The organism is Paenibacillus tyrphae (genome assembly GCF_024158745.1).
GTDB lineage: Bacteria > Bacillota > Bacilli > Paenibacillales > NBRC-103111 > Paenibacillus_G > Paenibacillus_G tyrfis_A.
Map to the genome: position 1 here is coordinate 460,301 of NZ_JAMZAW010000001.1, position 57,671 is coordinate 517,971.

Genomic DNA, 57,671 nt, shown 5'->3' on the forward strand with positions numbered 1-57,671 from the left:
GGAACAGGCCGACGCCGGAAGCGCCGTTCTTCATGACCAGCTCCAGCTCCTTCACCGAGCTGATATTGGCCGCCAAATGCATCTGCCTTCCGTCCTCCGTCCGGGTAGGCAGATGGGCCAGCTTTTGCAGCTGTTCCTGAACGGCTTTCCACGTTTCCTTGCGCGCCTTGTACTTCTCGATCACATCGTCGGCCGGATTCACATAGATGACACCCTCGTCGCCGTCGATGATCAGATAGTCGCCGTTTTGAATCGGCGTTTGCAGCTTGCCCTCGAGCCCAAGAACGTACGGCACGCTCATCGCGCGGGCCATGATGGCCACATGCGACGTTTTGCCGCCCAGCATCGTTACCAGCCCTAACGCCAGATTCACATCCAGATGCACCATTTGAGACGGAATCAGCTCTTTGGCTACGAGAATGTAGGGCTGATCCTTGGGCGGCAGCGTCTCTTCGAGCGCTCCCAGCAGATGCTTGAGCAGCCGGTTGCCGACGTCTTTAATATCGAGCGCGCGCTCCTTCATATAGCCGTCGTCAAGCAGATCGAACATTCCTACGAACTTATCGATCGCTTCTTTGACGGCAACCTCCGCCGCTTTGTACTGCCGCTGCATGATCCCCTGCACTTCGTTCATGAATATCGGGTCTTCCAAGATGGCCAGATGCGCGTCGAAAATTTGCGTCTGCTCCTCGCCCAGCACGCTGACGAATTCCTGTTTGATCAGTTCGATCTCGTCCTTGGAATGGCGGATTCCGTCATACAACCTTTCGAATTCGTACGCCAAGTCCGTAACGTCGATCAGCTTTTCGGGAAAGTCCCATTCCCAGGTTGGAATAACGAAAGCTTTGCCCATCGCAATCCCCGACGAAGCTCCGATCCCCTCAACCATAAGCGTTCCCTCCCCCTGTAACTCCTGTTGTAGCGGTATTTTTCAGCATGACGGACATGACCGACGCCTGTCCTTTCTTCACGGCTTTGTAAGGCGCGAAGCTCCATGATCTCACCATATCGACGTTCGTGATGAGCATAGGCGTCGCGAGCGACTTGCAATTTTTCTTCACCTTCTGCAGATTGAACCTGACGAGCAGTTGACCGGGTTCGACCAGGTCTCCTTCTTTCACGTAAGCGGTAAAATATTTGCCCTGCAGGCCGGCCGTATCGATTCCGATATGGAGGAGCACTTGAAGTCCTTGCTCCGTCTCGATCCCGAGGGCGTGAAGCGTCGGGTACACGTGAATGATTTTACCCGCTACAGGCGATACCAGCTCTCCTTTATCAGGGAAAAAGGCGACGCCGTTGCCCACCAGTTTGCCGGCGAAAATTTTGTCCGGCACTTCCTCCAACGGGATCATCCGCCCCTGCATCGGCGAGCTGAACAGCACCTGCTGAATATCTTTGCGCATCGACTTGATCATCTCTTCGCGGATCAATTCCGAATACGTGCCGAACACGACCTGAACGTTGCCGCCGCCCAAACGGATGACGCCGGCCGCACCGAGCAGCCGAAGCGCCGACACATCCATCTGCCGGTCATTGACCAGCGTGAGCCGCAGGCGGGTAATACATGCTTCGATGTTCTTGATGTTTTCCTTGCCGCCAAGCGCCTGCAAAATGAGCGGCGAACGGTACGGAATGTCCCCGGCCCATTCTTCGAGCTGCGAGCCCTCCTCGCGTCCCGGTGTCGGGATACGGAAACGGCGGATCGCCCAACGGAACAGCACATAGTAGACGAAACCGTAAGCAAGCCCGATCGGAATCAGCAGCAGGCCGCGTGTCGACAAGTGCAGATTGATCAAGTAATCGATCGCTCCCGCCGAATAAGAGAAGCCGTGGTGAATGTCGAGCACGTAAGCGATCCACATCGCCAATCCCGAAAGAATAGCATGCACGAAAAACAGATACGGTGCCACGAACAAAAACGCGAACTCGATCGGCTCGGTCACCCCGGTTAAGAAGCAGGCGAAAGCCGCCGTAAGGAAAGTCGTCCGAATTTTCGGCTTTAAATCCTCACGCGCTTCCTGAATAATCGCCAAGGCAATGGCGGGCAGCGCGAACATCATGATCGGATACAGGCCGGCCATATACATTCCCGCCGTCGGGTCTCCGGCAAAATAGCGGGGCAAGTCGCCGAATACCGGCTGTCCTTGCGCATCGTTATAAGCGCCGAGCTGAAACCAGAAAAAGTTGTTGAACACGTGATGCAGTCCGGATGGGACCAAAAGTCGGTGAATGATGCCGTATAAAAATGCGCCGAACCCGCCGAGTCCCAGAATAAAACTCGTGAGCTTCTCCATCCCGGTTTCGAGCGCAGGACCGAATTGGATCATCAGTAAAATTAATAAAAAGATGGCAAGCCCCATCAGCAGCGGCACCATGCGGGGACCGCCGAAAAATTGAATCGATTCGGGAAGCTGAATATGCTTAACCCTATGATAAATGACGGCCGCCAGCAAACCGATCAGGATGCCGCCGGGAACGCCGAGCTGAAACGAATCGCCGAGGTAACGCTGCGTCGCCTCGCTGAACATGTAATGGCCGATAAGCGCCGACATGCCCGCGATTCCTGCGCTTTCCGTCAACCCCAGGGCGACGCCGACCGCAAAAATAAGCGGCAAATACGTAAAGATCGTTGTGCCGCAGAGCAATAAAATCTCCCCGACGCGGGGCATATGAATCCGATCCCAAGGCAGGGTACCGAGGCGCAGCAAGATAGCGGCAACGGGAAGGGTAATGGTCGGCATCATGAGCGACCGGCCAAGCTGCTGCAAGTTTCCCATCCAATTCAAATCGGTCCGTTCCCCCTTTCATACTAACGATGGTACGCTCAGAACCGTTTTTTGTCAAACCGTAAGTTCAGGGAAAACACAAAGAAGACGGGCCTGCCGGGCCCGCCTGTTCGAAGCTGCTTGCCGATTAAAATTAGAATCTGTTAAAGCCCACGCCGCTTGCGCCGAAACCGCTTGTGCTGATACCGCCTGCGCCGATACCAAATTGACTTTGCGCCGGTTGGTTGGAATCGGAACGAAGATAAGAGTCATGTCCTTGTTGGTTGCCACGGTAGTTGGCCAGATGGTACGATTGCGGGCTTTGGAATTGGGAATACGACTGCCCGGAAACGCCAAATTGTTGGCCAAATTGATTTTGGCTTGCAAAGCTTGCCGCGCCGAATTGGGGTGCGCCGATTCCGAATTGGCTTTGTGCCGGCTGCGTGGAATCCGAACGCAGGTAAGCGTCATGGCCCTGCTGGTCTCCGCGGTAGTTGGCCGTGTGATACGATTGCGGCGATTGCGGGCTTTGATATTGCGAGAACTGTTGTCCGGCTCCGAAAGAAGAAGCGCCGAATTGGGGTGCGCCGATTCCGAATTGGCTTTGCGCCGGCTGCGTGGAATCGGAGCGAAGATAGGCGTCATGCCCTTGTTGGTTGCCGCGGTAGTTCGCCGTGTGATATGCTTGCGGGCTTTGGAATTGCGAGAATTGCTGCCCGGCTCCGTATTGCTGGCTGATTCCGGATTGATTCAGGGACTGGTTGTATTGGGATTGTACATATCCGACCGGCTGGTATTTGGAGTATTGGGAGCTTGCAGGACCGGCCGTACCCAATTGGTTTTGAAAGCTGCTTTGGAAACCTTGTTGGTACATGCGAAAAAATCCTCCTCGAAGTTATTATAGGAAGTCTTCCGGTGCTGGGTCGTTGTTCCGTTCCATTCCAGAAGCCTTTCTTATTGTCTTCAAGGAGGATTTATTTTATTACTTGGCGTTTATTTTTTTTTAGGGTTGTCCGGGACAAATTTCCCGCTTTAACTGCCGGGCGGCCAAGCAAGGATCGCTTTGCCGAACGATAGCCGATACGACGGCCACTCCGTCTGCGCCGGCCTGAATGACGGGCGCCGCATTGGAAACGTCAATGCCCCCGATCCCGACCATGCTAATATGCGGCCAACGCTGCTTGATCTCCGAAATCAGCCCGGTGCCTATCGGCGCCCCGGCATCCCCTTTGGTAAGGGTGGAATAGACGGCGCCCACGCCCAAATAATCTGCGCCTTGAGCTATGGCCCACTCCGCTTCAGCCATCGTGCTGGCGGAGATGCCGATGATCTTATCCTCGGCGAGCAGCTTGCGGGCTTCCGATCCCGGCAGATCGTCCTGGCCGACATGCACGCCGTCGGCGTCTAGCGCGAGCGCCACATCGACCCGGTCGTTAACCAGAAAAGGGACGCCGTATTCCCGGCAAAGCTCCCGCAGCGCTCTGCCTTCTTCGATGACGCGGAACAGAGGCGCTTTTTTCTCGCGAAGCTGGATCATCGTTACGCCGCCCTCCAGTGCCGCCCGGGCAATCTCTAACGCCGATCGCCCTTCGTGGCCCGAGAGATCCATAACCAAGTAAACCGATAAATATTGACGAATGTCTGACCGGAACAAATTATTTCCCTCCGGGCAACAAAATCGAGTCTTCTACTTTGATGCAGCGGTCCATAATCACTTCAAGACCGCCGGCGCGGGCAATATCCGCCGCTTCTTCGTTAAAGATCCCCTGCTGCAGCCAGAACACCTTGGCCCCGATCTTTACCGCTTCCTCGGCGACGGGAACGACCTGTTCGCTGCGGCGGAATACGTTCACGATATCCACTGGTTCGGGAATATCGCTGAGCGACGCGTAGCAGGTTTCCCCGAGAATCGTTCCGCTTACGGTCGGATTGACCGGGATAATGCGGTAGCCTTTCTTCTGCATGGCTTCCGCAACCATGTAAGATACGCGATCGGGCTTGTCGGACAGCCCGACGACCGCTACGTTGCCGGCTCCCGCCAATAGTTCTTTGATTCGTTCACGCGGTGGATTTTCAAAAGCCATGACAAATCGCTCCTCGCTTCATGAATTTATTTCGCCTTCGTATAGCTTATCGCTTGGCGTCCCATCGCATCCCATGTTGCCATAAACGCTTCTTTGTCGATTTTTTTGTTGCTTTGGCCGGCAAGCGGGTCGTTGACATATACGTACTGTTCGTCAAAACCGACCAGCAGCACCGCATGCTCCATAAAGGTCGTCTCGATCGGACCGATCGGCGTATCCCACACGACCCAATTGTCCGGAACCTTATAGTTGATCGTCGTCCAAACGACGGACGGGACTCCCTGAATCAATTGGTCTTCAAGCTTCGAGAACGGTTCCTTGGTCAGATCTTGCGCCGTAGGAACATAAGCCTTTAGCAGCTCGAACAATGCGGTATGGTAGATCCCGAACCCTTTGGCGGCGCCCGTCACCTCTCCGACGAATCCGGTGTTCGGATTCCCCCAAAAAGCGATTGAGCCGTTTTTGTTATAACGGATCGGGGTCGGATCTTTTTTCATCTCGGGAACCAAATCCATCTTGGATTTGTTCACGCCGTAATATTGCAACAGCATCGCAAGACTCGTCACTTCGCATCCGGAAGGAAGCTCGGGCAGCTGCCGAATATGCGGCGCTTCCAACAATACGCTTTTCGGCCGCTCGACCGGCTTCGCCGCAGGAGGTGCGGCGGCGCTAGCGGCTGTCTTGGCCGCGGCAGCTTCTTGCTCCGCGTAGGCGACGGTCGGGTCCCGGAACCATGTCTGTCCCGTTAGTTTAGCGTAAAGCAGTACGCCAAATACGCCGCTGGCAAAGAGAAGCCCTGTGATGAGAAATAAAGCAAGCGTGACCTGGATTCCTTTCCATAATACGGTCACGTCCTTCACCGCCTCGTTACGATCAGCATGCCGATCATGATGATAGGTTAAGCAACGCCGGCGCGCAGCGCCTTACTCTTGAACCAGTTCGATTTGCGCCCCGAGCGACAGCAAATGCTCGAAGTAATGAGGGTAAGATTTGGCCACATGATGCGCGTCGTTGATAATCAAGCCTTGCTCGGAACGGAGGCCGACGATAGTAAGCGCCATGATGACACGGTGGTCGTAGTGCGCGTTAATCTCGACGCCGCCCGTTACGCCCTGCGGACGCCCATGGACGATAATCTCGCTTTGTCTTTCCTCCACATCCGCTCCGGCCTTGCGCAACTCGTTCACAAAATCCGTAATTCGGTCGCATTCCTTGTATCGCAGGTTCTCTACATTGTAGAATCGGGACGTGCCTTCCGCAAACACCGCCGCCGCAACCATCGCCAGCACGCCGTCGGTGAAATGATCTCCGTCGAATTCGCCTGCGATCAGCTTCTGATTGCCGCGAATCCGAACGGCATCGTTCTCGTGGGTAAGATCGACACCCATCGCGCGGAGCACGTCGACAACGGCCCGCTCGCCCTGCCTGCTTTGCTCAGCCAAATGAAGCACCGTCACGTCCGAATGCGTCACGGCCGCAGCGGCCAGGATGGCGGCAGAACCCGGATAATCGCCCTGAACCGTGTAGTTTTGGGGCTTGTACTGCTGCTTGCCCGGAATTTTGTAATGCATCAAATCGTCGGACGCTTCGATTTTCACACCCGCTTGGGCAATGACTTCCAGCGTCTGGCCGACGATAATTTTCGATTTCAGATCGTGCAGCACCGTAATCTCGCTATCCTCGTCCAGCAAGGGAGCAACGAACAGCAAGGAGCTTAAAAATTGCGAGCTGACATTCCCGGAAACGGTAATTTTGCCGCCCCGCGGATGGCCGCCCCGAATCGTAATCGGCAGCTTTCCTTCACGGTGCTCTACCTCGACTCCCATCTGCTTCAAGGCGTCGATCAGATCGTCATGAGGGCGTTTGCCGAGAGAATCCGGATAAGCGTTTATGAACGTCACCTCCGGGCAAAAAGCGGCGACCGACATCAAGAAGCGGAGTACCGCTCCGGCATTGCCGACATTCAGCTCGCTCACATGCTTCGGATGACGGCCGAAGCCGCGGATTGTCATCTTCTCGTCGTCCTCTTCCAGGACGGCGCCCAAATCCCGGATGCAGCGGCGCATCGCGTCGCTATCCTCGCTGTGGGCCGGAAAGTACACCGTGCTCGTCCCGTCCGCAAGCGCAGCGATAAGCAAATAGCGGGTCGTGTAGTTTTTGGAAGACAGAGCGTTAATCGTCCCGCCCAGACGCGGGGTCGGTTTGACAATGGCTTTCATCGTAAAGTATCTCTCCTTGTCCGTCAGAGCTTTATATATGTAAGTGAAAAGATATAGCCTGCATAAGCAAGCAACAAACCGAGTGTATACGACAGCCCCATATACAGCCAGGCCGTCCGGCTTTCGCCTTGGCTAATCAGCGCTTCGCTTTCCAGCTTTAGCGTCGAAAAGGTCGTGAATGCCCCCATAAATCCGCTGCCAAGGAGCGCCATCAATCGGCCGTCTGCCCCTCCTCCCCACAAGACGCCCAACAAGAACGAACCGATAAGGTTGACCGTCAGCGTTCCGTATGGTAGAGAAGTTTTAAGCCGTTCCGCGATGCCGCTGCCGATCCAATACCTTGCAACGGCGCCGGCAAAGCCTCCTGCGCTTACGAGCAGCAGCGTTCCTAATGTATTCGACATCATTCCTCAGAACCCCTTTTTACCGCCGCCAAATTTAGACCGAACAGGCGTCCGAGACGAATGCAGCCGAGCCCGCCCCACAGGCTGATGATAAAATAGAGCGCGGCGATCGTCCAAAGCTGCTGCTGGAGCATCGATACGAGCTCCCAGCTTAATGTCGAGAACGTCGTAAACGCTCCGACGAATCCGGTCATCAACGCGGCGCGAAGGTTCGAATACCGCTTCAAACCGGGCAAATAGGCCAGAAAGCCAAGTGTCAGGCAGCCGGCCAGGTTGCACAGCAGCGTTCCCCACGGCAGCGAGGTAACCTGCTGCGGATTCATAGCAAAGGACAATCCGTACCGTGCCAGCGCTCCGGCAATTCCCGCCAGACCTATATAAAGTACGGTCATTCGATATCGTCCCCATTCAAAATTAACGTCATCAACGACAGGCATTCCGCTTTGTTTGACACGCTGCCGTTTTCTTTTTATGATGAAGGCAAGTCGGCCGCAAGCCGAAGGAGAAGGAGGCTGTATTGATGCATACGATTACCCCGCAAGAAGTCAAGCAACGGCTTGAAAACGGCGAAATGCTTACCCTCATCGACGTGCGCGAACCGGAAGAAGTCGCGCTCGGCATGATCCCGGGAGCCAAGCATATTCCTTTGATGGACATCCCTCAGCGCCTTGACGAAATTCCGCAGCACAGCGAAACGATTCTCGTCTGCCGCAGCGGCAATCGCAGCGGGCGGGCGCTTGAATATTTGGAAGCCCAAGGCTTCACCGGGCTTGTCAACATGACCGGCGGCATGCTGGAGTGGGAGCAGCTTTAAGCCCGCTCCCGCTCCAAGCGGCTGCAAATCTCGTCCACGATCTGCCCGACGGTCTTGCCGTCCGTATCCACATGGAGATCCGCAAAATCGTACGCGTGCTTGCGGCTTTCCATAATGTGGCGTACGCGGTCTTCGACTCCGCCTTGCAGCAAAGGACGGCTTTGATCGGACCGGACCCGCTCGATGATCGTTTCGGCGGACGCCTTCAGCGCGACAACCAGACCGCTGCGCTGCATAAGAATCCGGTTTTGCTCTGCCAGAACGGCCCCGCCTCCGGTCGCTATCACCTGATGCTGACCTTGGAGCGTCCGTTCGATCGTCTCGCTTTCCGCTTTGCGGAAGAAGGGCTCTCCGAGCTCTGCAAACATTCGGGTAATGCTCATTCCGTGTACCCGCTCAATGGCAGCGTCCGTATCCTCATACACCCAGTTCAGCCTCGAAGCGAGCGCTTGTCCGACGGAGGATTTGCCGGTTCCCATCATACCGACCAACACGATGTTACAGTATTCCACTTCCCTGCACCTCTGACTTTCGCATCATTCAACTGACCCTATCATATCATAGCCGACACCGTGTGAATAGAAAGTTTGGCAAAAACATAAGATGGTTGTGAATAAATTCCAGCCAGATCAGTCATGATGTTTAATGCATATTTCCCGAAGGGAGAACACGGTCATATGACGCAAGGCGCCCTATCGCAAACCAGCGCAGCCGGTCCCTACTGGACCGAGCACAAGCTGGAACAAATCATGGATCCCACAAGACCCTTATGCCGAGAAGAAATCGTCTGGATGCTGGAGTATATTAAAAAAAAGGTGGCCGAGGAAGACCCGAACTTGACGGATCTTTCCCAGCCACGGCTGCTTAAAAACTTCCGATATTTTGCCGAAATCGCTTTGATGCTCATTCAGCGGCGAGGCGGCCACGATATGGAGACCGACCGGCTTAAGAGCTGGTTGTACGAAGCGTCCTTCGGTCTGCATCCGGTCAAGCCGGATCGCATCAAAAGGCACCTGTAGCCGCTTAGTTTTCCATCCAGTGGAAGTGGAAGGTGCCTTCTTTGTCGACCCGCTTGAAGGTATGCGCGCCGAAATAATCGCGCTGCGCTTGCAGCAGGTTGGCCGGCAAACGCTCGGTCCGGTAGCTGTCGTAGTAAGCCAGCGCGGAAGCGAAGGCCGGAACCGGCACGCCGCGGGTGATTGCCGTTGCGACGACGTTTCTCCAAGCGTCTTGGTACTGCTCCACGATGCCCTTGAAGTATTCGTCAAGCAGCAGGTTTTTCAACTCCGGATTGCGGTCGTACGCATCCTTGATGTTCTGCAGGAAACGGGCGCGGATAATGCAGCCGCCGCGGAAAATCATCGCAATGCTGCCGTAGTCCAGGCTCCAGTTGTATTCCTCGCTTGCCGCTCTCATTTGGGCGAAGCCCTGCGCGTAAGAGCAAATTTTGCTCGCATATAGTGCCTTCCGTACCGCTTCGATAAACGCCGCGCGGTCGCCGTCGAAAGCCGCTTGCTTCGGTCCGTTCAGCACTTTGCTGGCCGCAACGCGCTCTTCTTTCATGGCCGAGATGAAGCGGGAGAAGACGGATTCGGTAATGATGGACAACGGAACGCCCAGATCAAGCGCGCTTTGGCTTGTCCATTTGCCTGTACCCTTCTGGCCGGCGGAATCGAGAATGACATCGACCATCGGCTTGCCCGTTTCCTGATCGTATTTGGTGAAAATGTCGGTTGTGATTTCGATCAGGTAGCTGTCCAGCTCGCCCTTGTTCCAATCGGCGAAAATCTCATGAAGCTCCTGCGTGCTGACGCCAAGCACGTCTTTGAGCAGATGGTACGCTTCGCAGATGAGCTGCATGTCGCCGTATTCGATGCCGTTATGCACCATCTTGACGTAATGGCCGGCGCCGTCCGGTCCGATGTAGGTGCAGCAAGGGTCGCCGTTCACTTTGGCCGAAATGGCCGTCAGAATCGGAGCGACCAGCTCGTAGGCGTCCTTTTGCCCGCCCGGCATGATCGAAGGACCTTTCAACGCGCCTTCCTCCCCGCCGGATACGCCGGTACCGATAAAGCGAAGGCCGTGCGCTTCCAGCTCTTTGTTGCGGCGCTGGGTGTCCGGGAAAAATGCGTTGCCGCCGTCGATGATAATATCGCCTTTTTCCAGATGAGGAACCAACTGGTTAATCGTGTCGTCCGTCGCATGGCCCGCTTGCACCATGATTAAAATTTTGCGAGGCGTTTCGAGCGAAGCTACGAATTCCTCGATGCTGTATGTACCGACCAGCTTCTTGCCTTGCGCTTCAGCGAGCAGCGCATCCGTTTTCTCCCGCGAACGGTTGAAGACGGACACCGTGAAGCCTCTGCTTTCGATGTTCAGAGCCAGGTTTTTCCCCATGACCGCAAGGCCGATAACGCCGACTTGTTGTTTGGACATTGTGGTTTCTCTTCCTTCCTTTTTCTATTTTAATTTTGACGATTTAGGGGGTTTGGAACTTCTCCCAAGAGACGGAGGTCAGAATATCCATCGAAGAGCCTGCGTGTTGCCTTTGAAAATGGATTCTTACCGCAAGGTAAATTCAAGGAATCCATTTTCAAGAGCGACCGGAGATGGATATTGCTGCACCGCAATCAGATTGGGAATTGGCTTCCACCCTTAAATCGTCATCGCTCCGAAGCCCCCGTCCACCCGCAGCACCGTGCCGGTGACGAAACTCGAAGCTTTCTCCGAAGCCAGATACACGGCTGCGCCCTGAAGCTCTTCCGCTTCGCCGAAACGATTCATCGGCGTATGACGCATGATGGATTCGACACGCTCGGGAGACAAAATTTTGCGGTTTTGCTCAGCCGGGAAGAAGCCCGGAATGATGGCATTGACACGCACGCGCGCCGGAGCGAATTCGCGCGCCAGAAATTGGGTGACGTTGTTCACCGCCGCTTTGGAAGCGGAGTACGTGAACACTTTGGACAGCGGCGGGTCCGAAGATACGGAGGAGATGTTAATGATGCTGCCTCCTTCGCCTTTGTCCACCATATGCTTCCCAAAAATTTGACACGCCAACACGACGCTTTTGAGATTCACTTCCATAATCGAATCCCATTCGTCCATCGTAATGTCAAAAAACGGCGTCGCGCTGTTTTTGCCCGGACAGTTCATCAAAATATCGCAGCGCCCTGTCCACGCAAGCACTTCGGACAGCACCCGCTTCAAGTCCTCGGCATTCGTCGCATCCGCCGAAAAGCACTTGGCCCGTCCGCCGGCCGCTTCGATCCGCTTCGCAACTTCTTCGGATTTCTCCATATTGCGCCCGACCACCGCGACATCCGCCCCGTGTCCGCCAAGCGCAATCCCCATCGTGCCGCCTAAGGTGCTGTTGCCTCCGATGATAACTGCCGTTTTTCCCGATAAATCGAATAAGTTCATGGCCCGACGCCTCCTAAGATTGCGTGTGAATCTGTTGAAAGGAGGTGATGGCATCAAACTCATCCTTCAACTGATGGTACACACGATTATAAATTTTTGTCAACTGTTGATATACTTCGTGGTTCGGCTCACTTGCGCGAAGCGACTGCTCCACCTGCATCCAATCGTGAACGCTGGAGAAATCCTTAATCTCGCCGAGCGCCAGCATGCCGAGCTGCGCCGCCCCGAGGCCGGAGCTTTCGATCGTATTTGGCACGGCGACGTTCGCGTTCAGCACGTCGGCCATCATCTGGAGCCAGAACGAAGAGCGGGCAAAGCCGCCGGAAGCGCGTACCTCCCGGGTCGGGCCGCTGAGCTCCTCCAGCGCGGATACGACCGAATGAATCCGGTACATGACACCTTCCAGCACCGCCCGGATCATATGCTTCTTCTGATGATAAAGCGATAATCCGAAAAATACGCCGCGCGCGTTCGCGTTCCAGTACGGCGCCCGCTCGCCGGTAAGCAGCGGCAGGAAGATAAGTCCGTCCGAGCCGGCAGCTACCTCGCGCGCCAAAGACGTCAAATAGTCGTACGGGTCCATGCCTCTGCGGCGTCCTTCTTCCGCTTCCGCCGTGGCGAGCTGATCGCGGACCCAGCGGAACATGATGCCGCCATTGTTGATCGCGCCTCCGACGACCCAGAAATCTTCCTTAAGCGCATAGCAGAACAATCGGCCCTTCAGATCGGTTATCGGCTCGCGCACGACGCCGCGAACAGCGCCGCTGGTCCCGATCGTTACCGCGTAAACACCCGGTTCGAAAGCGCCGACGCCGAGGTTGGCCAGCACGCCGTCGGACGCGCCTACGACAAAAGGCGTATCCGCCGAGAGCCCCATCGAGGCTGCATTCCCGACAGTCAGCCCTTGCAGCACGTGCGTAGTCGATACGGGCTCCGACAGCTGCTCGGGGCGGACGCCACAGGCTTCGAGCGCCTGCTTATCCCACGCCAGCTCCCGCAGGTTGAAGAGACCAGTGCAGCTTGCCAGCGAATAGTCGATCACCAGCTTGCCGAACAGCTTGCCGAACACGTATTCTTTGATGCCGATAAACTTATACGCCTGCTCGAACAGATCCGGCCGATTGTCCCTGAACCACATCAGCTTCAGCAGAGGCGACATCGGATGAATCGGAGTGCCCGTGTTCCGGTAAATGTCATGGCCGTTCAGCTCTTCCTTCAGCACTTTGACGTAGCCAACACTGCGGTTGTCGGCCCATGTGATGCAGCGCGTTAGCGGAGTCAAATCGCGGTCCACCGCGATCAGGCTGTGCATCGCCGAGCTGAACGAGACGCACAGCACTTGTCCGGGCAAAATGGCCGCTTTGCGGACGACTTTGCGAATGGCGGTAAGAACCGCTTGATAAATTTCTTCCGGGTCCTGCTCGGCCATATCCGGCTTGGGCGTGTAAAGCGGATACTCCACCGCATGGGACGCAAGCACGCGGCCGCTCCGGTCGATCACCAGCGTCTTGGTGCTCGTCGTGCCGATGTCCGCGGCGATGATGTAAGGCTTGGGTACAGACAAACCGCTCATTTATACCAGATTCCCTTCGCTGTTGAATGACAGATCGTACGGTTCGGTCAAAATCTCGATATCCGGATGAAGCTTCGCTTCCTCAAGCAGATTGACCGAAATCTCGATTTCGCCCAAATGCAGCGTATCCCGTATACGCACAAGCCGGCATTGGGTATAATCCAAAATATTGCAAGTTTTGACCGCGGCTTTGATGGCGTACAGGTCGTTTTCGAGCGTCGTTGCGATTTTGGTCGGCGCGCATACGGTGGAAGTCAGCCCGTTGGCGTAGGTCGCAGCCAGGTCCATTTTGTCGACCAGCCGCTGCGTCGTGAAATCGGCCGTGCCGACGCCATTGGCGTTGCCTTTCGTCTCCGGCGTCGTATCGAGCACGACCATCTTGGACACGTCGGGGCCGCCATGTGCGTACGGTGTCGGATAACGGCCGGTGATGTTCGGGTCCATGCCGTCGCCGCTGATGTTTTTGCCGATGTAATCGATGACGAGCACGTCGATTTGATCAAACAAAATTTTCGGCAGCCGGGCTTTGGCGATCTCGAGCAGCACCATCTCGCGTTCCTCCACTTGAGCTGCGGGCAGCACTTCGACGATGCACGTTTCGTCGTATGCATTTTCCACAAGCGCCACGCCGAACAGGATCGGTAGCTTCTCGATCATAATCCGCGCCATAGCCGGCACGTTCTCAGCCATATATTTGAAGCCGAGCTGGTGGCACGCTTCCGCCCCTTTTTGCTTGCCGAGCCCGATGGAAATCATTTTCATAATGCCGCTTTCGATTTTGCCGCGGAAGGCGGTGTGCGGCTTCACCCGGTTGATGACGACGATGGCGTCCGCCTCGTATGCGTATTTATCGACGTAAACCGGAAGGCCGTTCGGCAGTTGGTCGATCTGCACGACCTCCATCGTCGAGCGGATCCGCACCCCCATCGCTTCCTCCGTAACGCCGAGATGGTGAAGTACTTCCTTCTGTCCTTCGGCGGTCGCGCCTCCGTGGCTGCCCATGCAGGGGACGATGAACGGATGGGCGCCTGCCCGTTTGATCGCATCGATCGTCATCCGGGTGAAGGCGGCGATGTTCGCCACGCCGCGGCTGCCTACTGCCACGGCCACCTGCTGGCCCGGCTTGATCCGGTCGATGGCGCCGGGCTTCGCCAGCTCGCGCTCCAAATCCTCGGTCGGGCGCTCGAGCCGGGTTCCGTCGAATTTTTGACGGATGCGGACCATTTGCGGCATCGGGATGTCTTGCAGAAGCGTTCTGAGTACGCTCATGTTACTTGCCTCCCCAAACGAATTATAAGGATTTGACGGAGTCGCGGATAACCAGCTCCGTATGGAATAGAACGACCGATTTTTCCGAATGCTTCGTCTCGATGAACTTCAGGAGCGTCTCCGCCCCGGCCCGGCTCAGCTCTTCGATCGGCCTGCGAACCGTGGTCAGCGCTGGCGACATGAAAGCCGAGAACAGGTGGTCGTCGAAGCCTGCTACCGAGATGTCTTCCGGCACCGACAAGCCCCGCTCCGTCACGGCTTTCACCGCACCGAGCGCCATGTCGTCGTTGCAGCAAAAGACGGCGGTCGGCCGGTCGGGAAGCTCCAGCAGCTTGCTCATGGCCGCGTGGCCGCTTTCCAGATCGTAGTTGCCGCTGACGTAATACGCTTCCGGTACGGAAATCCCGTGCTTGCGGAGCGCCTCGCGATAGCCGTCGCGGCGGGCTTGCGTCGATTTGAAGCCCTGTTTCCCCTCGATGATGGCAATATCGCGGTGTCCCTGCTGCACCAAATATTCCGTAAGCCGGTAAGCGCCGCTCTGGTCGTCCGGGACGAAGTTCATCACTTGGACGCTTTCGACGGGCCGGTTCAGCACTACAAGCGGAATTTCTTTGTCCGAAGCATATTCGATGAACGACTGGTCGCTTTCGCTTTGGCTCATGACGATGATGCCGTCGAAATTTTTGCGGTTCACCTTATGAAAGCTCTTGTAATCGTCAATCCCGCGGACAATCAAGTTGTAATCGTCTTTAATGACGTCATTTACGCCTTTGATGGCTTCGTACAAAAATCCGGCGGAGGTACCGGTATGCAAGGTTGTAAAAAACAGCCCTAAATTGTATGATCGATCCAGCACCAAGCTTCGCGCGCTGTAATTCGGAGTATAGTTCATGCTTCCCGCAATCGCTTTGATGCGCTCTTTCGTTTCCGGGTTGATCAGCGGGCTGTCGTTCAATGCCCGGGAAACGGTCGTATGCGACACGCCGGCCAATTTGGCGATGTCTTTGATCGTAACACTCATGGGACCACCTCTCATTCATCATAACACAGAAATGCACACGTTAACAATGCTATTTTCTTGCGTATATTCAACACAAAACGGACTTTTTGTACGATGTATGAAATCGATGAATCTCTTTTGTAGTCAAATGAGGTTATAGAGGTGACGTAGGGAGGTGGGGTATCCACTTCCGTTTGCATCTCTATTTTTGTAAAAGCCCATTTTCTCAACAAGCTCAAGCCAGCCCAATGGCCATCTTATTTAATGAACCAGATTTAATCCTGATCGTTTCGATGATAGAAATAATCGGTTGCATTTCAATTCACTCGTCCCAATGCTTGTCCGAAGCCGTTTTTATGACTTCTTCTCTGTGGCAAAATAAAGCATGGCAGCGACCGGGAAAGCTATTCCGATCCATAACGCTGTACTCCATCCCCCTGAGGCATACGCCCATGCCCCAATTGAGGAACCGATAGCTCCGCCAAAAAAGAAAATAGCCATGAAAAGTCCGTTCAAACGACTGCGAATTTCTGGTCCCAAGGAAAAGATCGCGCGTTGTCCGAGCACAAGATTGGCGGATACTCCCGCGTCCAGCAATATGGCTGAAATGACCAGAACGGCTACTCCGATGGCTGAGCCGGTTTGGATCAGGAGCGGCAGCAAAACAGAAATGATGACCGTAGCGAGCGCTATCCATGTTCCGGGTCTCGTCCAGCCGCGATCAGCCAGCCGTCCGGCAATGGGGGCAGCTACCGCACCCGCGACTCCGGCAAGTGCGAACAACGCAATGTCTTTCTGGGAAAAATGAAAAACCGGGCTGGATAACAGTAAGGGAACAGTTGTCCAAAATAAGCTGAACGTCGCAAATACACACGCATGATATGCAGCGCGACGGCGTAAGATCGGGGTCGTTCGCAGCAGGTGCCACATCGAAGCAAGCAGTGCTGCATAGCGTGTGTTTGTATTCGGCCTTCTTGCAGGCAGCACTTTCGACAGAACGATCGCCAAAATAACAACGGCTGCGGCGGACAAAGCGAATATGGCATGCCAGCCAAAGAAATCAGCTACCAGACTGGACAAAGGTCGCGATAGCATAATTCCAAGCAACAAACCGCTCATGATATTGCCGACAACACGGCCGCGAGTCGATTCTGTTGCCAGGTATGAAGCAAATGGTACAAGTACTTGGGCTGCAACCGAACCCAACCCGATAAAAAGAGAAGCCCCTAAGAAAAGCAATGGCTGTTTCGCCATAGCAGCTGCTGCGAGGGCTATTGCCGTAAGAAGTAACGATACGACGATCAGCCTTCGGTTTTCAACAATATCTCCCAAAGGTACGACAAATAGCAAGCCGACAACGTAACCGATCTGCGTTAGCGTTACGATAAAGCCGGCGCTGCTTTCAGAGAGTCCGATGGAAGAACTGATTAACCCGATCAAGGGCTGTGCATAGTAAAGATTAGCGACAATGATACCGCATGCCGTCGCCAAAAGAATGGCCAACCATGTCGGAATATTTTTCTCGATGGCTTGTTTATTTTTTAACGTAGTCATCTTAGGCAGCTCCTTATTTTTAAAAATAAATGCTCAACAGTCCCAGCAAAAAAAACGGCTAACGATCCCCAGCAACTATAATTTGAAGCGGCTTTTTCCTCATGTTAGTGCTCAATCCCCTCCTAATCGTTTTTTTAAATACTGAACGTATAGTTTGTTAAATTGATAATGCAATAATATACTGAACGTACAGTTTTGTAAATGGGCAGTTTCAATTTTTCTTTTTTGTCCATAATTGTTATACTGAACGTATAGTTTATATTTGCGCGTAAGACGTGAATTTACGAAAGGGATGATTACGGTGCACGGCAAAAGAGGTCGGCCGCGTAATGTCGAAACTCAAAACTCTATCCTTTCCGCTTCCTATGAATTATTGTTGGAACATGGCTTTGCAGCGGTCACAGTTGATAAAATTGCAGATCGCGCCAAAGTCAGCAAAGCCACGATTTATAAATGGTGGCCTAACAAGGCTGCCGTTGTTATGGATGGTTTTCTTTTTGCCGCCACGGCAAGGTTACCCGTGCCTGATACGGGCTCGACCTTGAACGATATTCTCATTCACGCTACGAATGTAACCCGGTTTTTGACAAGTCGGGAGGGGACCATCATTACGGAGTTATTAGGCGAAGGGCAGTTTGATCCCGGATTGGCTGAAGCCTATCGAACCCGATATTTCCAGCCCCGCCGGCTTGAGGCCAGTCAGCTTCTGGAAAAAGGGATTCAGCGCGGGGAATTGAAAAAAAATCTCGATATCGGATTATGCATCGATCTCATTTACGGACCGATTTTCTATCGCTTGCTTGTGACAGGCGAAACATTGGACGATGCCTATGTGCAGCAATTGGTAATGAACGCATTTGAAGGAATTCGTGCGACCTAGCCCATTTGATAACACGTTAAAAAGGCCTGTGCTCCCAATCCCGCACAGGCCTTCAGCGGCTGTTCGCTGCGCTGCGGTACGTTCCGCCAACGCCCTTCTGCAGCCATATTATGAAGTTACATTTCAAGCAGCAGCATCTCATGCCGGAGTTCCATCAGCTTCTCCTTACATCGTTCGACCGCTTCCCGGTCTCCCTCCTGCATCGCATCATGCAGCGTAGCCAGCTCGTAATCCAACTCCAGCCGCAGTACCGGAATCCGTTCGTCCGGTCGTCTGGACCGGAACGCCTGCATCATTTCTTCCACCGTGACCACTGGTTCCTTTTGGAATAACACCTTATGTTCCACCCCCGAAATTTCAACCATACGGATGATTTCGCCGAACATGATGTTTTCAATCAGAATCTGCCGGTCTTTAAAGCGCTTTACTACCGCGTGTCCGCGGGTATCGCCGATCATCTTTTCCATCAGCTCCGCCAGCTTTTCGTCTTTGAAGGAGTAATTGCCCACGATTTTATACCGCTCGCCGATCCGCTGAAACCGCAGCTTTACCAGCTTGCGGCCGGTACGGATCGAGACGATAAACTGTTGGTCGCTCTCGTTCCAATAGAGCGAGTAGCCTTCTTGAATGAGTGTTTTGATGAAGTTACGGATTAGCCGACGGTCAAACCGTAACTCAAGGTTGCAATATTCCACCTCATGACTCTTGCTCACGGCAATCCCCTCCTTGATGATATCTTGCTTAATGAACAGCGACGTCTTCTGGTTCGGTCCGTGCTGCTGCCGGCGTGTGTATTGGCGTGAACGCTAGTCGAACAAGCTTATCTCTTTGATAGAATTTTCTGACTATTCTGTTTCTTAGTTCTATCTTATTATGAATCATATGATTTAGCAACTTGGATTATTGATTTTTTTAACGTTTTTTGAACCTATTTTTTTGTGGTCGCGCTGCCTCCGAAACAAAAAACGCCTCCGCTCCAAGGCGAAGACGTTATGACGTATATTTTAATTGCCTCCCGCCGCTAGCCGGCTTCCGTTTCGCCCGGCTTCATCACGACGGAGCCGATGCCGAGCAGCACCAAAGCGAACAGTCCCAGCACGCCCAGATGCATGGCGACATCCCCCAGCCCTTGCCCCGAGCCGAGCCTGCGAATGGCCTCGATCGCCCAGGTCTGCGGCACGAAATTGGCCAGCTTCTGCATGAACTCGGGCATGATCGATACCGGCCAGAAGCAGCCCCCCAACATGCAGGTCGGTGCCGTAACCATCGAGTTGACCGCGCCGATATTCTCACTGTTGCGAATCAATCCGGCCACCGCGCTGCCGATGCCGATGACCGCCAGCAGGAAGCACTCCATCACAAGCAGATGCTGCATGAAAGGCAGCCCGTACGAAAAGTTCATCGCATACCGGGTAAACGCCAACACGAGCACGATTTGCAGCGTGCCTACCACGAAGCTGCCGAGGAAATTGCCAAGCATGATTTCGTAGGCGCGAACGGGAGCCGTAAACATTCGGGTCATCGTTTTTTGCTTCCGGTCTTCGACCATGATAGCGACGGAGCTGTTGACCAGCCCCATCAGGAACATCAGCAGGATACCCGTAGCGAGGCCGAGCGCCGGACTGGCGTACCAACCGTAGTCGGTGCGCGTCGCACGAACCTGATGCTTCTCTACCTGCTCCAGCAATAGATTCAGCCGGTCGTCCGCCTGACCTGAAGCATCCAGCGCGCGCATTGCCGTGCTCACCCGGCGGATCGTTTGGTCCAAGCTCATCCGCAGCGTGAAGGATGCCTCGCTCATGGACAGCTCCAACTGCTCGACGCGCATGGCCCGGCCTTCCTTCAACCCTTGGGAGAAGCCCTCGGGGATGAGGAAAGCGGCATCTGCTTTGTGCTCGATTACCGCCGTCCGCATCGCGTCGGGAGTTGCCGCAGCGGAAAGCCGGTAACGGCCGGTATGCTCAAGCTCCCGCAAAATATGCCGGCCTACCGGCCCTTCGTCCGCATTGATATAAAGGACGGATGCCTTCTCGTCCTGCTTCGCGGCAAAGCCGATAATGAGCGACACGATCAAAGCCGGGGCGACGATAAACAAAAGAAAGCCTCTCCGGTTTCCGATCGTCCTTTTGATTAAATTGACGGCAATAAAGAGACTATTCACGGTATCCCACCTTCCGGTACGCCGCGAAGGCAACGGCCGCCAGCGCGGCGGCGATCGCAGCCAAAACCGTAACATGATGCAGCACGAGCTGCGGTTTTCCATCCAGCATCATCTGCAGGATGCTTTGCATGGCCCAATGATTGACCGTAAATTGCCCGATCCGCATAAGTGCCCCTAACTGCGGATCAAAGCCTCCGCTTAAAAAAGTCATCAGCATAATGACGATCTGGAACGCCATCGTCACCGACTTGATGTTGCGGCAGTACAGCGAGCTTAACATCGCCAGCGCCATCGAAGCCAGCGTGACGGCCAGACATACCGCAAGCAGGATGGTCGGACGATTCCCCCAGTCGACGCCATACGCATAGTGCGTCACACCGATGATGACACACGCCTGAATCAAGGTCAGCAGGCCGTTCCCGAGCATTTTCCCGAACATGATCTGATTCATCGTTACCGGCATGGAGCCGAGTCTGAACAGCGTGTGATCCTCACGCTCGTTCACCAGGCTGATGGATGCCGTCATCCCGGCGTAAAGCATGAACATGACGAGCATCGAGACGGCATAATATTGAAGCGCCGTATATTCCTTGCCCTCGTTTCCCAGCCTGCCCTCCGCAACGAACGTTTCCGAAACGCCGGCATAAACGGATGCATCTGCCAACTGAGTCATTACGGCCTGCGGCCCCAAAGTCAGGGCGGCAGCCTGCATGCTGTTCGCGTAAGCGAGATAGCTTTCCAGCGCCGTCTCGGCGATCAGGTTTTGTCCCCGGTCCTTCCCTGCAATCAGCTCCCACGAAGCCGGTTTTCCTTGCAGCAAAGCTTCCCCGAAGCCCTCAGGCACGATCAGACCGTATTCGGCTCCTCCCTCTTGAAGCGCACGCACCGCTTCGTCGCGGCTGGACGATTCCTGCGTCTGGAGGATTTCCTTGGTTCTCGGATTGTCCAAATACGCCTTGAGCGGCTCGCTCCACCGGCTCTGATCCAGATTCACCACGGCGACCTTCACGGGCGTGATCTTGACATCCTCCGCTTTAAACTCCTTGGAGAGCGCCGAGCCCAGAATTAAGATCAGAACCAGCGGCAGCAAAAACAAAACGAGCATCACCACTTTGATGCGGCTTAACCGCAGAAGCTCGTAACATGCTACGGTCCATAAAATCCGCATGCTCTCCGCCCCCTAATCCCGAAGCGTCCGCCCCGTCAATGACAGGAACAGCGCCTCCAGGTCCGGTTCCACGCGGCTCAGCGATTGAATGACGACCTGATGCTTCGATAAAATATACAAGATGTCCTGCAGCGAATTGGGCGAGGACGGCAAATAAATTTCAAGCGTCCGGTCGTTTCTCGCCACTTGCTGGATGCGCGGATGCGCCTGCAGCTCGGCCACAGCTTCTTCCTTGACCTCGGCGACTTTGACGATCAGCTTCTCGTCCGAGGAGACGAGCGCCCGCAAATCCTCCTGCGTGCCGCAGGCGATCAAGTGGCCGTGATCGATAATCCCGACCCGCGTGCTGATTGCGGCAACCTCTTCCATATAATGGCTCGTATAAATGATGGTCGAGCCCATCTGATTCAGCTTGCGGACCGAATCGAGGATATGGTTGCGGGATTGCGGGTCGATCCCGACCGTCGGCTCGTCCATAATGATCAGCTTCGGCCGGTGCATGATCGCGCACGCGATGTTCAGCCGCCGCTTCATCCCTCCCGAGTAAGCGCCGGGCTTCTCGCCCTGACGGTCCGACAGCCCTACGAACTCCAGCGCTTCCTGCACCCGCTCGCGCAGCAGCTCTCCCCGCAGACCGTACAGCTTACCGAAAAACGTGACGTTTTCACGGGCCGTCAAGTTTTCGTATATCGCGAGCTCCTGCGGCACGAGACCGATCCTCCGCTTGATCTCGAGCGGACTGGCGGCAACGGAAATGCCTTCGATCCGCATTTCGCCTTGATCGATTTTGAGCAGCCCGCAGAGCATTTTGATCGTGGTGCTTTTCCCGGCTCCGTTCGGCCCGAGCAGACCGAATACTTCCCCCTGCCGGATGCTTAATTTCAAATGATCTACGGAAATGTTGCCGCCGTACCGTTTGACGACATCTTTGATTTCGATAAATGACACGTGAGCCCGCTCCTTGTAAGGTGATGTGCTTTGATTGTATTGTACCGTCCTTCATGACGTAAAGCAGGTAGCTTTCGTCATTTGTTGGGAATGACGAAAGTCACGAAGGCCCGCCTTATGATATAATCGCATATGGAGGCGCATAAGGGATGCTTTTACTGCTGCGATACGCACTGATTCTTTTTCCCGCCGTCAGCACGGCTTATATGCTGCCGCTCGAACGAAGCGGACAGCTCGCTTTCTATACGCTGGTCCTGCTTGCCGTTGCGGAAATAAGCCGCTCTTGGCTGCCGGGACGGGCACAGAACTTGGCGGCTGCGGCCGAAATGCTGTTCGTCACCTGGCTCAGCCTGCAAATGGAAGGGATGATGTTCGCCTGTCATTATTCCACGTTGACGGCTTATATGCTGAAGGAGCGCTCGGGACTCCGCTGGTTTCTGCTTGCGCTGCAGGTTGTCCTTTTGAACGGTTCGCTCACCGCCCATCCCGACATGGAGCTGAAGCTTACGGCCAATCTGCTGCTTGCCACCGGCGCGCTGCTGCTGTACGGCTGGGCGGAAACCGGCGACCGGAAGCGGGAGCTGGAGCAAGTGTACGACGAATTGCGAAGCAAAGCCTACGAGCTGGATGCCGCCCGCAGAAGACTTGTCGAATACGCCGGCAAGGTGGAGCAGTTGGCGCAGACGGAGGAGCGGACCCGCATCTCGCACGAAATTCACGACGATCTCGGACATAAGCTGATCCGGCTGAAAATGATGCTGGAAGCGATCATCCGGATTTCGCCCGGGCAGCCGGAGAAAGGCATGGAGATGACCCGGATCGTTCGGGATCAGCTGACGGAAGCGATGGAGACGCTGCGGCGGACGGTCCGGCGGATGAAGCCGCCGGCGGAGGAGGGACAGAGCTTCTCGCTCAAGCGGCTGATCGAGGACTTCGCAGCCGATCCGCAGCTTCAAATTCGCTGCGAAATCGCCGGCATGCCCCGCCCGCTTTACCCGAGTCTTGAAATCGTTCTTTACCGGAATGCTCAAGAAGCCGTGACCAACGCCCTTCGTCACGGGCAGGCTACCGAGGTGCTTATCGAGCTGAGCTTCGAGGAGGATAACGTCTCCATGACCGTTTCCAATAACGGGACGCTGCCGGATTCGACCGCTGTGGGCAGGGGACTCGGTCTCAGCGGCATGGAGGAACGGACGCGGCTGGTAGGCGGAGAGCTCCGCATTCAAACCGATGGCCGGTTCGCCGTCACAACCCTCGTGCCGACACCCGGCGCGTAATAAGAGGCACCGACGAAAGATTCCAACCATGAGGAGGCGGGTATTGCTGCCATGATTCGAGTATTGATTGTTGATGACGACCCGTTTATCCGCGAAAGCATGAAAATGATTTTGGAGCTGGATCCGGAACTACGCGTAGTCGGAGCGTGCGGCGACGGAAACGAAGCCCACCGCTTTTTTACCGACGGACAAACCGCCGATGTCGTGCTGATGGATATTCGCATGCCTAACTGCTCCGGGGTCGAAGGTACGCTGAACATCAAGCGGACGTCGCCCGATACCCGCGTGCTCATTCTGACGACCTTCGACGATGACGATTATATCGTCGAGGCGCTGCGCAACGGCGCAAGCGGTTACCTGCTCAAGAATATCCCGCCGGACCGTATCGTGCAGGGCATTAAAACGGTTCACCAAGGCAACTGGCTCATCCACCCGGATATTGCCCGCAAGCTGACCGGCTGGATTCATCCCCAATCTCCCGTGCAAGCGCAACCGGAGGCGGCTTTGGAACAAGTGACGCAGAGCCGCAAGGACCCTTTTGCCAGGTTCGAATCGTACGGCCTCACCCCTACGGAGAAGCAGGTCGTCGAGAAAATCGCGGAAGGATTGTCCAATAAAGAAATCGCCCAGGAATTGTTCCTGAGCGAAGGGACGATCAAAAATTACATATCGGAGATTTTGAGCAAGCTCGGTCTGAGGGACCGGACGCAAATCGCCATTCTCTATTGGAAACACGAAGATTAACGAGTGCCCCGTTTGTTGGCTTCCTCCTGCAAATCTATGCGGTCGACCATGTTGACGATGTAGCTAAGCTCGGAGGAAGCATTGTTTTTAGTCAGCTTCAGACGACCCAGCATAAACCGCTTGACCACGCCTCCGTTCGGCGGCGGAGGGCTGTTTGGAGCGATTGGCAACTGTACGGTTTCGTAGAACAAGTAATCGTACTCGTCCTCTTCCTCGCGCTTGTCGATAATCACCGCTTTTTGGTAGAACACCATTTCCCCATACTTGAGCATCTGCGAATTTTTGATATACGTCCGCAGCGTATCAATCTTTTTCGGGCTTACTTCCCCGTTGATGATGTAATTGTCGCCATTGGTGGCGTACACCTGCTCCGGGTTCTGCCTCCAGCGCTTCTTCAGCTCCTGCTCATTGATGTACACCACACCGGTCAGGCGCTCCCGCGCTTTCTTCAAGCCGCTCGTATCGATGCCCATCCGTTTCACGTCGGCTTCCCGGTAGTACGGGACGTAGGCGGACAAGTTCTTCTTGTTATACGTGAGAAGCATCGGGTACTCCGCCCCAAGGTATTTGAGCCGGATCGAGTATGGGTCGGACAGCTCGATCGATTCGTATTCCTGGTTCGAATCCTCCGGCTTCTGCTCGGGATTGATCCGGCTGTTGATGTAGATCGTCTTCGTATCTTCTCTCCAAAGCAGGTTGGCGCCAAGCAGCCGGGTCAGATCAGCCAGCGGCAGGTAACTCTTGTCCTTATACACCAGCGGCGATTCCGACAGCTTGACGGACTCCCCGTCCAGGACGAGATTGAAATCGGGACGCAGGTAAGCGTCAACCCGCTGCAAAACGTCCTCGGCGTAAACGCCGGCGGCGAACGCTCCGCTAATGATCGCGGCAAGTACCGCGACTCGCTTCATTCGCTTCATTCACACCCATACCTTTCTATAAAATAGGAAAAATGTGGTCTGCTTCTATCATTCGACAAAAGACCGCGAAATCCTGCAAAATTTGTTGTTGACAATACACCTAATTCCTATAAAATAAGTTGGTATAGTTGATTATGCGTTTTCTCATGTCTCTTCGAGGAGAGTGAACCCATTGATTGAAATCAAAGACGTCAGCAAGACGTTCCATCAGCGCACCGGCGGCAGTTTTACCGCCATTGACAACGTTTCCCTGACGATCCGCAAGGGCGAATTCGTCTCGCTGCTCGGCCCGTCGGGATGCGGCAAATCCACGCTGCTCAATTTGGTCGCCGGCCTGGAGCAAGCCGAGCAGGGAACCATTACGGTGAACGGCAAGCCTTGCAGCGCACCCGGACCCGACCGCGTCGTCGTCTTTCAGGAGCACGCCTTGTTCCCTTGGCTGACGGTGTTAGATAACGTTGCGTTCGGACTGAAGCAAAAAGGCATCGGCAAAAAGGAACGCGAAGCAATGGCGATGGAGCAGATCAAAGCGGTGCACCTGAGCAAATTCGCGGACCGCTACCCGCACGAGCTGTCAGGCGGCATGAAACAGCGAGCGGCCATTGCCCGGGCGCTGGCGATGGACCCGGAAATTTTGCTGATGGATGAGCCTTTTGCGGCACTGGACGAACAGACCCGGCTCATTTTGCACAAGGAGCTTGAAGAAATTTGGATGCGGACGCGCAAAACGATCCTGTTCATTACGCATAACATCCGGGAAGCCGTCATCTTGTCGGACCGCGTGCTGGTCATGTCGACCCGTCCCGGGAAAATCAAGAAGGAATTCGCCGTTCAGGCGGCGCGTCCCCGCGATTACGCCGACTCCGTCCTGCATCACGTGGAAGCCAGCATTATGGATGCGCTGGCCGACGAGCTGGAAAAAGTGGTAAAGGAGGAGATGGGCGATGAGTACAGCATTAAGAAGGGGCCTCTTCCTGGTTCTGCTCTTGATAGCGTGGGAAGCGGGATTTAGAATATTCGACTGGGGCTGGAAGTTCCCTTCCGTCACCCAGACGTTTCAAGCGTTCTACGACGGATTCGTCCACGGCCAACTGCTTGAAGCGACGTTTCAAAGTCTGAAGCGGCTTCTGCTCGCATTCGCCGTCTCGATCCTGGTCGGCACGGTGCTCGGCTTCCTGTTCGCCCGGTACCGCTTAATCGACGACACGATCGGCTTTCTGGTCGTGGCGCTGCAGACGATTCCGAGTATCGCCTGGCTGCCTTTTGCTATCATCTGGTTCGGAATGAACGATTTCTCGGTCATATTCATCACCATGCTGGGCGCCACATGGACGATGGCGATGGCCAGCCGGACGGGGATCAAAAATATCCCTTCCATTTATATCAAGGCCGCGCAAACGATGGGAACCGGCGACGGCATGCGAATGTTTTACCAAATCATGGTTCCTGCCGCGTTCCCTCACATGATTACCGGCGTTCGCGTCGCCTGGGCTTTTGCCTGGCGGGCGCTTGTCGCGGGCGAGCTGATTGCCAAAGGCGTCGGCCTCGGACAGCTGCTGCAGGACGGCCGCAATCTGGCGGATACGGCGCTCATGCTCTGCATCGTGATCATCATCGCCGTGCTCGGCACGGTGTCCGACCACTTTTGCTTCAAGCGGCTTGAGGATAAACTATTACTGCGCTACGGCTTAATCAGCGGCAAAAAATAACCTATCGGGGGCAGCACGGCCAAACGGCCGGTGCTAAACAAAGGAGAGAAACGATACGATGAAAAAGTGGTCTGCACTGCTGGCGGTCGTTCTGACCGCATCGCTTGCGCTTTCCGCCTGCGGAAGCAAAACGGAAGCGCCAAAAGACGGAGCCGCCGGAGCGAACAAACCGGCCGCGGCGAAAACAGTACGGCTCGGCATCTTCAAGAACGTTACCCACGCGCCGGGCTATGTCGCTCTGGAGCAAGGCTTGTTCAAAAAATATTGGGGCGAGAACGTCAAGATCGAGGTGACGCCGTTCGACAACGGGTCCGACTTCTCCACCGCGCTGGCTACGGATCAGATTGACCTGGGCTTCGTCGGTCCCGGACCTTCGACGAACCAGTTCCTGAAAAGCAAAAACTTCCGCGTCATTTCCGGTTCGAATAACGGAGGCGCAGTGCTTGTGGCCGGCAAAGATTCCGGCATCAACAGCGTCAAGGATTTGGTCGGCAAAACCGTCGCCATCCCGACGAAAGGCAGCACGAACGAAATTTCGCTCCGCCTGCTGCTGAAGCAAAATAATCTGAACGTGACGACCGACAAGAGCGGCGTGCAGCTGATTGCCCGGGCTCCGGCGGACACGCTCGTGGCGATGCGCCAGAAAGAAATCGACGCGGCGCTCATTCCCGAGCCGTGGGGTACGCAGATGGAGCAGGAAGGTATCGGCAAAGTGATCGCCCCGTGGGATCAAATCCCGCCGAACAACGGCAATTATCCGCTCACGATTCTCGTTGCCGGTGACAAGTTCCTGAAAGACAACCGCGAACTGGCGAAGGGAGCTATTCAAGCCAACGCGGACGCGATCGACTTTATCAAGAAAAATCCGGACAAAGCGTATGAACTGATCAACAACCAGCTGAAAACGCTCAGCGGAAAAGGAATGGATGTCGCTTTGATTAAAGCGGCGATCTCCCACTTGAATCTGACGACGGACGTCAGCAAGGAAGCGATCGAAGAAATGGCCCGCGTCTCCATCGAGGCCGGCTACATCAAGGACGCGAAGAAAGAGGAGCTGGATCTGAGCAAATTCCTCGACCTCTCGCTCTTGAACGAAGTGAAGCAGGGCAAATAAATCAGCAAGCTGCACATCAGCGCATAACAAACAGGCAGGAGCCGTTATCGGCCTCTGCCTGTTTTGTGCATTTGCGGCTGTCGGAATTGACCCCGCCCGAGGGATTCCTTTCAGCTATCCGTACAGCTTCGCGTAATAGCCTCCGCGGTCAAGCAATTGTTGATGGGCGCCCTGCTCCACCACGCTGCCCTGGTTCATCACCACAATGAAATCGGCTTTCTCCACCGTGCTTAAACGATGGGCAATCATTATGGTCGTGCGCCCTTTCATCAAGCGGTTCATCGCCTCCTGCACCCAATATTCCGATTCGGTATCGAGCGCGGAGGTAGCCTCGTCCAGCAGCAAGATCGGTGCATTTTTCAGGATCGCCCTGGCAATGGCAATACGCTGTCTTTGCCCGCCCGATAGTGACGCTCCCCGCTCCCCTACTTGGGTGTTGTACTGCTCGGGCAGCTCCTGTATAAAATGATGCGCATAAGCCGCTTTGGCAGCCTCGATCACCTCGTCCGTCGTCGCCTGCGGATTGCCGTAACGAATGTTTTCCTCGATCGTTCCGCTGAACAGAAAGGCGTCTTGTGGCACATAGGCGATTTGCCCGCGTATCTCCTCCAAGGTGTAGTGACCAAACGACTTGCCCTGCAGCATAATTTCTCCCCGGTCAACCGGGTAAAAGCCCAGCAGCAATTTGATCAGCGTGCTCTTGCCGCTGCCGCTTGCCCCGACAATCGCCGCGACTTGGCCCGGATACACCTGCATGGACATGCCGTACAGCACCTTTTTATCCGCTTGATAGGAAAATTCGACGTCGCGGAACTCCACCATGGCGGGCGACACCCGGTCTTCCCCGCCAAGGCCGATGCGCTCGGGCTCGTCCTGCTCCTCCAGAACCTCTTTGATGCGAAGTGCGCCGGCTAACGAGTTTTGCGCTTGCGACAAAAACGTGCCGAAATTCAAAATCGCGTGCGTCAAGCTGATCTGAAGAACCGCCAACGCCACCACCGTCCCCATGGCGATAAGGCCGTGAGCGTACAGCAGCCCGCCGACGACAATCATGCCGCAGAACGTAACATAGCTGACGAAATGATTGACTGCGGCCAGCATGCCGTTTTTGGTGGCGGTTTGCGCGGCCACCTTCGTTACCTGCTCGTTCAACTCGCCGTACTGGGCAAAAATCGGACGGATATGGAACAGCTTTACAAGCTGGATCCCCCCGATAAAGTCGGAAAACTTCTCCGTCATTTTGCCCAGCAGGTTAAGCGACTGCTCGTACAGTGTTCGAATTTGCCGGACAAACCGGATGCTGATCGCAAAGGAAAGGAGCAGCAGTACAAACGAAGCGCTCGCCAATTGCCAGTGCATGACGAACATCGTCACGACGGCTCCTATACTGAGCGTGAGCTGCAGCAGGATCGCGAAAAACACGCTCGTGTACGTCATTTCCAGAGTCGAGACATCATTGGTCATTCTCGAAACCAAATCCCCGTTATGCGTCTGCTCCAGATACCCGACGCGAAGCCTGCACAGCTTACGGTATATACGCTCGCGGATATCGACCATCGTATATTCCACGCTGCGCTGATACATATAGGTGAACCCGGGGGCGATCAGATTGACGATCAACAGCGAGCCTCCCAATATGTAAAAGGCCTGATACATCAGACTGGAATCCTGAGTCTGGGCAAAATTGACCAAACGCTGAATTACCAGGCTGAACGCTACGAAGAACAAGGTATGAACGATCGTGCTGACGACGAGCCCCACGAAATATTGGACTCTGCGCCGCGGATTCATGAAGCTCATCATGTAGCCGAGCTCTTTCATATAGGTGAGCATGACGCCGCTATTCACGTATAAGCCACCTCCCTGTTCTTGCCAGCATCGGCTGTAAATTCCTGATGGTACGATTGGGCATACAGCCCTTTTTCGGCCAACAGTTGAGCGTGACTCCCCGCTTCAGCAACCGCTCCCTGGTCCATGACCCAAATTTCATCCGCATTCTCGATGGTAGACAGCCGGTGGGCAATGACGATGGTCGTCCTTTCCTTCATCAGGACGCTCAGCGCTTCCTGGACGAACATTTCCGACTCCGTATCCAGAGCGGAGGTCGGCTCGTCCAGCAGCAGAATGGGCGCGTCCTTCAGAAAAGCGCGCGCAATGGCAATACGCTGTCGCTGGCCGCCGGACAGAAATCCACCCCGCTCGCCCACCTCGGTCTGATACCCTTCCGGAAGCTCCATGATGAAAGAGTGCGCATTGGCCAGCTTGGCGGCCTCGATCACCTCATCCATCGAAGCGTTGGCCCGGCCGTAAGCGATATTTTCGGCGACGGTGCCGCCGAACAAATACGAATCCTGCGTCATCACGGAGAAATGAGACCGCAGGTCGGTCAAATTACAGTTCTTAATCGGTTGACCGAATACTTTGATCGTCCCTTGACCCTCCTGCAAGGAATAAAAGCCGCATAAAAGCTTGAATACGGTGCTTTTTCCCCCGCCGCTCGCTCCCACCAAAGCAATCGTCTTCCCTTTCGGCACGGTAAAGCTCAAGTTCCGAAGAATCGGGGAATCCGGCTCATAAGCGAAGCTGACGTTATCGAACTCGATGGGCGGCTGCTCCGTTCTTGCAATCGCGTGCCCCTCCTGGTTTTCGGCGGGCTGGTTCACAATGTCTACTACCCTTTTCAACGCCCCGCTCATTTCAAATGAGCTCGTAATGAGTGTCGGAATATGGTCAAGCGGGTCCAGGCACAGATTCAGCAGGTATAGAAAAGCAACCAGCTCTCCCGTGCTGAACAAGCCCTTGGAAATTAAATAGCTTCCGTAGATCACCGAGAAGACGATCGGGCTGATCATCAGCGTAAACAGAACGGGAGTAATCCAGGCCTCCCTTTTTTTCAACGCCAATTTTTTTTGCAGCGTCAGGTGAAGCAGGGATTGATACGCTCGAAACATGATCCCCGATAGCAGGTAACTTTTAACGATCGGCATGCCGCCCAGCGTATCCTGCAGATTGGAGTTCATCCGCCCCATATTTTCCTGAGCCTCTTCGGTGAGCTGGCGCAATTGATTCCCGATCCACTGGGAAGCCAGCAGGGAAAAGGGAAGCAGCAGCAAGCTGAACACCACGAGCTGCCATTGAATCCAAATCAGACAAACGAAGCAGCCGATGAACAGAAGCGGGTGATAAAACCATTGGGCCAAATCGCGGGTCAAAAATTGCTGGATAAGCCGCAAATCGCTGCTTAGCCTCGAAAGAACATCGCCGGAGTGTTGTTTTTCCAGATAGTGAACAGGTAATTTTCCTATATGGTTCATCAGGTGATTGCGGATATCTCTCACGACCAGGGCGCTGCTTTTTTCCACTCCGTAGACCATAAAAAATTTGGCGGGAACCCCGATCAGGATAATCGTAAAAACGATGTAAACGATGCGGACGACCGATTGCTCCGCCCCGTTCTCCGCACTGGACGTCAGCTGCTGGGTCAAACTGCCCGTCCACACCTCGATGACGGCCGCCGCCATCGCTGCGACGATGCCGAGGAGCATCCATCCCCTGTAAGGCTTCGCGAATTTCCACAGCCAGGAGACGGCCTTCCATAAGGTCAACCTAGGTTTGCGTTCTTGTACCACCCATTTGTCCCCTTTCAAGGCAGGCAAAGGGTTGCTCCGTTTTAGAGCAACACCTTTTGGACTTCGCCCGTCGGTCCGGCAATTTGGCGGACGATCTGTTGAAGTATTTGTGCGTTCTCGGCAATCGACTCGGGATGAAGCACTTTGGCATGAACCCCGACAAGCCGGTACTCTCTATAGCTTTGGCCGGTAGCCGCGCTCCATGTCGGCACATGGTGCTCCCGGATGACGGCTTCGGTTTCTTCCGTATACAGCCCGTGAATGTTCGCCTCCACCATGCCGGTGTTAATCAACTGATCCCCGTAGGTCAAATAGGCCCTTACTTTTTGCTGAACCCGGTCGCGGATAAGCGGATTTCTCGTCGCTCCGTCTTTCATGCCTTCGACCAGATCAAGAATTTCAACAATGTCGTCTTCCAATTCTTCATCGGGCATGGCGTCGGCAACGAGCTGTCTGATCAAGGAATCGACCATGATCATATCCGAGACGCGGCAGCCTCTTTTTTCCAGAGCCTTGGCCACTTCAAACATCAAGTTGCCGCCTACGGAATAGCCGAGCAATACGTAAGGCGACTGCCCCTGAATGCGGACCACCTCGTCCGCATATCGTTCCACCATGTCGCCGTAATCCTCGATCTCGTCGATGAAGTCGATCGCATACAATGCGCAGTGGCCTTCCAGTGCCTTCGCCAATTCCAAATAGCTGAAGCCGTAGCCGCTTCCCGGCGGGAAGCAGAACACGTTCACCGGCCCTTCACTATTCAGCTTCACGAAATGACAGCTATCCCCTTCGGACCCGGATTCCCAGATCTCGTACGCCATCGATTCCACGGAAGGGTTTTGAAACACCTTATGAATGGGGAGCTCGGTCCCCGTTTCGGTATATACCCGCTGAACGAGCTGCATCAGGTTCAAGGAATGTCCGCCAAGGGCAAAGAAATTGTCCTTCACGCCAACCTTCTCCAAACCGAGAACCTCTTGCCAGATTTGGGCGAGCTGCGCCTCCTGCGCCGTCCGCGGCGCCACATATTCCAATCCGGTCTGCAGCTTTCCTTCCATGGCAATCAGCGTCTTGCGGTCGATCTTGCCGTTGGGAGTCAACGGCATCCGCTCGACCTGCGCAAAGTACGACGGAATCATATAGGCCGGCATGCCTTGTGCCAGCGTCCCCCGCAGCTCGCTGACCGTTAACGGCCGATTCGCCACGAAGTAGGCGTACAACTGCTTGCCTCCACTTTCGCTGTCCCGCGCAATGACGACGGCCTCCTGGATCGCCTCCACTTTCAACAGCCGCGCTTCCACTTCGCCAAGCTCAATACGGTAGCCCCGGATTTTCACCTGATGATCCATACGGCCCAAATATTCGATGTTGCCGTCCGGCAGCCAGCGGGCCAAGTCGCCCGTACGGTACATCCGCTCTTCTGCCGAAGCTCCGAACGGGTTCCGTACAAACTTCTCCGCCGTCAGTTCCGGGCGATTCAAGTAGCCTCTGGCGACGCCCACGCCCGCGATGCACAGCTCTCCGGCCACGCCGATCGGCTGCAGCTGACCCGTTCCTTCCTTGATAATGTACAGCTGCGTATTGTCGATCGGCTTGCCGATCGGAATGATCGGATAGTCCCCGTCCGGCTCGCAATCGAAGTACGATACGTCTACCGTCGCTTCCGTCGGCCCGTACAGGTTGATCAGCTTCGCCCCGTTCACGGCCGAAATCGCCTTCTGGAACCGGGCGACATGCTGCGGTGGCAGCGCTTCTCCGCTCGCAAACACCTGACGCAGCGACCTCAGCTTGTCCAGGACCGTTGCAGCCGGCAGCGATTCGACGTATTCCAGGAAAACGTGCAGCATCGCCGGTACGAAATGCATCGTGGTAATGCCGTAGCGCGCGATCGTCTCTACGATGCGCTCCGGATTTTTTTCTCCGCCTACCGACAGCATGCATACCTTCGAACCGACCATGGACCACCAAAACAGCTCCCACACGGATACGTCAAAGGTAAAGGCGGTTTTTTGCAGAATCGTATCGGCCGCACCGATCGGATAGCGCTTGTGCATCCACAGAATCCGGTTGACGACCGAATGGTGCTCGACCATAACCCCTTTCGGCTTGCCCGTCGAGCCCGACGTGTAGATCACGTACGCCATATGGCGCGGGCCGGAAACCGGCTCCGGATTCGAGCCGTCGGGGTGGTAAGACGCCTCGTCTTCCAGTTCCAACATGTCTCCGTCAAAGGCCGCTTTTTCCCGCAAATGACGCTGAAGCAGCAAGACCTGCGCTCCCGAATCCTCCAGCATGTAACGAATGCGCTCCTCGGGATATTCCGGGTCAATCGGCACGTAAGCTCCCCCGGCTTTCAAAATCGCCATAATGCCGACGACCATTTCAAGAGAGCGCTCGGCCATAATCCCTACCAGCCGATCCGCCTGAACCCCTTTCGCCCGCAACGTGCGCGCCAACCGGTTCGCCCGTTCGTTCAATTCTCCGTACGTCAGCCGATCCTCTTCAAAAAGGACCGCTACGGCTTCCGGGTCCCGTTCCGCCTGTTCCTCCAACAGCCCGTAAAGCGTCTTCTCCCGCGGATAATCCGCCGCGGTATCGTTAAATGCATGAAGGAGCTGATGCTTCTCGGATTCGGACAACAGGTCCGTTTGGCCGAGCTCAAGCTCCGGTTGAAACAAAATAACCGATGACAAACGAAATAGATGGTCGATCATCCTGTCCATCAAGGCTTGATCGTACCGGTTCGGGTCGTAGCCCAGATTTAACGTGATCATGCCGTTTTCGGCATGAAACCGAAACAGGGTATCGGCCGATACACTTTGCTCGAAAGCCGCCGTATGGATGTTATCAAACGAAACCAGCGTATTAATCACCGGAACGTCATGGGCGGTATATTGCAGATTCAATTGGCCGACCATTTTTCTAAACGGAATATTCTGGTGCGCGACAGCTTCGCTGATCGACGTTTTGATCTGACCCAGCAGCGATTTCAATGTGCTTTTGGCGTCTACGCGATTTTTAAGAATCAGCACTTCGTGGACCGGCGGATTATCCTTGTCAAGCGATACGAAAGCGGGCATGCCGACCAAAATATTTTCCCGGTTCACATACGTATGTAAAATGCCTTTGACCAAGGCCAGCAAAATCATATACACAGCCATGTCGGATCCGTTGCTAAGAGCCAAAACTCTTGCCGAAAGCTCCGGCGGCAGCGGACGTTCGATGACGCTCAGATTGGCTGCGAGATCCGATCGAACGACTTTATTTGAGGCAACGCTAAAGGGCAGGCAGCATATGCTGTCTTCGGCATCAAATTTTTCGGTCCAATAAGCCTCTTCCTTCTCAAATACCGATTTCATTCGTAGACCTCCCCTAAAGTAATGTGTACAAAACACCCGGAGTGTGTGTCCGGAAACGCAGACACACACTCTGTCAGGTGCTAACGAATAATGGTTCGGCCAGCCACTAGAAGGCGAATTCGATGCTGTTTAACGAATCTTTGTTGTCATTCTCGGGCCCATTCAATTGGATCTGGCTTAACCGGATTTCCGGGTTCTCGCAGATTTGCTTCAGGACAGCCAACAAATCCTTCGACATTTTGCGGATCATGGTCGCTTTGAACAATTTGGCGGCATATTGGAAGTTTCCGCGGATGGCGCCGTCATCTTCGGCCACCGACAAGGTCAGGTCGAATTGCGCGGCGACCGTCTGATCGAAGACGAACGGAGTCAGGCTGAGCGCATCCGCTTCAATTCCGCGATCCTCGGTATTTTGCAAGACGAACATCGTGTCGAACACCGGATTTCGGCTCGTATCCCGCTTCACGTTCAACTGTTCGACAAGCTCTTCGAACGGATAGTCCTGATACTCGAAGGCTCCCAGCGTCGTCTCTTTGACCTCCTCCAGATAGGAGAGGAACGTTTTGTCGCCCGCCGGATAGTTGCGGATCGCCAGCGTATTGACAAACATTCCGATGACCGGTTCGACATCCGCGTGCGTTCTTCCGCCAACCGGCGTTCCGACGATGATGTCTTCCTGTCCGCTGTATTTGGACAGCAGTACCGTATACGCAGACAGCAGAACCATATACAGCGTGCTTTCGCTATGGGCCGCCAGCTCGTTCAGCCGCTGCGTAAGAGCTTCGTCGGCTTCAAACTCAAGCTCCGCCCCCTCGAAGCTTCGGGTGGCAGGTCTTTCGTAATCGGTCGGCAGCTCGATGACGGGCAGTTCTCCCGCCAAGGCTTGCAGCCAGTACCCTTCCTGCTTCTTCACGCGTTGGGCATACGCCTCGGACTGCTGCCATGCGGCGTAATCCTTGTATTGAATCCGCAGAGGCGGCAGTTTCTCGCCCGCATACAGTCTGGAGAACTCCTCCTGCAAAATGCCCACGGAGGCGCCGTCCGAAATGATGTGATGCATATCCAGCATCAGAATGTGACGTTCCGGCTCCACTTCGACCAGTCCTACGCGAAGCAGAGGCGGCTTCCTCAAGTCAAACGGACGGACGAATCGTTTCGCAATTTCCACGGCTTCTTCCTGGGTCGCTTTGCTGTACTCTACGGCAAATTCGACCTCGCTATATACGCGTTGAACAGGTTCGCCGCTTGCCATCTCAAAACCGGTACGCAGCGTCTCATGACGCTCGATCAGTTGACGGAAGGCATTTTCGAAGCGGTCGCGATCCAGCGGTCCTTCGAGGGTCACGAAGCCCGGAATGTTGTAGCTTAGCTGCGCTCCTTCCAGCTGATGCAGAATGAACAGCCGCTTCTGTGCGGAGGAAACCGGGTAGTACTCCCGCTCTTCGACCACCGGGATGCCACTGTGTTCCTCGCGCTCCAGCCCGTCGATGACCTGAGCCAACGATTCAACCGTCGGGAAGCGGAAAACGTCCCGCAGCGGCAGATTGACGTTCAGCTCCTTGTTCACTTTGCTAGACAGCACCGTTGCGCGCAAGGAGTGGCCTCCCAGCTCGAAGAAATTGTCCTTCACGCTAATCGGCCCGGTTCCGAGCACTTCCTGCCAGATGCGTACCAATTCGGCTTCCACCGGAGTACGCGGCTCTACGAAATCGGCACCCGTCTGCACGCTTCCTTCCGGCGCCGGCAGCGCCTTGCGGTCGATCTTTCCGTTCGGCGTCAGCGGCATTTGCGCTAGCTGCACGAAGTAGGACGGAATCATATAGCCCGGCAGCTCTTGCGATAACGCGCCTCTCAGCTCGCTCACCGTCAGTTCCCGTTCTGCCACGAAGTACGCGCAAAGCTGTTGCTGCCCGTTTGCGTCTTCGCGAGCAATGACAATCGTTTCTTGAACGGAAGTGATTTTCAAAAGCTGCTCCTCGATCTCGCCTAATTCGATCCGATAGCCGCGGATTTTCACCTGATGGTCGATCCGGCCCAAATACTCGATGTTGCCATCCGGCAGCCAGCGGGCCAAATCGCCCGTCCGGTACATCCGCTCGCCCGCCAGGAACGGGTTGTCCACGAATTTCTCCGCCGTCAACTCAGGACGGTTCAAATAACCTCGCGCCAGTCCTGCGCCCGAGATGCACAGCTCTCCGGCCACACCGACCGGCAGCATGTGATTTTGCGAATCCACAATAAAGATTTGGTGATTCGCAATCGGACGACCGATCGGAACCGATCTCAGATCGAAGCCGTTGGACGAAGCCACCCATACGGACGTTACAATCGAAGCTTCCGTCGGTCCGTAGGCATTGAAATAGTGGACCTTGTCCTTCCACTGCTGAACGAATTCGACCGAAGCGGCGGAGCCGCCCGTAATGAGCTTCTTCAAGCTCGGCATGCGGTCCGGGCTCAGGTAGACAGCATAGGTCGGCGGCAGGATCGCTGCCGTAATGCCGTTCTCGTTCATGTAGCTTTCGAACAGCGGATAGTCCAGAATCGTATCCTTGGCCGGGATATACAAGGTTGCGCCAAAGAACAACGCCTTGTAAATTTCCCAGCACGAAGCATCGAACGACAAGCTTGCAAATTGTACGACCCGGTCTTCCTCGGTGATCCGCAGCGTTTCGGCGAACATGAGCTTCAAGCTGCAGAGCCCGTGATGCTCGACCATGACCCCTTTCGGCTTGCCCGTCGTTCCCGACGTATAGATCACGTACGCCAGATGATTCGGCCCGACGACCGGCTCCAGATTCGAGCCGTCTTCACTGTAGGCCTGCTCGTCATCCGCAGCGATGGCTTTCCCGGCGAACGAAACGTGTTCCAGCAAATGACGCTGAGTCAACAGCACTTGCGCACCCGAGTCTTCCAGCATGTACCGGATACGGTCTTCCGGATATTCCGGATCGATCGGTACGTAGGCGCCCCCGGCTTTCATGATCGCAAACACGCCGACGATCATCTCCAACGACCGTTCGATCATCAATCCGACCGGCTGATCCGCCTGCACGCCCTCCGCTCTCAGCGTCCGAGCCAGCCGGTTTGCCCGCTCGTTCAGCTCCCGGTAGGTGAGCTGTGTATTCTCGAAGACGACCGCCGCTTTATCCGGCGTTCGCTCCGCCTGCTCCTCGAACAGACCGTGAATCGTCTGCTCCCGGGCATACTCCGCAGCAGTGTCGTTGAACACGTGGATAATTTCCGACTTCTCCGCCGCGGTAGCCAACTCCAAGTCGCGTACGGAAGCTTGCGGGTCGGTGACGATTTGCTCAAGCATATGCAGCAGGTGCCCTTTCAGCCGCTCCATATCAGCCTGTTCAAGAACTAGCGCGTTGTAATCGAAACGCACGACAATTTCGTCTCCCGGGAAGACCGTCACGGTGAAGTTATAGTTCGTATGCTCCGCCACATCAACGTCCGTAATCGAGAGCGTACCGCTATCGTCGCCGCCCGCCTGCTCCACCTGTTCGTCCATCGGGTAGTTTTCGAATACCAGCAGATGGTTGATCAGCTCTTGCTTTTGAGCGATTTGAGCCTGAATTTCATACAGCGGATAGAAGTCGTAACGTCCGGATTCCAGCGCAGCCTCCTGCATTCTTCCCATCACGTCGGCAAAGCTTTCCTCCGGCTGGCAGACAACGCGAACCGGGATCGTGTTAATAAAGAGCCCGATCATTTCTTCGATGCCCGTAATTTCCGCCGGTCGGCCCGAAACAACGCTGCCGTACACCACATCGTCGGTTGTGTTATACTTCTGCAGAATGACGCCCCATGCCGCTTGCATCAGCGTATTCACCGTCACCCGGCACTGCTTCGCGACCCGGTTCATCCGAGCGCTTAGCTCTTTATCCAGCTGGCAAACGACATGCTCGGCCTCATAGCCTTCGCTTCGTTTTTGCGCTTTCTCCTGAGGCAGCGCCGTCTGACTCTCGTATCCCGCCAAGTACTCCGACCAATAGGCGGATGCCGCTGCACCGTCCTGCTTCTCCAGCCATTCGATATACTGGCTGTACGCCGGTGCCGCCTTATGCTCGGGACGATCGCCCTGAACGTAAGCCTCGTACGTTTCAAACAATTCTTTGACGACCAGAGGCAAGCACCAGCCGTCCATCAGGATATGATGGAAGCTCCAGAGCACCCGGTAGCTGGTTTCCTGTGTGCGGATGACCGCAACGCGTACCAGCGCATCCTGCTCCAGATCAAACCCGCGGGCGATGTCTTCTTGCTCCAGCCTTTCGACGGACGCCTGCTGCTCTTCCGCCGGCAAATGGCTCAGATCTTCATAGACGAATCCGATCCGCTTGTCGCGGTAGACGATTTGCAGAGGCTCCCCTCGCGGTCCGCTGAAGAAGTTCGTCCGCAGGATTGCGTGACGGGCGACCAGGTCGTTCCAGCTTTTGGCAAACAGCTCCGCATCCAGACTTCCTTGCACGGTAAAGCGCATTTGCTCGAAATACGCTCCAGCTTCCTTGTCCAGGGTTGTGTGGAACCACATGCCTTTTTGCATCGGCGTAAGTGTATAGATGTTCTCGATTTCCCCGACGTTGCGCGTCTGCGCGGAAATCTGCTCCAACTCCTCGACGGTGAGCCCTTTGAGCTGGACATCGCTCGGCGTCAGCTCCGCCCATTGTTTCGCCGCGCAATGCGCGATGATTTCCTGCAGGCTTTCCTGCAGCATGCCGGCCAACTCCTCCACCGTCTCGCGGTGGTATTCCTTCCGGCTGTAGCTCAGCTCAAGCGCCAGCGAACCGTCCGTGATCATGCCGTTGATGTCCAAGGCGAAGCTGCGGGCCTGCCGGTCGCTCATTTCCGAACCGCTCGAATACGGCGATAAGCCGATATCGTTATTGGACAGATCCTGATCGAATTGTCCGAGATAGTTAAAGCTGATCTCCGGCTCCGCTCCCCATACGGTACCATCCGGCTGTGCGGACAAGTAGCGGCATAAGCCGTATCCAATTCCCTTGTTTGGAATTCGGCGCAGATCCTCTTTCACTTTCTTGATCCGGGTAGACAAGCCTTTGCCCGGCTCCATCTGGAGCAGGACCGGATACTTGCTTGTGAACCAGCCCACGGTGCGCGTAATATCGATATCCGTCATGATGGATTCCCGGCCGTGTCCTTCCAGGTTCACCAGCAGACGATCGAGGCCGCTCCATTTCTGCACCGCCATGCCCAGCGCCGTCAACAGGATGTCGTTCATTTCCGTATTGTACGCCCGGTGGACTTTCTTCAAGAGCTGCTCCGTCTCCGTACGGCTCCATTGAATCGTGATAGATTCGCTATCCTGCTGTAAGGAACGATCAGATTGCTTATCCTTGGGCAGCGGCGCCACGGCGGTTTGGGCAATTTGCTCCCAGTACGCCCGCTCGTTTTCCATCGCCGGACTTTGCGCATACGCTGCGAGCTGATCGGACCACGTACGGAACGAATCGGTTTTCGCCGGAAGGCGAACCTCTTCTCCTTTGGCCGTCTGTTCGTAGCCGAGCGCGATATCCTCCAGCAGAATCCGCCAAGATACGCCGTCGACGACGCCATGGTGAATGACGAGAAGCAGATGATCGCCGTCCGCGCATTGGAACAGCCCCGCTTTAAACAGCGGTCCTGCTTCGAGGTCGATGCTGCTCTGAATTTCGTTCGCCTTGGCTTCGATCGCTTGCTCGCAAGACTTGACGTCTTTGAAGTCGACCACTTCCAGACTGTACAGCTCGCCTTCTTCAATAGCCCGGTTCCATGCGGTATAGCCGTTCTCCGCCTTGCGGAATACGATACGCAGTGCATCGTGATGCTCCGCAAGCTTCTGCAGCACTTGGCGAAGTGCCGCCTCTTCGAAGCGGTCCTTCCGATGCAGCATGAAGGCCTGATTGAAGTGATGCGGATCGGCTAACGGCTGTTCGAAGAACCAGCGTTGGATCGGCGTCAGCCCGACCTCTCCGGTCACTTCGCCCTGGTCGACCATGCGGGCCACCGGTTGAATATGCTGGCTAAGCTGCGCCAAGGTCGGATATTTGAACAAGTCGCGGATTTCCAGCTTGTACCCGGCCTGATGCAAACGGGACGACACCTGAATCGATTTAATCGAGTCTCCGCCAAGCTCGAAGAAGTGATCCGTCACCCCGACGCGCTCGGCCCCCAGCACCGCCTGCCATACGGCAGCCAAAGCCTTCTCCTGCTCGGTCCGCGGCGCTACATACTCCACTCCCACAGGGGCGTTTCCTTGCGGTGCGGGCAGCGCTCTGCGGTCGATCTTCCCGTTCGGCGTCAGCGGCATCCGCTCCAGTGGCACGAAGTGCGACGGAATCATATAGTTCGGCAGCTCCTGAGATAATGCCGCTCTCAGCTCGCCGACCGTCAACTCCCGGTCCGCTACGTAGTAGGCACACAGCTGCTTCTGCCCGCTTTCGTCTTCGCGCGCGATAACCGTCGCTTCCTGTACGGACGCCAGTTTCAACAGCTGCTCTTCGATCTCGCCCAGCTCGATCCGGTAGCCGCGGATTTTCACCTGCTCGTCGATCCGGCCTTTATATTCCAACGTTCCGTCCGGCAGCCATCTTGCCAGGTCTCCCGTCCGGTAGAAGCGCTCGCCTGGGAGGAAGGAGCTTTCCACAAATTTCTCCGCCGTCAGCTCCGGCCGGTTCAAATAGCCGCGCGCGACGCCGTCTCCGCCGACGATCAGCTCACCCCATACTCCAACAGGCAGCAGGCTCAGCTTGCTGTCGACGATGTACGCCGTAGAGTTGTTGATCGGCTTGCCGATCGGCACCGCTTCCTTCTGCTCGCCGACAATCGTATGTGTCGTGGAGAACGTCGTATTTTCCGTCGGACCGTATCCGTTGACAATGCTTAGCCCCGCATGCTCGCGCAGAACCCGATTAATATGCGGTACGGAGAGCACGTCTCCCCCGACGATCAAGGCTTTCAGTCCCGCGAACATTCCGCTGTCCTGCTGCGAAAGCTGGTTATACAGCGGCGCCGTCAGCCACATCGTGTTAATGCCGTACAGCTGAATCGCGTTTTTCAGGCTCGAAGCGTCCAGAATCGTTTCGTTACGCACCACATACAGTCTTCCGCCGTTCAGCAGCGCGCCCCATATTTCGAAGGTCGAAGCGTCGAATACAACCGCTCCGGTTTGCAAAATATGCGTCTGTTCGTTCAGTTCTACATAGTTGGTATTTTTAACCAGCCGCACGACATTCCGGTGCTCGACCATGACGCCTTTCGGCTTGCCCGTTGTTCCCGACGTGTAGATCACATAAGTCAGATGCTCCGGACCGTTGACCGTCTCCAGATTGGAACCGTCCTCGTGGTAAGCTTCCTCGTCGTTCAAATTGATGAGCTTGCCGGCAAACGTCGCGCGGTCCTGCAGATGCCCTTGGGCAAGCAGCAGCTTCGCACCCGAATCTTCCAGCATGTACCGGATGCGGTCCTCCGGATAATCCGGATCGATCGGTACATAAGCGCCTCCGGCTTTCAGGATCGCGATCATGCCAACGACCATTTCGAGAGAACGCTCGACCATCAGGCCTACCAGTTGATCCGGCTGCACGTCCGCTTCCCGCAAGGTGCGAGCCAACCGGTTTGCCCGTTCGTTCAACTCGCGGTACGTCAGCTGCTTACCCTCGAATGCAACGGCAAGGTGATTCGGCGTGCACTCCGCCTGTTCCTCGAACAGTTGATGAATCGTTTTGTCCGAAGGATAGTCGACTGCCGTAGCGTTGAACACGCGCTGAATGTGCTCCTTCTCTTCCGCCGTGATCATCTCCAGCGAAGCAAGCGGCGCTTCCGGAGCCTGCACGATGGCGGCAAGCAATTGCTCGAAATGCTTCGCCATCCGCTCGATCGTTTCCCTTGTGTACAGGGCGGTCGCATATTCCATGCTCAACTCCAAGCCTTCGCTGCCTTCCGTAACGTCCACGCTCAAGTCGAATTTCGCCACGGTATGCTCGCCCGGATACGGGGTCAGCCGCAGTCCTTCGAGCTGAAGCTCTCCGGTCTCTTTGTTTTGCAGCGCAAACAACGTATCAAACAGCGGGTTTCGGCTTAAGTCGCGGGCAGGCTGCGCTTTCTCCACCAGCTCTTCGAACGGGTAGCTCTGATGTTCGTAGGCTGCCAGCATCATTTCCTTCACTTCGTCCAGGAATGAACGGAACGTTTTCTTGCCGTCCGGGTAGCTGCGGATCGCCAACGTGTTAACAAACATCCCGATGATCGGCTGTAAATCGCCGTGCGTTCTTCCCGCGATCGGCGTGCCGACGACGATGTCTTCCTGACCCGTATATTTTTGCAGCAGCACCTTGTAGGCAGCCAGCAGCACCATATACAGCGTTGCACCGCTTTCCGCCGCGATCCGCTGCAGGCCTTCGCCGAGCTTCGGATCCAACTGGCGCTGAAGCAGGCTTCCTTCGAACTTCCGCACCGCAGGGCGCGGGTAATCCGTCGGCAGCTCGAGCACAGGCAGCTCGCCGCGGAATACGTCCAACCAGTAGGCCTCCTGCCGTTTCATCAGCTCCTGCTGCGCTTCGGACTGCTGCCATACCGCGTAGTCCTTGTACTGAATGCGCAGCGGCAGCAGGCTTTCCCCGTTGTACAACCGCCCGAACTCTTCGGTCAACACATCCGTCGAGACACCGTCGGAGATGATGTGGTGCATATCCAGCATCAGAACGTGCCGGTCCTTCGCCAGCTCGATCAAGCCTACGCGCAGGAGCGGCGGCTTCGCCAAGTCAAACGTGCGCACGAATCCGCGTACGATGTCTCCGGCTTCTTCCTCGCTCGCCCGATGATGCTCGACGGCGAAGTCCACTCCCTTGTACACCCGCTGCACCGGCTCCCCGTTCACCAGTTCGAAGCCCGTACGCAGCGTCTCGTGCCGCGTGATCAGCTGACGGAACGCTTCCTCCAACTGACCGCGGTCCAGCGCTCCATCGAGCACCAGCATTTCCGGCATGTTGTAGGTTTGCTCCGCTCCTTCCAGCTGCTGCAGGATGTAGAGACGCTTCTGCGCAGAAGATACCGGATAATGCTCCCTCTCCTCGACTGTCGGGATGGAAACGTATGCCTGCTCCTCCATCCGGGTAATCGCCTGGGCCATGTCTTCCACCGTCGAGCAGCGGAACACGTCCCGCAGCGGAAGCTCCACGTTCATCTCCTTATGCACTTTGCCGACCAGCAGCGTCGCGCGCAGGGAATGGCCGCCCAGCTCGAAGAAGTTGTCCTTCATGCCCACCTTCTCCAGCCCCAGCACTTCCTGCCAGATGTCGGCCAGCTTCTCCTCCTGCGGCGTCCGCGGCGCGACATATTCCACGCCTGTCTGCATGCTCGCATCCGGCGCCGGCAGCGCTTTGCGGTCGATCTTTCCGTTCGCCGTCAGCGGCAGCTGCTCCAGCTGCATGAAGTACGACGGGATCATGTACCCCGGCAGCTCCTGCGACAGGCTGCTCCGCAGCTCGCTCAGCTTCAGCTCGCTCTCCGCCGTGAAGTAGGCGCACAGCACCTTCTGGCCTTTTGCATCCTCCCGGACGACGACGACCGCTTCCCGCACGCCTTCCGCTTTCAGCATCTGCGTCTCGATCTCGCCCGTCTCGATCCGGTACCCCCGGATTTTCGCCTGGTTGTCGATCCGGCCGATGAAGTCCACGTTGCCGTCCGGCATCCACCTTGCCAAGTCGCCCGTCCGGTACAAACGCTCGCCTTCGACAAACGGGCTGTCCACAAACTTCTCTTCCGTCAGCTCCGGACGGTTCAGGTAGCCTCGCGCCACTCCGATGCCGCCGATGCACAGCTCGCCCAGTACGCCCACCGGCACCGGATTCAAGTGCGCGTCGACGATGTAGAACTTGGCGTTCAGCGCCGCTTTCCCGATCGGCACGTTCCCCGCCTCCGGCAGCTTGTCCAGCGGCTCGTCGTACAAGCTCGAATCGATCGCCGCTTCCGTTACCCCGTAAGCGTTGATGATTCTAAACTGCGAGCCGAATCGCTCTTGCAGCACACGATAGTCCGTCACGCTGCAGCTGTCGGAGCTTGTGATCAGCAGCTCCATCGAGCTCATGTCCAGCCCGTGCTCGGCCACATAGTCCATGAACGGCACGATAAGCGCCGGCGTCGATTCGAAGATCGTGATCTTCTCTTCGCTGATCCAGTAGTGCAGACGGGCCGGATCGATCCGGTCGTCTTTCGGGCAGATAACCATTGTGCCGCCGTTGTACAGCGTCCGCGCGATGTCTCCGACGAACACGTCGAACGAGAAGCTCGCCAGCTGCAGCAGCCGTACCGGGAACTGATCCAGACGATACTCCCGGCGGTATCCCGCCGCCGTATTGACCAGGCTGCGGTGCTCGATCATCACGCCCTTCGGACGCCCCGTCGTACCCGACGTATAGATCACATAAGCCAGATCGTGCGGCTCGTTCACGTTCGCCACGTTCGACGCGTCTTCGGCATACGCCGCTTCGTCGTCCAGGCAAAGCACCGCTTGCAGCGTCGGCTCTCCCTGCACCCATTGCCGTGCGCGTTCCTGCAGATGCGTTTGCGTCAGCAGCACCGAGGCTGCGCTGTCCTCCAGCATGAACTGGATGCGGTCGGACGGATAATCCGGGTCCAGCGGCACGTAGGCGCCGCCCGCTTTCCAGACCGCCATAGCGCCGACGAGCAGATCGGTCGAACGGTCGGCCAAAATGCCCACCAGTTGGTTCGGCTTCACGCCTTGAGCCTGCAGCGTGCGCGCCAAACGGTTCGCCCGTTCGTTCAGCTCCCGGTACGTCAGTCGGTCGTTTTCGTAGACGACCGCCATTGCCTCCGGTGTGCGCTCCGCCTGTTTCTCGAACAGCGCGTGGAACGCTTCGTTCTCCGGCGCATCCGGCGCGGCCGGGTTGAACACATGCTCGATCTGCGCCTTCTCTTCCGCCGTCAGGATGCCCAGCGACGCGATTTTCACCGCCGGATCGTTCACGATGGCCGCCAGCAATTGCTCGAAATGCTTCGCCATTCGTTCGATCGTTTCCCGCTTGTACAAGGCTGTTGCATATTCGAGACTGCACTCCAGGCCTGCGCTGTCCTCCATCACGTCGAGGCTCAGGTCGAATTTCGACATGCCGTACTCGGTCGGGTACGGTGTCAGGTGAAGCCCCGGAAGATGCATCTCTTTGTTTTCCGTATTTTGCAAGGAAAACATCGTGTCAAAGAGCGGATTGCGGCTCAAGTCCCGAGCCATCTGCAGCTTGTCCACCAGTTCTTCAAACGGATAAGTCTGGTGTTCAAACGCGCCAAGCGTCGTTTCCTTCACTTCCTCCAAATACGAGAAGAACGTTTTGTCCGCCGCCGGATAGTTGCGGATCGCCAGCGTATTGACGAACATCCCGATCAGCGGCTGCAGATCGGCATGGGTTCTGCCCGCAATCGGCGTACCGACGACGACATCCTCTTGAGCCGTATACTTTTGCAGCAGAACCGTGTAGGCGGAAAGCAGCACCATGTACAGCGTCGCGCCGCTTTCCGCAGCGATCCGCTTCAACCCTTCGCTGATTTCCGAACTCATGCGGAAATCAAGCGTATCGCCGGCATAGCTCTGCACGGCAGGGCGGGCATAGTCCGTCGGCATTTCAAGCACCGGCAGCTCCCCGCGGAACGCTTCGAGCCAGTAAGCCTCCTGGCGCTTCAACTGCTCTTTTTGCGCTTCGGACTGCTGCCATACGGCATAATCCTTGTACTGGATGCGCAGCGTCGGCAGCTCTTCCCCGCTATACAGCCGGGCGAATTCTTCCACCAGAACATCCGCCGAGACGCCGTCGGAAACAATGTGATGCATATCCAGCATCAGGATGTGCCGCTCGGGCGCCAGCTCGATCAAGCCTACCCGCAAAAGCGGCGGCTTCGCCAGATCAAACGGACGAATGAAGTCGCGCACGATCGCTTTGGCTTCTTCTTCACCGGCCTGAACCGTTTCGACGGCAAACTCCACTTCCCGATAGATCCGCTGTACCGGCTCGCCGTCCACCAGCTCGAAGCCCGTCCGCAGCGTTTCATGACGCGCAATCAGCTTGCGGAACGTCTCTTCGAACCGCTCGCGGTCCAGCGCTCCTTCGAGCCCCATCACGCCCGGCATGTTGTAGCTTTGGGCCGCGCCTTCCAGCTGATGCAGGATAAAGAGACGTTTCTGAGCCGAGGAAACCGGATAGTACTCCCGTTCTTCGACGACAGGAATCGCATCGAATGCCTGCTGCTCCAGTTGGCCGATCGCCTCCGCCAATTGCTCGACCGTCGGGAATTGGAAAATGTGCCGCAGCGGAAGCTCCATATTCAGTTCCTTGCGTACCTTGCTGGCCAATGCCGTTGCACGCAGCGAATGTCCGCCCAGCTCGAAGAAGTTGTCCTTCACGCCAACCTTCTCCAGCCCGAGCACGTCCTGCCAGATGCGCGCCAGCTTGGCCTCCGTCGGCGTCCGCGGCGCGACGTACGCTCCGCCCCCATGCATGCTTCCTTCCGGAGTAGGCAGCGCTTTGCGGTCGATCTTCCCGTTCGGGGTAAGCGGCATCTGCTCCAGCTGAACGAAATACGACGGGATCATATAGTTCGGCAGCTCCTGCGACATCGCCGCTCTCAGTTCCGCAGCCGAAAGCTCTCTTTGCGCTACAAAGTAAGCCACGAGCTGCTGCTGTCCGTTTGCGTCCTCGCGCGCGAGAACAATCGTTTCCTGAACAGCGTCGACTTTCGCCAGCTGCGTCTCCACTTCTCCCAGCTCGATCCGGTAGCCGCGAATTTTCACCTGATGGTCGATCCGGCCCAAGTATTCGAGATTGCCGTCCGGCAGCCAGCGAACCAAGTCGCCCGTCCGGTACATCCGCTCACCCGGTTCAAACGGATTGTCGACAAATTTTTCCGCCGTCAGCTCGGAACGGTTCAAGTAGCCCCGTGCCAGCCCGACGCCCGAGATGCACAGCTCCCCGGCCACGCCGACAGGCAGCATCCGGTTGTGCGAATCCACGACGTAAATGCGGTGGTTCGCAAGCGGCCGGCCGATCGGTACCGACTTTCGATTTCCGAAACCGTCCGATGCCGCGTCCCAAATCGACGTGACGATCGAGGCTTCCGTCGGCCCGTAGGCGTTGAAGTACCGCACCTTGTCTTTCCACTGCTGAACGAATTCGACGGAAGCCGCCGAGCCGCCCGTGATCAGCTTCTGCAGGCTTGGCATCCGGTCCGGATTCAGGTAAGCCGCGTAAGTCGGCGGCAGGATCGTCGCCGTAATGCCGTTCTCGTTCATATAGCTCTCAAACAGCGGATAGTCGAGAATCGTCGTAGATGTCGGAATATACAGCGCAGCGCCGAAGAACAGCGCTTTGAAAATCTCCCAGCACGACGCATCAAATGACAGACTGGCAAACTGCACGACGCGGTCCCGCTCCGTGATTTGCAACGTGTTCGCAAACATCAGCTTCAGGTTGGACAGGCCGTGGTGCTCGACCATAACCCCTTTCGGCTTGCCCGTCGTTCCCGACGTATAGATCACGTACGCCAAATGATTCGGTCCGACGACCGGCTTCAGATTCGAGCCGTCTGCGCTGTAAGCCTGCTCGTCGTCCACCGCCACAAACGTCCCGGCAAACGATACGCGTTCCTGCAAATGACGCTGTGTCAGCAGCACTTGCGCACCCGAATCCTCCAGCATGTACCGGATGCGGTCCTCCGGATATTCCGGATCGATCGGAATATAGGCACCGCCGGCTTTCATAATCGCCATCATGCCGACGACCATCTCCAGCGAGCGCTCGACCATAAGGCCTACCAACTGATCCGGCCGCACTCCGGCATCGCGCAGCGTCCGCGCCAAACGGTTCGCCCGCTCGTTCAGTTCCCCGTACGTAAGCTGCGATTGCTCGAACACAACCGCCACCGCATTCGGATTGCGCAGCGCTTGCTCTTCGAACAGCCCGTGAATCGTTTGTTCCTGCTCGTATTCCGCCACCGTATTGTTGAATACGTGGATAATCTCCGCTTTCTCCGCCTCGGTCGTCAGCTCCAGCTCGCTTACGGGAGTGTTCGGGTTCGCCGTAACCTGTTCGAGCACGTAGACAAGATGCCCCATCAGCCGCTCCATGGCAGACTGCTCGTACACGGACGCATTGTAATCGAAACGGACGACAAGCTCTTCTCCCGGCATCACGACCAAAGTAAAGTCATAGTTCGTTTGTTCCGCAATGTCGACATCCGTAATCTTAAGCTTTCCGTTCTCGTCGCCGCCCGCCTGCTCGATCTGCTCGTCCATCGGGAAGTTCTCGAAGGCCATAATATGGCTGATCAGATCCTGCTTTTGGGCGCTCTGCGCCTGAATTTCGTACAGCGGATAGTAGTCGTAGCGTCCGGACTCCAAGGCCGCTTCCTGCACGCGCTTCATCACGTCGGCAAAGCTTTGCTCCGCCTCGCAGGAGACGCGGACCGGAATCGTGTTGATGAATAGCCCAATCATCTCTTCGATGCCCGGAATTTCCGCCGATCTTCCGGAAACGACGCTGCCGAATACCGCATCGTCCGTTCCGTTATACTTCTGCAAAATAACGCCCCAAACTGCCTGCATCAACGTATTGACGGTCACCTGATGCTGCTTGGCAATCCGACTCATCCGTTCGGTCAAGCTATTGCCCAGCGGGCGGAGGACATGGGCTCCCTCGTACTCTCCGTCCTTTTTGTGCAATTTATCTTGAGGCAGCGTCGTCTGGCTGTCGTACCCTGCCAAGTACCCGGACCAATAACGGGCGGCCGCTTCCACATCCTGTTTCTCCAGCCATTCGATATAGTGGCTGTAGGACGGAGCCGCAGGCCGTTCGGACAGATCGTTGTGCATGTAAGCCTCGTACGTGTCGAACAGCTCTTTGGCGATCAGAGGCAAGCACCAGCCGTCCATCAAAATATGATGGAAGCTCCAGAGCACATGGAAGCTTTCTTCCTGCGTACGGACGACTTTCACCCGCATCAGCGCATCCTGCTCCAGATCGAAGCCGCGGGTTTTGTCCTCGTTCACCAGTTGATCGAGATACTTGCTCCATTCGGCCTCGGCCAGATGGCGCAGGTCCTCATAAGCAAACTCAACCGGCTTGTAACGGTAGACGATCTGCAGCGGTTCCCCTCTCCAGCCGCTGTGGAAGTTGGTGCGCAGCACCGCATGCCGCGCCGCCAGCTCGTTCCAGCTGCGGGCGAACAGCTCGATATTCAGAGCGCCCTGAACGTTAAATAGTGTTTGCTCGATATAGGCGCCGCCATGCCGGTTCAGGGTGTTGTGGAACCACATCCCTTTTTGCATCGGCGTAAGCGCATAGATGTTCTCGATGTCCCCGATCTGCTGCGTTTGGCCGGAAATTTGCTCAAGCTCCTCCACGCTCAGGCCTTTGAACTGAACGTCGCTCGGCGTCAATTCCGCCCGCTCTTTCGAAACGCAGTGAGCGATGAGGTCGCGCAGGCTTTCCTGAAGCGAAGCGGCCAGACGCTCCATCGTCTCCCGGCGGTATTCCTTGCCGTTGTAGCTCAGTTCAAGCGACAGCGTTCCGTCTGCAATCATGCCATTGATATCCAGCGCGAAGCTTCGCTTTTGACGGTCGCTCGACTGCTTGCCGCCCGTATGCGCCGATACCCCGATGTCGCTGTTTTGCAGATCCTGATCGAATTGTCCGAGATAGTTGAAGCTGACTTCCGGCTCCGCGCCCCACGCGATATCGTCCTTGGCTTCGGACAAGTACCGGCCTATGCCGTAGCCGATCCCTTTATTCGGGATTTGACGCAGGTCTTCTTTCGTTTTCTTGAGCAGATAGGACAGGTCTTTGCCTTGCTCCAGCTCAAGCACAACCGGATATTTGCTCGTAAACCAGCCTACGGTGCGGGTAATGTCGATATCCGTCATGATGGACTCCCGGCCGTGGCCTTCCAGGTTCACCAGCACCCGGTCGAGACCGCTCCATTTCTGTACGGCCAGCCCCAACGCCGTCAACAAAATATCGGTGATTTCGGTGTTATACGCGCGATGGACGCCCTTCAACAACTGCTCCGTTTCTTCGCGGGCCCACTCTACCGAAATGGATTCGCTATCCTGCTGCAAGGAAGCGTCCACCTGCTCGTCCTTAGGCAGCGGCTGCACCTTCGTTTGCGCGATGCGCTGCCAATAGGCCAGCTCGCGGTCCATAACCGGACTTTGCGCATACGCCGCAAGCTGCTCGGACCAAGTGCGGTACGCATCCGTTTTCGCAGGCAGACGAAGCTCTTCTCCCTTAACGGTCTGCTCGTAGGCGATGGCGAGATCCTCCAGCAAAATGCGCCACGATACGCCATCTACCACTCCATGATGGATGGCGATCAGCAGATGGTCGCCATCTGCGCATTGGAACAGCCCCGCTTTGACAAGCGGTCCCGCTTCCAGATCGATGCTGCCCTGGATTTCGTTCGCTTTGGCTTCGACCGCTTCCGCGGACGCCTCGACCCCTTTGAGATCGACCACTTCCAGACCGTAAAGCTCGCCGTCTCCGACCACCCGGTTCCATGCAATGTAGCCGTTCCCGGACTTGCGGAATACGATGCGCAGCGCATCGTGATGCTCCACAAGCTTCCGAAGCACCTTGCGAATCGCCGCCTCGTCGAAGCCGTCCTTGCGGTGCAGCATGACCGATTGGTTAAAGTAATGCGGCTCGGCAAACTGCTGCTCGAAGAACCAGTGCTGGATCGGCGTCAGCGCGACATCGCCGCTTACCTCGCCTTGATCGGCCATCCGCGCCACCGGCCGGATATGCTTGCTCAGCTGCGCGACGGTCGGATATTTGAACAAGTCACGGATTTCCAGCTTGTACCCGGCCTGATGCAGGCGGGACGAAACCTGAATCGACTTGATTGAATCTCCGCCGAGCTCGAAGAAGTGATCCGTTGCTCCGACGCGTTCGGCACCCAGCACCGCCTGCCATACGGCGGCGAGCACTTTTTCCTCCTCGCTCCGAGGCGCGACGTAGTCGGCTCCCGCCGAAACATTTCCTTGCGGAGCGGGCAGCGCCTTACGGTCGATCTTTCCGTTCGGCGTCAGCGGCATCCGCTCCAGCTGTACGAAGTGCGACGGGATCATGTATCCCGGCAGCTCGCCGGACAGTTCCCCTCTCAGCTCACCCACCGACAGCGTCCGGTCGGCTACGAAGTACGCGCACAGTTGCTTCTGTCCGCTTGCGTCGTCGTGAGCGATGACAATCGCTTCCTGAACGGACGCGACTTTCAGCAACTGCTCTTCGATCTCGCCGAGCTCAATCCGGTAACCGCGGATTTTGACCTGATGGTCGATTCGGCCCAAATACTCGATCGTTCCGTCCGGCAGCCACTTGGCCAAATCGCCCGTCCGATACATCCGCTCGCCCGGCTCGAACGGATTGTCCACGAATTTCTCCGCCGTCAGGTCGGGACGGTTCAAATAGCCACGCGCCAGACCTACGCCTGCAACGCACAGCTCGCCGGCCACGCCGACGGGCACCTGTTGATGATGCGCATCGACAATATAAATCCGATGATTGACGACGGGACCTCCGATCGGCACCAACTTCAGCTGGCTGACGTCTTCGGTCGAAGGCGTCCAAATGGTCGTGCAGATCGAGTCCTCCGTCGGACCATAGGCGTTGAAATATTTCACTTTGTCTTTCCACTGCTGTAGCAGCTCCAAGGATGATGCGGAGCCTGCCGTGATCAGCTTTTTGAAGCCCGGCATGTGGTCCGGGTTCAGGTAGACCGCATAGGTCGGCGGCAGCGTAGCGGTCGTAATGCCGTTATCGCTCATGTACCGCTCGAACCATTGATAATCCAGAATCGTTTCCTTCGTCGGGATGTACAAGGTCGCGCCGAAGAACAGCGTTTGGAATACTTCCCAGCACGATGCGTCGAACGACAGGCTGGCGAATTGAACGACCCGGTCCTGTCCGGTCATTTGCAAGGTGTTCGCAAACATCTGCTTTAAACTGCACAGCCCGTGATGCTCGAGCATTACTCCTTTCGGCTTGCCGGTCGTCCCCGACGTATAAATGATGTACGCCAAATCGTTCGGACCCGCGACGGACTCCAGATTCGAGCCATCTGCGGCGTATGCCTGCTCGTCATCCACCGTGACGACGTTCCCGTCAAACGATACTTGCTCCTGCAAACGACGCTGGGCCAGCAGCACTTGCGCGCCCGAGTCCTCCAGCATGTAGCGGATGCGGTCCTCCGGATATTCCGGATCAATCGGCACATAGGCTCCTCCGGCTTTCAGGACGGCAAACATGCCCACAACCATTTCCAAAGAGCGCTCAAGCATGAGTCCTACAGGCTGATCCTTCCGCACACCCAGAGCCTGCAACGTGCGCGCCAACCGGTTCGCCCGTTCGTTCAATTCCCGGTACGTCAGCTGCCGGTCTTCGAAGACAACAGCCGGGTGATCCGGCGTGCGCTCCGCCTGTTCCTCGAACAATTGGTGGATCGTTTTGTCCGCTTCATAGTCTGCTGCCGTAGCGTTGAACACGTGATGAAGCTGAGCCCGCTCCTCCGCCGTCAGCATCTCCAGCGCGGCAATCGGCGCTTCCGGAGCCTTTGCGATCGCAGTAAGCAATTGCTCCAAATGCTTCGCCATGCGTTCGATCGTTTCCCGTGCATACAAGGAGGTCGCGTATTCCAGGTTGCACTCCAGCCCGCTGCCGGTTTCCGTCACGTCCAGCGTCAGATCGAATCTCGCGATCGTATTGCCGCTCGGATACGGAGCCAGCGTAAGCCCGTCAAGCTGAAGCTCCTCGTTTTCCGTATTTTGCAGAACGAACATCGCGTCGAAAATCGGGTTGCGGCTCAAATCCCGGGGCACCTGCAGCTTCTCCACCAGTTCCTCAAACGGGTAGCTTTGATGCTCGTAGGCTCCCAGGGTCGTTTCCTTCACTTCGGCCAGGAACGAACGGAACGTTTTCCCGCCGGCCGGATAATTGCGGATGGCCAGCGTGTTAACAAACATCCCGATCAGCGGCTGCAGATCTCCGTGCGTTCTTCCCGCAATCGGCGTGCCGATGACGATGTCTTCCTGACCCGTATATTTTTGCAACATGACGTTGTACGCAGCCAGCAATACCATGTACAGCGTCGCTCCGCTTTCCGCCGCGACCCGCTTCAAGGCCTCGTTCAGCCCGGCGTCCAGACGGAAGGAAAGCGTGCTTCCCTCGAATTTCCGCACCGCAGGGCGCGGGTAATCCGTCGGCATTTCAAGCACGGGCAATTCGCCACGGAACATGTCCAGCCAGTAGGCTTCTTGGCGTTTCACCAGCTCCTGCTGCGCTTCGGACTGCTGCCATACCGCAAAGTCCTTGTATTGAATGCGCAGCGGCAGCAAGCTTTCCCCGTTGTACAACCGTCCGAACTCTTCGGTCAACACATCCGTCGACATGCCGTCGGAGACGATATGGTGCATATCCAGCAGCAGGATGTGCCGGTCCTTCGCCAGCTCGACCAAGCCTACGTGCAGGAGCGGCGCCTTCGCCAAGTCAAACGTGCGCACGAATCCGCGTACGATGTCCCCGGCTTCTTCCTCGCTCGCCCGATAATGCTCGACGGCGAAGTCCACTTCCTTGTACACCCGCTGCACCGGCTCCCCGTTCACCAGCTCGAAGCCCGTGCGCAGCGTCTCGTGCCGCGCAATCAGCTCACGGAACGCTTCCTCCAATCGGGCGCGGTCCAATGCCCCTTCGAGCACCAGCTCGCCGGTCATATTGTAGCTTTGCTCCGCCCCTTCCAATTGGTGCAGGATGTAGAGACGCTTCTGCGCAGAAGATACCGGGTAGTACTCCCTTTCCTCGACCGTCGGGATGGAAACGTATGCCTGCTCCTCCATCCGGGCAATCGCCTGGGCCATGTCTTCCACCGTCGAGCAGCGGAACACGTCCCGCAGCGGAAGCTCCACGTTCATCTCCTTATGCACCTTGCCGACCAGCAGCGTCGCGCGCAGGGAATGGCCGCCCAGCTCGAAGAAGTTGTCCTTCATGCCCACCTTCTCCAGCCCCAGCACTTCCTGCCAGATGTCGGCCAGCTTCTCCTCCTGCGGCGTCCGCGGCGCGACATATTCCACGCCTGTCTGCATGCTCGCATCCGGCGCCGGCAGCGCTTTGCGGTCGATCTTTCCGTTCGCCGTCAGCGGCAGCTGCTCCAGCTGCATGAAGTACGACGGGATCATGTACCCCGGCAGCTCCTGCGACAGGCTGCTCCGCAGCTCGCTCAGCTTCAGCTCGCTCTCCGCCGTGAAGTAGGCGCACAGCACTTTCTGGCCTTTTGCATCCTCCCGGACGACGACGACCGCTTCCCCCACGCCTTCCGCTTTCAGCATCTGTGTCTCGATCTCGCCCGTCTCGATCCGGTACCCCCGGATTTTCGCCTGGTTGTCGATCCGGCCGATGAAGTCCACGTTGCCGTCCGGCATCCACCTTGCCAAGTCGCCCGTCCGGTACAAACGCTCGCCTTCGACAAACGGGCTGTCCACAAACTTCTCTTCCGTCAGCTCCGGACGGTTCAGGTAGCCTCGCGCCACTCCGATGCCGCCGATGCACAGCTCGCCCAGTACGCCCACCGGCACCGGATTCAAGTGCGCGTCGACGATGTAGAACTTGGCGTTCAGCGCCGCTTTCCCGATCGGCACGTTCCCCGCCTCCGGCAGCTTGTCCAGCGGCTCGTCGTACAAGCTCGAATCGATCGCCGCTTCCGTTACCCCGTAAGCGTTGATAATTCTAAACTGCGAGCCGAAGCGCTCCTGCAGCACCCGGTAATCCGTCACGCTGCAGCTGTCGGAGCTGGTAATCAGCAGCTCCATCGAGCTCATGTCCAGCCCGTGCTCGGCCACATAGTCCATGAACGGCACGATAAGCGCCGGCGTCGATTCGAAGATCGTGATCTTCTCTTCGCTGATCCAGTAGTGCAGACGGGCCGGATCGATCCGGTCGTCTTTCGGGCAGATAACCATTGTGCCGCCGTTGTACAGCGTCCGCGCGATGTCTCCGACGAACACGTCGAACGAGAAGCTCGCCAGCTGCAGCAGCCGTACCGGGAACTGATCCAGACGATACTCCCGGCGGTATCCCGCCGCCGTATTGACCAGGCTGCGGTGCTCGATCATCACGCCCTTCGGACGCCCCGTCGTACCCGACGTATAGATCACATAAGCCAGATCGTGCGGCTCGTTCACGTTCGCCACGTTCGACGCGTCTTCGGCATACGCCGCTTCGTCGTCCAGGCAAAGCACCGCTTGCAGCGTCGGCTCTCCCTGCACCCATTGCCGTGCGCGTTCCTGCAGATGCGTTTGCGTCAGCAGCACCGAGGCTGCGCTGTCCTCCAGCATGAACTGGATGCGGTCGGACGGATAATCCGGGTCCAGCGGCACGTAGGCGCCGCCCGCTTTCCAGACCGCCATAGCGCCGACAAGCAGATCGGTCGAACGGTCGGCCAAAATGCCCACCAGTTGGTTCGGCTTCACGCCTTGAGCCTGCAGCGTGCGCGCCAAACGGTTCGCCCGTTCGTTCAGCTCCCGGTACGTCAGCCGGTCGTTTTCGCAGACGACCGCCATTGCCTCCGGCGTACGCTCCGCCTGTTTCTCGAACAGCGCGTGGAACGCTTCGTTCTCCGGCGCATCCGGCGCGGCCGGGTTGAACACATGCTCGATCTGCGCCTTCTCTTCCGCCGTCAGGATGCCCAGCGACGCGATTTTCACCGCCGGATCGTTCACGATGGCCGCCAGCAATTGCTCGAAATGCTTCGCCATTCGTTCGATCGTTTCCCGCTTGTACAACGCCGTTGCGTATTCGATCCCGCATAGGAAGCCGTCGCCGCTTTCCATGATGTCCAAGCTCAGGTCGAATTTCGACGTATGTTCTTCAACCGGGTACGGCGTAAGCTGCAAGCCCGGCAGGTGGAACTCCTTGTTCTCCGTATTTTGCAGAGTAAACATCGTGTCAAAGAGCGGATTGCGGCTCAAGTCGCGGGCCAGCTTCAGCTTGTCCACCAGCTCTTCGAACGGATAATCCTGGCGTTCGAACGCGCCAAGCGTCGTTTCCTTCACTTCCTCCAAATACGAGAGGAACGTTTTGTCCGCCGCCGGATAGTTGCGGACCGCCAGCGTATTGACGAACATCCCGATCAGCGGCTGCAGATCGCCGTGCGTTCTTCCCGCAATCGGCGTACCGACGACAACGTCCTCCTGGCCGGTGTACTTTTGCAGCAGGATCGTGTAGGCGGCCAGCAGCACCATGTACAGCGTCGCGCCGTTGTCCGCCGCGATCCGCTGCAGGCCTTCCCGTTTCTGCGCATCGAGCTCGAAGCGGAGCGCATTCCCGTCATAGCTCTGCACGGCAGGGCGGGCATAGTCCGTCGGCATTTCGAGCACCGGCAGTTCCCCGCGGAACGCTTCAAGCCAGTAGGACTCCTGGCGCTTCAACTGCTCTTTTTGCGCTTCGGACTGCTGCCATACGGCGTAATCCTTATACTGGATGCGCAGCGCCGGCAGCTCTTCCCCGCCGTACAGACGGGCGAACTCTTCCACCAGAACGTCCATGGAAATCCCGTCGGACACGATATGGTGCGTGTCGAACATCAAGAGATGGCGTTCGGGCGCCAGCTC

33 protein-coding genes and 2 pseudogenes (2 of these 35 running past the window's edge) are annotated in these 57,671 nt (G+C 56.5%); 8 read left to right on the forward strand and 27 right to left on the reverse strand.

Features of this window, described 5'->3' with window-relative positions:
* From ptsP to crcB, 9 genes are all read right to left on the reverse strand, one after another.
* On the reverse strand, positions 1-889 hold the 5' portion of the coding sequence (ptsP, locus tag NI000_RS02185) for a phosphoenolpyruvate--protein phosphotransferase (RefSeq protein ID WP_253407281.1). It extends 878 nt beyond the left edge of the window; 889 of the gene's 1,767 nt are visible here — the first part of the coding sequence; it begins with the start codon at positions 887-889; its stop codon lies off the left edge, out of view.
* Positions 882-2,786: a glucose PTS transporter subunit IIA gene (locus NI000_RS02190; RefSeq protein WP_253407283.1), complete on the reverse strand. Its 1,905-nt coding sequence runs from the start codon at positions 2,784-2,786 to the stop codon at positions 882-884. The genes ptsP and NI000_RS02190 overlap by 8 nt, the downstream gene beginning before the upstream one ends.
* A gap of 133 nt (positions 2,787-2,919) precedes the next feature.
* On the reverse strand, positions 2,920-3,639 hold the full coding sequence (locus NI000_RS02195; protein WP_253407284.1) for a hypothetical protein: 720 nt from the start codon (positions 3,637-3,639) through the stop codon (positions 2,920-2,922).
* Positions 3,640-3,768: 129 nt separating this feature from the next.
* Positions 3,769-4,419: a thiamine phosphate synthase gene (gene thiE, locus NI000_RS02200; protein ID WP_253407285.1), complete on the reverse strand. Its 651-nt coding sequence runs from the start codon at positions 4,417-4,419 to the stop codon at positions 3,769-3,771.
* Position 4,420: 1 nt separating this feature from the next.
* Positions 4,421-4,849 (reverse strand): CoA-binding protein, encoded by a 429-nt coding sequence (locus NI000_RS02205; protein WP_253407286.1) that lies wholly within the window; start codon positions 4,847-4,849, stop codon positions 4,421-4,423.
* 26 nt (positions 4,850-4,875) lie between these two features.
* Complete coding sequence (locus NI000_RS02210; protein ID WP_253407287.1) at positions 4,876-5,700, reverse strand: C39 family peptidase; 825 nt, start codon at positions 5,698-5,700, stop codon at positions 4,876-4,878.
* Between the two features lie 72 nt (positions 5,701-5,772).
* Entirely contained in the window at positions 5,773-7,068 is a 1,296-nt protein-coding gene (gene aroA / locus NI000_RS02215; RefSeq protein ID WP_253407288.1) for a 3-phosphoshikimate 1-carboxyvinyltransferase, read from the reverse strand.
* A 23-nt stretch (positions 7,069-7,091) separates the two neighbouring features.
* Entirely contained in the window at positions 7,092-7,472 is a 381-nt protein-coding gene (locus NI000_RS02220) for a fluoride efflux transporter FluC (RefSeq protein WP_309247864.1), read from the reverse strand.
* Positions 7,472-7,864: a fluoride efflux transporter CrcB gene (gene crcB, locus NI000_RS02225; protein ID WP_253407291.1), complete on the reverse strand. Its 393-nt coding sequence runs from the start codon at positions 7,862-7,864 to the stop codon at positions 7,472-7,474. Before crcB ends, NI000_RS02220 begins: the two co-directional genes overlap by 1 nt.
* 128 nt (positions 7,865-7,992) lie before the next feature.
* Here crcB and NI000_RS02230 point away from each other — a divergent pair, with 128 nt between their 5' ends.
* Complete coding sequence (locus NI000_RS02230; RefSeq protein ID WP_253407293.1) at positions 7,993-8,286, forward strand: rhodanese-like domain-containing protein; 294 nt, start codon at positions 7,993-7,995, stop codon at positions 8,284-8,286.
* Here the strand turns inward: NI000_RS02230 and NI000_RS02235 are convergent.
* Positions 8,283-8,798, reverse strand: a complete 516-nt coding sequence (locus tag NI000_RS02235; protein WP_253407295.1) for a shikimate kinase — start codon at positions 8,796-8,798, stop codon at positions 8,283-8,285. The genes NI000_RS02230 and NI000_RS02235 overlap by 4 nt on opposite strands.
* A 165-nt stretch (positions 8,799-8,963) precedes the next feature.
* Between NI000_RS02235 and NI000_RS02240 the strand changes: the two genes are divergently transcribed.
* Positions 8,964-9,305 (forward strand): hypothetical protein, encoded by a 342-nt coding sequence (locus NI000_RS02240; protein WP_253407296.1) that lies wholly within the window; start codon positions 8,964-8,966, stop codon positions 9,303-9,305.
* Positions 9,306-9,309: 4 nt separating this feature from the next.
* Here NI000_RS02240 and gndA read toward each other — a convergent pair whose 3' ends face one another.
* The 6 genes from gndA to NI000_RS02270 form a co-directional block, all read right to left on the reverse strand.
* Positions 9,310-10,722, reverse strand: a complete 1,413-nt coding sequence (gene gndA / locus NI000_RS02245; protein WP_253407298.1) for an NADP-dependent phosphogluconate dehydrogenase — start codon at positions 10,720-10,722, stop codon at positions 9,310-9,312.
* A 219-nt stretch (positions 10,723-10,941) separates the two neighbouring features.
* Entirely contained in the window at positions 10,942-11,709 is a 768-nt protein-coding gene (locus NI000_RS02250) for an SDR family oxidoreductase (protein ID WP_063177679.1), read from the reverse strand.
* Positions 11,710-11,722: 13 nt separating this feature from the next.
* Positions 11,723-13,282 (reverse strand): gluconokinase, encoded by a 1,560-nt coding sequence (gene gntK, locus NI000_RS02255; protein WP_253407300.1) that lies wholly within the window; start codon positions 13,280-13,282, stop codon positions 11,723-11,725.
* On the reverse strand, positions 13,283-14,551 hold the full coding sequence (locus tag NI000_RS02260) for a lactate racemase domain-containing protein (RefSeq protein ID WP_253407302.1): 1,269 nt from the start codon (positions 14,549-14,551) through the stop codon (positions 13,283-13,285). It lies immediately after the preceding gene.
* 22 nt (positions 14,552-14,573) lie between these two features.
* Complete coding sequence (locus NI000_RS02265) at positions 14,574-15,572, reverse strand: LacI family DNA-binding transcriptional regulator (RefSeq protein ID WP_253407304.1); 999 nt, start codon at positions 15,570-15,572, stop codon at positions 14,574-14,576.
* Between the two features lie 333 nt (positions 15,573-15,905).
* Positions 15,906-17,105: an MFS transporter gene (locus NI000_RS02270; protein WP_253407306.1), complete on the reverse strand. Its 1,200-nt coding sequence runs from the start codon at positions 17,103-17,105 to the stop codon at positions 15,906-15,908.
* 292 nt (positions 17,106-17,397) lie between these two features.
* On the opposite strand from NI000_RS02270, the gene NI000_RS02275 reads away from it, so the two are divergent.
* On the forward strand, positions 17,398-17,985 hold the full coding sequence (locus NI000_RS02275) for a TetR/AcrR family transcriptional regulator (protein ID WP_253407308.1): 588 nt from the start codon (positions 17,398-17,400) through the stop codon (positions 17,983-17,985).
* 116 nt (positions 17,986-18,101) lie between these two features.
* On the opposite strand, the gene NI000_RS02280 is transcribed toward NI000_RS02275, so the two are convergent.
* From NI000_RS02280 to NI000_RS02295, 4 genes are all read right to left on the reverse strand, one after another.
* On the reverse strand, positions 18,102-18,698 hold the full coding sequence (locus tag NI000_RS02280) for a hypothetical protein (RefSeq protein ID WP_253407309.1): 597 nt from the start codon (positions 18,696-18,698) through the stop codon (positions 18,102-18,104).
* 308 nt (positions 18,699-19,006) lie between these two features.
* Complete coding sequence (locus NI000_RS02285; protein WP_253407311.1) at positions 19,007-20,146, reverse strand: ABC transporter permease; 1,140 nt, start codon at positions 20,144-20,146, stop codon at positions 19,007-19,009.
* Positions 20,139-21,314: an ABC transporter permease gene (locus NI000_RS02290; protein ID WP_253407313.1), complete on the reverse strand. Its 1,176-nt coding sequence runs from the start codon at positions 21,312-21,314 to the stop codon at positions 20,139-20,141. Before NI000_RS02290 ends, NI000_RS02285 begins: the two co-directional genes overlap by 8 nt.
* A 12-nt stretch (positions 21,315-21,326) precedes the next feature.
* Positions 21,327-22,262: an ABC transporter ATP-binding protein gene (locus NI000_RS02295; protein ID WP_253407315.1), complete on the reverse strand. Its 936-nt coding sequence runs from the start codon at positions 22,260-22,262 to the stop codon at positions 21,327-21,329.
* A gap of 149 nt (positions 22,263-22,411) precedes the next feature.
* On the opposite strand from NI000_RS02295, the gene NI000_RS02300 reads away from it, so the two are divergent.
* Both NI000_RS02300 and NI000_RS02305 read left to right on the forward strand, forming a co-directional pair.
* Positions 22,412-23,539 carry a sensor histidine kinase gene (locus tag NI000_RS02300; protein WP_253407317.1) on the forward strand — a complete coding sequence of 376 codons (1,128 nt, stop codon included), beginning with the start codon at positions 22,412-22,414 and terminating at the stop codon, positions 23,537-23,539.
* Between the two features lie 51 nt (positions 23,540-23,590).
* Positions 23,591-24,283, forward strand: a complete 693-nt coding sequence (locus NI000_RS02305; protein ID WP_253407319.1) for a response regulator transcription factor — start codon at positions 23,591-23,593, stop codon at positions 24,281-24,283.
* Here NI000_RS02305 and NI000_RS02310 read toward each other — a convergent pair.
* Entirely contained in the window at positions 24,280-25,194 is a 915-nt protein-coding gene (locus NI000_RS02310) for a copper amine oxidase N-terminal domain-containing protein (protein WP_253407320.1), read from the reverse strand. The genes NI000_RS02305 and NI000_RS02310 overlap by 4 nt on opposite strands.
* A gap of 181 nt (positions 25,195-25,375) precedes the next feature.
* Between NI000_RS02310 and NI000_RS02315 the strand changes: the two genes are divergently transcribed.
* Genes NI000_RS02315 through NI000_RS02325 form a run of 3 tightly spaced genes read left to right on the forward strand, consistent with a single transcriptional unit; the run spans position 25,376 to position 28,026 of the window.
* Positions 25,376-26,215, forward strand: a complete 840-nt coding sequence (locus NI000_RS02315) for an ABC transporter ATP-binding protein (RefSeq protein ID WP_216796767.1) — start codon at positions 25,376-25,378, stop codon at positions 26,213-26,215.
* The gene (locus tag NI000_RS02320) at positions 26,148-26,912 is read left to right on the forward strand and encodes an ABC transporter permease (RefSeq protein ID WP_054975309.1); all 765 of its coding nucleotides are present in this window, start codon (positions 26,148-26,150) and stop codon (positions 26,910-26,912) included. Before NI000_RS02315 ends, NI000_RS02320 begins: the two co-directional genes overlap by 68 nt.
* Before the next feature lie 58 nt (positions 26,913-26,970).
* Positions 26,971-28,026 (forward strand): ABC transporter substrate-binding protein, encoded by a 1,056-nt coding sequence (locus NI000_RS02325; RefSeq protein ID WP_253407321.1) that lies wholly within the window; start codon positions 26,971-26,973, stop codon positions 28,024-28,026.
* Positions 28,027-28,140: 114 nt separating this feature from the next.
* On the opposite strand, the gene NI000_RS02330 is transcribed toward NI000_RS02325, so the two are convergent.
* The 6 genes and pseudogenes from NI000_RS02330 to NI000_RS37315 form a co-directional block, all read right to left on the reverse strand.
* A complete protein-coding gene (locus NI000_RS02330) occupies positions 28,141-29,874 on the reverse strand; it encodes an ABC transporter ATP-binding protein (protein WP_375540928.1) in 1,734 nt (577 codons plus the stop codon).
* Positions 29,871-31,655, reverse strand: coding sequence for an ABC transporter ATP-binding protein (locus tag NI000_RS02335; protein WP_375540929.1), 1,785 nt, complete (start codon positions 31,653-31,655; stop codon positions 29,871-29,873). Before NI000_RS02335 ends, NI000_RS02330 begins: the two co-directional genes overlap by 4 nt.
* Before the next feature lie 41 nt (positions 31,656-31,696).
* Complete coding sequence (locus NI000_RS02340; RefSeq protein ID WP_253407322.1) at positions 31,697-35,014, reverse strand: non-ribosomal peptide synthetase; 3,318 nt, start codon at positions 35,012-35,014, stop codon at positions 31,697-31,699.
* A gap of 106 nt (positions 35,015-35,120) precedes the next feature.
* Complete coding sequence (locus NI000_RS37305) at positions 35,121-47,297, reverse strand: non-ribosomal peptide synthetase (RefSeq protein ID WP_301292302.1); 12,177 nt, start codon at positions 47,295-47,297, stop codon at positions 35,121-35,123.
* Positions 47,271-53,591, reverse strand: a pseudogene (locus NI000_RS37310) (amino acid adenylation domain-containing protein); the annotation flags it as partial. The gene NI000_RS37305 and the pseudogene NI000_RS37310, both read right to left, overlap by 27 nt.
* Positions 53,574-57,671 (reverse strand): annotated as a pseudogene (locus tag NI000_RS37315) (amino acid adenylation domain-containing protein) (its annotated part continues 2,889 nt past the right edge of the window); the annotation flags it as partial. The pseudogenes NI000_RS37315 and NI000_RS37310, both read right to left, overlap by 18 nt.

Bases quoted from the DNA above. Each gene is read 5' to 3' on its own strand.
- NI000_RS02195 (WP_253407284.1), bottom strand. From the start codon at position 3,639: ATGTACCAACAAGGTTTCCAAAGCAGCTTTCAAAACCAATTGGGTACG.
- NI000_RS02205 (WP_253407286.1), bottom strand. From the start codon at position 4,849: ATGGCTTTTGAAAATCCACCGCGTGAACGAATCAAAGAACTATTGGCG.
- aroA (WP_253407288.1), bottom strand. From the start codon at position 7,068: ATGAAAGCCATTGTCAAACCGACCCCGCGTCTGGGCGGGACGATTAAC.
- NI000_RS02220 (WP_309247864.1), bottom strand. From the start codon at position 7,472: ATGTCGAATACATTAGGAACGCTGCTGCTCGTAAGCGCAGGAGGCTTT.
- crcB (WP_253407291.1), bottom strand. From the start codon at position 7,864: ATGACCGTACTTTATATAGGTCTGGCGGGAATTGCCGGAGCGCTGGCA.
- NI000_RS02230 (WP_253407293.1), top strand. From the start codon at position 7,993: ATGCATACGATTACCCCGCAAGAAGTCAAGCAACGGCTTGAAAACGGC.
- NI000_RS02240 (WP_253407296.1), top strand. From the start codon at position 8,964: ATGACGCAAGGCGCCCTATCGCAAACCAGCGCAGCCGGTCCCTACTGG.
- gndA (WP_253407298.1), bottom strand. From the start codon at position 10,722: ATGTCCAAACAACAAGTCGGCGTTATCGGCCTTGCGGTCATGGGGAAA.
- NI000_RS02250 (WP_063177679.1), bottom strand. From the start codon at position 11,709: ATGAACTTATTCGATTTATCGGGAAAAACGGCAGTTATCATCGGAGGC.
- gntK (WP_253407300.1), bottom strand. From the start codon at position 13,282: ATGAGCGGTTTGTCTGTACCCAAGCCTTACATCATCGCCGCGGACATC.
- NI000_RS02260 (WP_253407302.1), bottom strand. From the start codon at position 14,551: ATGAGCGTACTCAGAACGCTTCTGCAAGACATCCCGATGCCGCAAATG.
- NI000_RS02265 (WP_253407304.1), bottom strand. From the start codon at position 15,572: ATGAGTGTTACGATCAAAGACATCGCCAAATTGGCCGGCGTGTCGCAT.
- NI000_RS02270 (WP_253407306.1), bottom strand. From the start codon at position 17,105: ATGACTACGTTAAAAAATAAACAAGCCATCGAGAAAAATATTCCGACA.
- NI000_RS02275 (WP_253407308.1), top strand. From the start codon at position 17,398: ATGATTACGGTGCACGGCAAAAGAGGTCGGCCGCGTAATGTCGAAACT.
- NI000_RS02290 (WP_253407313.1), bottom strand. From the start codon at position 21,314: ATGCGGATTTTATGGACCGTAGCATGTTACGAGCTTCTGCGGTTAAGC.
- NI000_RS02300 (WP_253407317.1), top strand. From the start codon at position 22,412: ATGCTTTTACTGCTGCGATACGCACTGATTCTTTTTCCCGCCGTCAGC.
- NI000_RS02305 (WP_253407319.1), top strand. From the start codon at position 23,591: ATGATTCGAGTATTGATTGTTGATGACGACCCGTTTATCCGCGAAAGC.
- NI000_RS02310 (WP_253407320.1), bottom strand. From the start codon at position 25,194: ATGAAGCGAGTCGCGGTACTTGCCGCGATCATTAGCGGAGCGTTCGCC.
- NI000_RS02320 (WP_054975309.1), top strand. From the start codon at position 26,148: ATGAGTACAGCATTAAGAAGGGGCCTCTTCCTGGTTCTGCTCTTGATA.
- NI000_RS02325 (WP_253407321.1), top strand. From the start codon at position 26,971: ATGAAAAAGTGGTCTGCACTGCTGGCGGTCGTTCTGACCGCATCGCTT.
- NI000_RS02340 (WP_253407322.1), bottom strand. From the start codon at position 35,014: ATGAAATCGGTATTTGAGAAGGAAGAGGCTTATTGGACCGAAAAATTT.